The sequence below is a fragment of the Haemophilus sp. Marseille-P9675 genome, from assembly GCF_916862695.1.
GTDB classification, from domain to species: domain Bacteria; phylum Pseudomonadota; class Gammaproteobacteria; order Enterobacterales; family Pasteurellaceae; genus Haemophilus; species Haemophilus haemolyticus_K.
In genome coordinates, this window is record NZ_CAKASP010000008.1 from 1 (window position 1) to 57,671 (window position 57,671).

Sequence of the window (57,671 nt, forward strand, 5' to 3'; positions counted from 1 at the left end):
GAACATAGATAGAAGTTAGAATAAAAGTTATCAAAGAATTATCCTGGCGGCGATAGTGCGGTGGAACCACCTGACACCATACCGAACTCAGAAGTGAAACGCTGTAATGCCGATGGTAGTGTGGGGCTTCCCCATGTGAGAGTAGGGCACCGCCAGGTTTATTTTTTTAGTTTATTCCTTGAGTAAATTAAAAAAATAAAAAATTTTTGGCAGAGATAGTGCAATAGATCCACCTGATACCATACCGAACTCAGAAGTGAAATGTTGTAACGCTGATGGTAGTGTGGGGTATCCCCATGTGAGAGTAAGGCACTGCCAATTACCATACTTAGCGGAGTGGTAGTTCAGCTGGTTAGAATACCTGCCTGTCACGCAGGGGGTCGCGGGTTCGAGTCCCGTCCATTCCGCCAATTTATTCATACCAATAGGGGCGTAGTTCAATTGGTAGAGCACCGGTCTCCAAAACCGGGTGTTGGGAGTTCGAGCCTCTCCGCCCCTGCCATTAAAATATTCTTTTCAATTGATCATAAAATATATTTATACTCATACCTTTTTTATATTATTTAATAATTCTTTTTATTTTTCTTTTTGAATTAGATATATAATTATCAAGTTTTAAATATAAAAATAATTAGTATGAAACCTCAATATTATCTTGGCATGATGTCTGGAACTAGTCTAGATGGAGTGGATGTTGCTCTCGTTGATTTTTCTCTAGAGCCTCGACTTATCTTATCTGATTTTTTTCCTATGCCAGAAAATTTATGTCAGAAATTAACCAAACTCATTCAAATTGGTGAAACAACTCTACAAAATTTAGGCGAACTCGATCATGAGCTTGCTTTACTGTATTGTGATTGTGTACATAGCTTTCTACAAAAATATAATCTTATTCCAAGTCAAATTGAAGCTATTGGTTGTCATGGACAGACAGTATGGCATTCTCCTGCTTCTGCATTTCCTTTCACGATGCAACTAGGCGATATGAATTTATTGGCAGCTAAGACGAGAATATCGGTTATTGGTGATTTTCGTCGTAAAGATATGGCTTTAGGCGGACAAGGGGCTCCTCTTGTACCCGCTTTCCATAAAGCTGTATTCTCAAATGCTAATTTTGCTACAGTTGTTTTAAATATTGGTGGGATTAGTAATGTTTCGATATTGTTGCCTAATCAACCTGTAATTGGGTTTGATATAGGTCCAGGTAATACATTATTAGATCAATGGATAGAAAAACACCAAGGCCTTCGCTATGACAAAAATGGTGACTGGGCTTCAAAAGGCAACATGAATCAAGTTCTGCTTGATGAATTATTAAATGAACCTTTTTTCTCTTTACCTGCTCCAAAAAGTACAGGGAGAGAATTATTTAATCTTGATTGGTTAATTGGCAAAGTAGAAAAAACATCTGAAAAACTTACCGCGCTTTGCTCCAAAATCACATTATCCCCAGAAGACGTGCAAGCGACGCTTGTTGAATTGACGGTAACAAGCATTGTCAATGCACTAAATCAACTCCAAACAGATTTACCAAAACGTTTATTAGTATGTGGCGGCGGCGCAAAGAATAGCTTAATTATGCGTGGATTGCATGATAATTTACTCGATTGGCAGGTTGGTACAACGATAGAGCAAGGTTTTGATATTGATTATGTAGAAGCTGCTGCCTTTGCTTGGTTGGCTTATTGCCGAATGAACAATTTACCAGCAAACCTGCCTAGCGTAACTGGCGCAAAAAGTGCGGTTAGTTTGGGGGCTATTTTTCCTAAAGACTAAGGCCAAAATATGAATGACATTATATTAAAAAATTTATCCACATTAATTACTGAACAACGAAATCCGAATTCAGTTGATATTGATCGTCAAAGTGCTTTAGATATTGTTCGATTAATGAATAAGGAAGATAAACAAGTTCCTTTAGCTATTGAAGCATGTTTGCCTGAGATTTCGTTAGCGGTAGATAAAATCGTTTATGCTTTTCAACAGGGCGGTCGTCTAGTATATATTGGGGCTGGGACTAGCGGTCGTCTCGGCGTATTGGATGCATCAGAATGTCCTCCTACATTTGGTGTATCTTCGGAAATGGTCAAAGGTATTATTGCGGGGGGGGAACGTGCTATTCGTCATCCTGTTGAAGGTGCGGAAGATAATACTAAAACAGTACTTGATGATCTACAGCGTATTCATTTTTCAAAAAATGATGTATTAGTTGGTATCGCTGCAAGTGGCCGCACACCTTATGTTATTGCAGGTCTTCAGTACGCTAAATCTCTTGGTGCTTTGACAATTTGTATTGCGAGTAATCCAAAATCTGCGATGGCTGAGATAGCCGATATTGTGATTGAGACTATTGTTGGCCCTGAAATATTGACGGGTTCTAGCCGCTTAAAATCTGGCACCGCACAAAAAATGGTACTGAATATGCTGACTACGGCAAGTATGATTTTATTGGGTAAATGTTACGAAAATTTGATGGTCGATGTACAAGCCAGTAATGAAAAGCTTAAAGCACGCGCTGTACGCATTGTGATGCAAGCAACGGATTGTGATAAAGTGCTCGCTGAGCAGACATTAATTGAAACAGATCAAAATGCCAAGCTTGCAATTATGATGATTTTAAGTAATTTATCAAAATTAGAGGCGAAGGCATTATTAGAAAGACATCGAGGTAAATTAAGAAATGCACTTTCTAAATAAGACGAAAACCTGATTTTAAAATCAGGTTTTTATTTTGGAATTCCACGTAGTAATCCTACGGGTTCAAAAGGTCCCATTGAGGTTGGTGCAGGCATTTCTGTAAATAATAAAATAAATGGTTTAGGCGGGGTTACTTTTTCATTACGCCATAAGTTGCCCATTCCAACAAGTTGGATATCTTCAGGTAAATTGTTAATTCCTGCTTGTAACACTGCTATTGTATTTGGGCGAGGATGTCCTATCGCAATCGCTGTACCATGTTTCCTTGCATATTGAATTGCAGCTTGAAATTGATGTTGAACGTCAGCTAGTTCGTTACTGTCATCTAAAAATATATGACGATCTAAGAAACGAACGCCTTGTTCTTTTGCTATTTTTCCTGCTACAGATTTTCCTATTGTTCGACTATCTAAAAAGAATAAATGTTTTTCTTGAAGTGCGGTCATTAAATAAGTCATTAATTGGGGATCCGCTGTAGCTGCACTACCCATGTGATTATTCATGCCAATGGCATAATTCACGATATTTTTGGCGGTATTTACCCGATCATTGACCTGCGCTGAAGACATTCCTAAATGTAGTCCTCCATCTTCTATTTTCACCGCACTTACTGGTTGCATTGGCATATGAATTAAAATGTCTCGACCTTGAGATTTTGCTTCTTGATTTCGTGCTCGAGCATTAGGCGCAGCAGGAATAATTGCTACAGAAATTTCACGCGGCATTGCAAAAATAGCCGCATCTTCTTTGAGATGATAGCCTACATCATCAATAACAATAGCAAGTTTATTTTGCGCAAGGGAGATAGAAGTATAAAGTGCGGTAGAAAAAACGATGAAATTTTTCACCGCACTTTTTATGAGAAGTTTCATTAACGGATCCATCCAGCTGGATTCACTGGTGTGCCTTTTCGGCTAATTCCAAAATAGAGTGCGGAACGAGAGATTTCACCAGTATTACCTACTTGAGCAATAGTTTGTCCAGCAGAAACAAGTTGACCAACTTTTACCAATACGGCTTGATTGAAACCATACAAACTTAAGTCGGTTTCTCCATGTTTAACGATGACCATATAACCGTAGCCATTCAAATACCCAGCTAAAATTACACGTCCAGCTGCAATGGCTTTGACTGCAGTTCCTGCGGAGGCACCAATAACCATGCCTTTCCAACGAACTTCACCTGCCTGAATCGTTCCAAAATTATGTAAAGTTGGCCCTGAAACTGGTGCTGAATATTGTTTTTTGGCAATCCCTAAACCACTTGTACTGTTAAGCAATTGACGTTCTTGTGCTGTCGGTTGATAAGGTTTTGAAGTTCTTTTTTCTTCAGCTTTTTGTCGTTGTGAAAGCGCTTCACGCTCTCTTTTTTCTTGTTCTAAGGCCACTTTTTCCGCACGTTGAATTTCTTGACGGAGCGCTTGTTCATTAGCCTTTAGGCTATCCAATTTATTTTGATCTCTCGCTAAATTTTTATTAAGTTCATTTAGCGTAGATTGGCGTTCTTGTTGTGATTTTTGTAATTCTTGTTGCTGTTTTTTTTGCGTTAAAAGTTGATCTCGATGATTTTTTTGCTGACCTAAAATTGATTCTTTTTGGGATACAATTTGAGCTTGTGTTGCTTTTAAACTATCAATTATTTCTATTCGAACTTGGTTTAAATGTTGATAGTAAACTTTCATACGTTCTGCTTTTTCCGCATTTTTAGAAAACATTCTTTCAATGACGGAAGGATTTAAACCTGAGCGATAAATCATATCCATTTGTTTCGCTAAGCGTGATTTTTGTTCAGATTCTTGTTTTTCCAATTGTTTGAGTTGTTTATCTGAATCAGAAATTTGCTTACGAATTTCTTTCAAGCTCATTTCTGTTTCATGTAACTCCCCCACGACAGCATTAATTTTACTTTCATGGTTTTTCAAATTAGCTTGTAACTTAGCTTGCTCGCGTTTTTGTTCAGCAATTTTAGATTCTTGTTGCTTAATTTGCTTTTGAATCTGGTTAAGATCGGAAGCATGACTTATTGGGGAAAAAATCAACAACCCGCAGCTAAAAAGTGCGGTGAAAAATGGCGATATTTTTTTGTTTAATCCCGAAGACTGCATAATTTTTCCTAAATTCTTAAAATCGCACAAATCTTATCATATTTGTTAAAAGGCGAAAAAGTTTAGCCTCTATTTTTTGCTAAAGATCAGGAAAACTCGCCTTTTTGCTTTTAAACATACTCAATTTTTGCTATAAAGTGTGAATTATCTTTTACTTAAATTTTAGGAGATTCTTATGGAATTAGTATTTATCCGTCACGGTTTTAGTGAATGGAATGCGAAAAACTTGTTCACAGGCTGGCGTGATGTAAATTTAACAGAACGCGGTGTAGAAGAAGCAAAAGCAGCGGGCAAAAAATTATTAGATGCTGGCTATGAGTTTGATATCGCATTTACATCTGTGCTAACTCGTGCAATCAAAACTTGTAACATCGTGTTAGAAGAATCCCATCAATTATGGATTCCTCAAGTGAAAAACTGGCGTTTAAATGAACGTCATTATGGTGCTTTACAAGGTTTAGATAAAAAAGCGACTGCGGAACAATACGGTGACGAACAAGTTCATATTTGGCGTCGTTCTTATGACATTTCTCCACCAGATTTAGATCCACAAGATCCAAATTCTGCACATAATGACCGTCGTTACGCAAATATTCCGTCTGACGTTGTGCCAAATGCAGAAAACTTAAAAATTACTTTAGAGCGTGCACTTCCATTCTGGGAAGATCAAATTGCACCAGCAATGCTTTCTGGTAAACGCGTTTTAGTTGTTGCTCACGGTAATTCACTCCGTGCATTAGCAAAACATATTATTGGTATTTCTGATGCTGAAATTATGGATTTTGAAATCCCAACAGGTCAACCTTTAGTGTTAAAACTAGATGATAAATTAAATTACGTAGAACACTACTACCTTTAATTTATCGCTTTATTTTTTAATTTAACATTCAAAGTGCGGTTAATTTTAACCGCACTTTATGTTTAAGGAGACATGAATGAGAAAATTGATAATGTTCATTTTGGTATTGTTGCCATTTTTTACAACATCAGTTATTGCAGCACCAGTACATAAAAATCAAATAAATAAAAAAATTGTAGTAACTAAATCTTTGGATAAAAAACAACAAACTAAAAAAACGAAAGAAACTAAATTAGTTCTAACCAAGAAAAATAGTACTAAGAATAAAAAACAAGTTGAGAAATTGACAGACAAAAAGTCTAAAGCTTTGGTAAAGCAAATTAGCTCGAAACCTAAGGTATCTATTGAGAAAAAACCGACAACAGTTGTTTCAACAAAACATGAAAAAACAGCAAAGGACAAATCAGTTTATAAGCCAGTGATCGTGCCACAGTGTAATGATTTTTCTGTATCAAAAGTGTTATCTGATGCATTTAAGCAGCAAGGAGATGCAACTAAAACCAGTATGATGGTGAAACAAATTTTTCAAGCAAGAGAAACGCAATTTTATCCACAAAAAGGCATTCGAAGCTGCCATGCTTTAGTGGTGACGGATGGAAAAAGTTATCAAACAGATTACAGCGTTATTTTGAATGATAAAGGATTCTTTATTCAAGTAGAAAATGCTCAGTAGAAAAATGCGCTTGGCTTTTTAACCTTGCGCATTTTTGTAAACTATTTATTGTTTTGTTCAAAAAAGAGTACAGTTGCGGCTACACGAGAGTGCACATTGAGTTTACGTAATAAATTACGAATATGTACTTTCACGGTTTCTTCTGAAATAAAAAGTTGGGCTGCAATTTGTTTGTTTGATAATCCTGTCGCAATTTGACGAAGTACATCCATTTCACGATCTGTTAAGCTATCTAATGGATTTTGCTCATGTCTTCGTTCAAGTAATAAATCTTTAATAGAATCACTTAAGATCACTTCACCTTGCGCTATTTGCTTAATTTGTTCTAGTAAGGTTTCGGGTTCTGTATCCTTTAGCAAATAGCCATCAGCGCCGGCGTCAATTAACGTATAAATATCATTTTTAGCATCAGAGACAGTTAAAATTAGGATCCGCGCATCAACGCCTTCTGCGCGTAATCCTTTGAGCGTATCTAACCCTGAAAGTCCTTTCATGTTGAGATCTAAAATGATCACATCAGGTGATGTTTGTAATGCCACGGAAATCCCTTCTGTGCCACTGCCTACGTCAGCCACCACTTCAAAGTTATCGTCTAATTCTATAAGTTGTTTAATGCCACGACGCATTAATGGATGATCGTCAATTAATAAAACGCTTAGTTTTTCTTGCATAAATTCCCCCTTAGTGACGATAAACGTGCCATTTTATAAATAATTTCTATTAGTTCCAATGACGAACCGATAGAAATTTGATTTTACGCATAAAGTTACTGTTTTTTAGGTATATTATAAGTGAATAAATTATATGGTTAGATTAAAATTTAATCAAAAGGTGATTAAATGGTTGACTCTAATGCCCAAAGTTCCTGTAAGGTTTCTCGACGACGAATTAAATAAGATTTATCGCCATCTACTAAAACTTCTGCAGTACGAGGTCTTGAGTTATAGTTTGATGACATGCTTGCTCCATAGGCGCCAGCTGAGCATTGAGCAATATAATCACCTTCAGAAATAGAAAGTTCCCGTTGTTTACCCAAGAAATCAGACGTTTCGCAAACTGGCCCCACAACATCATAAATGGCTTTTTCTCTTGCTAAAGTGCGGTCAATTTCTACGATATTCATATAAGCCTCATACAATGCAGGGCGGATCATATCGTTCATTCCAGTGTCGGTAATCGCGAAATTACGACTTTCATTATTTTTTAGGTATTGCACTTTGGCCACTAAAATTCCCGCATTTGCAGAAATCGCTCTGCCAGGTTCAAGAATAATTTCAAGTTCAGGATAATTTTGTAGTTTTTCTAACAATGCATTCGCGTAATCACTTGGATGCGGTGGTGTTTCATCCGTATAAGTCACGCCTAAACCACCGCCCAGATCGAGATGTTTTAATTTTATTCCATCTTCTTTTAATTGTTCCATTAGGACAATTAAGCGATCCGTTGCATCTAAAAATGGTTGTAATTCAGTGAGCTGTGATCCTATGTGGCAATCCATCCCTGTTATTTTTATATTTGGCAACGTTGAGGCTAATTTATATACCTCTCGAGCTTCATTTACGTTTACACCAAATTTATTTTCTTTTAATCCTGTTGAGATATAAGGGTGTGTATGCGCATCAACATCTGGATTTACTCGTAAAGATATTGGCGCTATTTTCCCCATCTCGCCTGCGATATGGTTAATGTATTTGAGTTCAGAAACTGATTCCACATTAAAGCAACGTATTCCAACTTCTAGTGCATGAATAATTTCTTCTCGGGATTTGGCAACGCCCGAAAAGACTACTTTTGATGCATCTCCATCTGCGGCGAGTACACGCTCAAGTTCGCCTTGCGAGACAATATCGAAACCTGAACCTAGTTTTGCCATGATATTTAATACGCCGATATTCGAGCAAGATTTTACGGCAAAGCAAATTAAGTGAGGATGCTTACCGAAGGCTGAGTCAAAAGCATGCCAATGGCGTTCAAGCGTTGCACGAGAATATACATAAAGAGGTGTACCGAATTGTTCAGCAAGTTGTTGAACCGGAATATCTTCAGCATAAAGCTTATTATTTTTATATTGGAAGAAATTCATATTGTGTTCCTGTTTTTTATTTTTGGATTGTAACTGGATAATGGTTTATTTAGTTTGTTGTGCTTGTTCTTTTTCTGGGAAATATAAAGGACCTTTCACGCCACATCCTGTTGCCATAATGCAAATTGTACTAAGCACTAAAATTGATAGTAGTTTTTTCATTTTTCTCTCTCTTACTTATCGGTAAATCCGCCTTTCACAAGTTTAAGAAAGGCTTTATAATTTGCCGCATTCTATCAGATTTAAATAGGAACATTTTATGAATATTGCAGAATTTCACCAAAATATTGAACAAGTTTGGCAAAAAATTGAAGAAGAATTAGAAGAGCAAGGTGCGGATGTAGATTGTGAAACGCAAGGTTCAGTATTTACCATCACCTTTGATAATCGCACACAAATAGTGATTAACAAGCAAGAACCATTACTTGAGCTTTGGATTGCGAGTAAATTAGGTGGTTTTCATTTTGCTTTTAAAAATGGCGACTGGGTTTCTAACGACGGAAAACGTTTTTGGGATTGTTTAGTAGAAGCTTGTGCTGCACATGGCGAGAACGTGCAGTTCTAAGATGCTTGATTCTCCTTTATCACCAAAAATAATAGAAAAACCGACCGCACTTTCTGTTTTGAAATCGGTTTTCGGTTATCAATCTTTCCGTAAAGGACAGGAAGAAGTCATCAATGCCGCATTAAACGGACAAGATGCTTTGGTGGTAATGGCAACAGGGAATGGCAAATCGCTTTGTTACCAAATTCCCGCGCTTTGTTTTGAGGGGTTAACTTTAGTGATTTCTCCGCTGATTTCCTTGATGAAAGATCAAGTAGATCAGCTTCAAGCTAATGGAATTGAGGCAGATTTTCTTAATTCTAGTCAGACTTTAGAACAGCAGCAACAAGTACAAAATAAGCTTATTTCTGGGCAACTTAAACTGCTTTATGTGTCGCCAGAAAAAGTGATGACGAACAGTTTCTTTCCACTTATTTCTTATAGTAAAGTCAGCTTTATTGCGATTGATGAAGCACACTGCATTTCTCAATGGGGGCATGATTTTCGCCCTGAGTATACCCAGCTTGGCGGTTTAAAAGCTAGTTTCCCTCATGCGCCAATTATGGCGCTCACCGCGACAGCAGATTATGCCACTCGCCAAGATATTTTGACTCACCTCAAGCTGGAAAATCCGCATAAATATATTGGTAGTTTTGATCGACCAAACATTCGTTATACCTTGGAAGAAAAATATAAACCAATGGAGCAATTGACGCGTTTTGTGTTGGTTCAAAAGGGCAAGAGTGGGATTATTTATTGCAACAGCCGGAACAAGGTTGAGCGAATTGCGGAAAGTTTACGCAATAAAGGCGTCTCTGCTGCAGCTTATCATGCGGGAATGGAAACGGCACTGCGTGAGCGCGTGCAACAAGATTTTCAGCGTGATAATGTTCAAGTGGTGGTCGCAACCATTGCTTTTGGAATGGGGATTAATAAATCCAATGTACGGTTTGTTGCCCATTTTGATTTACCTCGTAGCATTGAATCTTACTATCAGGAAACGGGGCGAGCGGGACGTGATGATTTACCAGCTGAGGCGGTTTTGTTTTATGAGCCAGCGGATTACGCTTGGTTACAAAAAATTCTTTTAGAAAAAACAGAAACGCCACAGCGTCAGATTGAGCAACATAAATTAGAAGCTATTGGTGAATTTGCAGAAAGCCAGACCTGTCGCCGTTTAGTGCTTCTCAATTATTTTGGTGAGCATAGACAAACACCGTGCAATAATTGTGATATTTGCCTTGATCCTCCTAAAAAATATGATGGATTAGTCGATGCGCAAAAAGTAATGTCTACTATTTATCGAGTGGGACAATGTTTCGGTGCACATTATGTGATTGCGGTGCTGCGTGGCATGCACAATCAAAAAATTATTGAACGCCAACATGATAAACTTTCAGTATATGGCATTGGAAAAGATAAAAGCAAAGAGCATTGGCAGTCTGTCATTCGTCAGCTTATCCATTTGGGTTTTGTGCAACAGGTCATTAGCGAATTAAATACAACGTTACAACTTACTGAAAGTGCAAAAGCGATTTTGAAAGGTGAGGAACCATTGGAACTGGCAATGCCTCGTATTTCTGCAATTAGTAAGATTGCCCATAATCCACAACGTCAAGGTGTTGCAAATTACGATAAGGATTTATTTGCACGCTTGCGTTTCTTACGCAAACAAATTGCCGATAAAGAAAATATTCCGCCGTACATTGTCTTTAATGATGCGACGTTGCAAGAAATGGCACAATATATGCCAACAAGCAATATTGAAATGCTGCAAATTAATGGTGTGGGCTCTATCAAATTAGAACGGTTTGGCCAGCCGTTTATGGTATTGATTCAGGAACATAAAGCAATTTTGGCGAAATCGCAAAATAATCAGTAAGTATCGAAAGTGCGGTTAAAAATCACCGCACTTTTTGTTATACTTACGCCAATTTTTTCAGTTCTTAGAATCTAAGGTTAAACAATGCGTACAAGTCAATATTTATTTTCCACCCTTAAAGAAACGCCAAATGATGCTCAGGTAGTGAGCCACCAATTAATGTTGCGTGCGGGTATGATTCGCCCAATGGCATCAGGTTTATATAACTGGTTGCCGACGGGTATTCGCGTATTGAAAAAAGTAGAAAAGATTATTCGCGAAGAGATGAACAAAGGTGGTGCAATTGAGGTATTAATGCCAGTGGTGCAACCTGCGGAATTATGGGAAGAGTCTGGTCGTTGGGAGCAATATGGTCCTGAGCTCCTTCGTTTCGAAGACCGCGGAAACCGTAACTTTGTACTTGGTCCAACTCACGAAGAAGTAATTACTGATTTAGTGCGCCGAGAAGTTTCTTCATATAAACAACTTCCACTTAATTTATACCAAATTCAAACCAAATTCCGTGATGAAGTACGTCCTCGTTTTGGTGTGATGCGTTCACGTGAATTTATTATGAAAGATGCCTACTCGTTTCACACTACACAAGAAAGTTTGCAAGAAACCTATGATGTGATGTACCAAGTGTACAGTAACATTTTTAACCGTTTAGGCTTAGATTTCCGTGCGGTACAAGCGGATACAGGGTCTATTGGTGGTTCTGCTTCCCATGAGTTCCAAGTGTTAGCTTCAAGCGGTGAAGATGACGTGGTATTCTCAACAGAATCGGATTTTGCCGCGAATATTGAGCTTGCTGAAGCGGTAGCTATCGGTGAGCGTCAAGCGCCAACCGCAGAAATGACATTGGTGGATACGCCAAATGCGAAAACTATTGCAGAGTTGGTTGAGCAATTCAACTTACCAATTACGAAAACTGTAAAAACCTTGATTGTGAAAGGCGCAGACGAAAATCAACCGCTTGTAGCGTTAATCATTCGCGGCGACCACGAGTTAAACGAAATCAAAGCACAAAAACACCCATTAGTAGCAGATCCTCTTGAGTTTGCAGATGAAGCTGATATTAAAGGGAAAATTGGTGCGGGAGTTGGTTCATTAGGTCCTGTGAATTTAAATATTCCAGTAATTATTGACCGCACTGTGGCGTTAATGTCTGATTTTAGTTGTGGTGCGAATATCGATGGAAAACATTATTTCAATGTAAACTGGGAACGCGATGTAGCAATGCCTGAAGTGTTCGACTTGCGTAACGTGGTGGAAGGCGACCCAAGCCCAGATGGTAAAGGCGTGCTTCAAATCAAACGTGGGATTGAGGTTGGACACATCTTCCAACTGGGCAAAAAATACTCCGAAGCAATGAAAGCGACCGTGCAAGGCGAAGACGGCAAACCGCTTGTAATGACCATGGGTTGTTATGGTATCGGCGTGACTCGCGTGGTAGCTTCTGCGATTGAACAGCACCACGACGACCGCGGTATCATCTGGCCTTCTGATGAAATCGCCCCATTCACCGTGGCAATCGTGCCAATGAATATGCACAAATCTGAAACCGTGCAAAAATACTCTGAAGAACTTTACCGCATTTTACAATCACAAGGCGTAGATGTGATTTTTGATGATCGTAAAGAACGCCCGGGCGTGATGTTCGCTGATATGGAATTGATTGGCGTGCCACATATGGTGGTAATTGGAGAGAAAAACCTAGAGAACGGTGAAATTGAATATAAGAACCGTCTTACCGGTGAAAAGAAAATGATTGCTAAAGATGAGCTATTGGCATTTTTGGAAGAGAATGTGAAGGCATAGTTTTCTTATCAAGTAAAATGCGGTAAACGTTCACCGCATTTTTATTTTATGGCTTAATATCTCTTAAAATTGGATTTTGCATTGAAATCAGTGTTTCTGTAGATTGAATCTCATCAATTAGCTGAATTTTAGTTGCCAGAACGGAATGTAATTCTGCAATAGTATGTGTCATTACTTTCAGAAAAATTGAATAATTGCCAGTTGTGTAATAGGCTTCAACAACTTCATCAAAACTTTCTAACTTTTTAATAACTTTTTCGTAGTCTTTTGCACTTTTCAAAATAATACCTATAAAGCAGCAAACGTCATAACCTAATTTTTGTTCATCAATAATGACTTTTGTGCCTTCAATAATGCCGGATTGGCGCATTTTTTCTACACGTACATGGATTGTTCCTGGGCTTACACCAAAGTTTTTAGCCATTTCGGCATAGGGAGTTCTCGCATCTTTGGTGAGTACACGTAAGATTTGCTGATCTAAATTATCAATGTTGTGCATAAAATCATCTCCTTTAGATTTTATTTAATTTTTATAACTTAGATTAGATAATATTTAACTTATAAAAGAAAGTAAATAAAATACTTGAAATAATGCTCGATTTTATTAAATAATGCTTAACAAATAAAACAACAGATTAAAAAGGTTATAAAAATGAAAAAGACATTTATTTTACAACAACAAGAAATCAGCTTTGTGAAGAATACCTTCACCCAAAACCTTATTGAACAACTTGGCATTATTGAAGTACAAGGTCCGATCTTGAGCCAAGTGGGTAACGGAATGCAAGATAACTTATCTGGTATTGAAAAAGCCGTTCAGGTTAACGTGAAATGTATTCCAAATGCAGTATTTGAAGTGGTGCATTCCCTAGCTAAATGGAAACGCCATACCCTTGCTCGCTTCAATTTTAAAGAAGGCGAAGGCTTGTTTGTTCATATGAAAGCATTACGTCCAGATGAAGACTCTCTTGACCCAACTCACTCTGTTTATGTGGATCAATGGGACTGGGAAAAAGTGATTCCTGAAGGTCGTCGTAATTTTGAATACTTAAAAGAAACGGTAAATTCTATTTATCGTGCTATTCGCTTAACGGAATTAGCCGTAGAAGCACGCTTTGATATCCCTTCAATTCTTCCAAAACACATTACCTTTGTGCATAGCGAAGATTTAGTAAAACGCTATCCAGATTTAAGCAGTAAAGAGCGTGAAAACGCAATTTGTAAAGAATACGGCGCAGTATTCTTGATTGGGATTGGCGGTAAACTTTCAGATGGCAAACCTCATGATGGTCGTGCACCTGACTATGATGACTGGACAACTGAATCTGAAAACGGCTACAAAGGATTAAACGGTGATATTTTGGTATGGAATGATCAATTAGGCAAAGCATTTGAACTTTCCTCAATGGGTATCCGCGTAGATGAAAGTGCATTACGTTTACAAGTTGGTATAACGGGTGATGAAGACCGTTTAAAAATGGATTGGCACCAAGATTTATTAAACGGAAAATTACCATTAACTATCGGCGGTGGTATCGGCCAATCTCGCTTAGCGATGCTTTTACTTCGTAAAAAACATATTGGTGAAGTACAATCAAGCGTATGGCCAAAAGAAATGTTAGAAGAGTTTGCCCATATTTTATAAGATAGGTATTAATACAAAGATACAAAAAAACACGATGATTTCTCATCGTGTTTTTTATTTCAGAAAGCAATAGCAGACTTCATTGCTAAAGTGCGGTAATGTTTTCGGCTGTTTTTAATTAATGACCGCCACAGCCACAGCTGCCGTGACCGTGTCCATGCCCGTGACCACCGCCGCAGCATCCGCTGTGCTCGTGATCATGGTCGTGATGGTGGTGATGACCGCCACAGCCACAACCGTGACCTTCTTCGTCATCATCGTGGTGGTGGCTATGTGCGCCATGAACGTGGCCGTGTGCGATTTCTTCTAATGTTGCTTCACGCGTTGCGACAACTTCAACGGTGAAGTGTAATTCTTGACCCGCTAACATGTGATTTCCATCAACGACAACTTCATCACCATCGATTTCAGTAATCACCACTGGAACTGGACCAATGTCTGTATCCGCTAAGAAACGCATGCCTACTTCAAGCTCATCAACACCTTGGAATACATCCTTTGGTACACGTTGAACCATATTTTCGCTATATGCACCGTAACCCTCTTCAGGTTGTACACGTACTTCAAATTTGTCGCCTACTTCTTTACCTTCAAGCGCTTTTTCAAGACCGATCACTAAATTATTATGGCCCTGTAAATATTCTAGTGGTTGATTCGCTGGAGCTTCATCTACCAATACGCCATCTTGTGTGCGAACTTGGTAAGCAATGCTCACCACTACATTTTTTGCTACTTTCATTATGTTTTCCTTATAAAAAAATCGGTTAAAAAAGTCGTACCATTGTAGCGAAAATTATTCCGCACGCAATGCAATTCGCGCACTAATGCGTGCTTTTATTTTCTCTTTACTATTTTCAAGATAAGCATCGCTAGAAGGATCCACCGCACTTATATCGGCAGATTTTGCCATCGCCATCATATAAGGTCGTGGGCTCATGGTTTGTTCATTCACGGAAGACACATCTAAATCTAAAATTTGATAGCCTTTCATATTCAATGAATTTTGAATTAATGTAGCTTTGTTTTTAAATTTATCCAATGCGGCTTGAGTTAATTCATTTTCTAAACTCATTAATTTTTCTGATGAAATAAGTGTATTCGTACTTTCCACCGCCATAACACCATCAAGCTCGCTAATCACTTTGGAGATAGCTTGGAAATCTTTGCTTTCTAATACAAGTTCCACACGATCAATCCAGCCAGATTGCTTGCCTTGATTGTTATAACGCACACTGGTATGACGAAAATGATCTTTGATTTCTACGGCACTTTCGTTTTTCGCGATAGAAAGCGCTTTGCTTAATTTCTCATTGATTGTTTTATTTAGGGTTGAAAGTGATGTGCCTTCTGCCTGATAAAAAAGCGTAACTTGTAACAAATCTCGTGAAACTTCTTTTTCGACTTCAGCATTAAAAGAAACAATATTATTTTGCACCGCACTTTGAGAATTATCTGCCAATGCAGGCAAAGCAAGAGGCAATGCCAATAATGCCAAGGAAAGAGATTTTAATTTCATATTGAAACTCCTAAAAAAATAACCGCACTTATCAAGTGCGGTTAAAAAGAATGATTAATGCACACGAGGCTCTTCGACATCCTCGTCATCAAAAAATTCCCCATCATCACCGTATTCATCGTCATCAGCATTCGGGTCTTCAAAATAGGTGCCCCAACCATCATAAATGCCTTTATGTTTTTCTAATAACGGAAGAATTTCTTTTTGTTGCGCATCAATAATTTCCGCTTTTAATTCTACTTCACTGATAATGTCAAAACAAAAAATTGGTTTGCCATCATCATCTTCAAATTCTTCTGCTTCGGAAACTTCATAACCGGCTTTAAAAGCATCTACGGCGATTTTTTCTAATAAATCAAAATCGTGATGAGCAATGTGATGCTCAATAATGTAAAGCGCATCCGGGTCACTACCATCGTTAAGTAAATCAGCGATAATTTCACGGGTTTCTGCTTGTAATTCAGCCAATTTTGACATAATAAAATCCTTCAACAAGAACAAAAGTGCGGTTATTTTAGTGGATAAATCACTAAAAGTCGCATAAAATTTCGTGCAATTGTTTTCTATAAAAAAGAACCCTAACCATGCTCGAACAACTCCCTTATTTGGCATTAAAAACACCGCCAAAAACCACCGCACTTTTAAAGGCTGAATGTGTGGATTTTATTGTAAAAGAGCATTTAGGCTATGAAATGTCAGGCGAAGGTGAGTTTGTTGCGTTGTATGTACGTAAAACAGATTGCAACACCTTATTTGTTGGCGAAAAATTAGCTAAATTTGCCGGTGTTTCTGAACGCAATATGGGATATGCGGGGTTGAAAGATCGTCGAGCGGTGACAGAACAATGGTTTTGTTTGCAAATGCCAGGAATGGAAACGCCCGATTTCAGTCAATTTGAATTAGATGGCGTAGAGATTTTAACGGTTACTCGACATAACCGAAAAATTCGCACGGGTAGCCTTGAGGGAAATTATTTCGATATTTTATTGCGCGGTGCGGAAGAATCAGATGAGCTTAAAGCTCGGTTAGATTTTGTGGCAAATTTTGGTTTCCCCAATTATTTTACGGAACAACGTTTTGGTCGAGATGGTCATAACCTCACGCAAGCATTGCGTTGGGCGCAAGGGGAAATCAAGGTAAAAGATCGCAAAAAACGTAGTTTTTATCTTTCCGCCGCGCGCAGTGAAATTTTTAATTTAGTTGTGGCAGCTCGTATTGAAAAGAGCGCAACAAATCAAGTTTTGCCAAATGATATTGTGCAATTATCCGGTTCGCACAGTTGGTTCAAAGCGGATGAAAAAGAAGACTTAAATGCCTTGCAAGTGCGGTTAGAAAATCAAGATATTTTACTCACCGCCCCTTTAATTGGCGAAGATGTGTTGGCCGCAAGTGATATTGAAAATGAAATCGTAAATCAACATTCAGTTTTCGATCCTTTAATGAAACAAGAGAGAATGAAGGCAGCGCGTCGCCCATTATTAATGAAGGCAAAAGCGTTTTCTTGGGCATTTGAGCCTGAAGGATTGCGTTTGAAATTTTATTTGCCTGCGGGCAGTTATGCCACGGCATTAGTTCGTGAGTTAGTAAATTATACAGAAGCATAAGGAAGTACAATGCGAATTTTAGTCAGTAATGATGACGGTTTTCACGCGGAAGGCATTCAAGTTTTAGCAACTGAATTAAGAAAAATTGCAGAAGTTATTGTTGTTGCACCTGATCGTAATCGAAGTGCAGCATCAAGCTCGCTTACATTAGTGGAGCCACTTCGCCCACGCCATTTAGACAATGGCGATTATTGTGTGAATGGTACGCCAGCAGATTGTGTACATTTAGCATTAAACGGATTTTTATCTGGCAAAGTGGATTTAGTGGTATCGGGCATTAATGCGGGTTGTAATATGGGCGATGATACGATTTATTCAGGCACATTAGCAGCAGCTCTTGAAGGGCGTCATTTAGGCTTGCCTGCTATTGCGGTTTCGTTAGATGGTCGTCAACATTATGAAACAGCAGCACGAGTGGTGTGTGATCTCATTCCAAAATTACATCATCAATTATTAAATCCTCGTGAAATTATTAATATTAATGTGCCGGATTTACCTTTTGAAGAATTAAAGGGTTACAAGGTATGTCGCTTGGGTTACCGTGCGTCGTCTGCAGAAGTCATCAAACAAAGGGATCCTAGAGATGAAACCATTTATTGGATTGGCCCTTCAGCATTACCCGAAGATGAAAGCGAGGGAACAGATTTCCATGCGGTGAAAAATGGTTATGTGTCTATCACGCCAATTCAGGTAGATCTTACTGCACATCATTCACTTTCAGCTTTACAAGATTGGTTAGAGCAGGAATAATGGCGCGTTTTACCAAATAGAGAAAAAATATGAAAATTTTCGGCACGATGTACGATAAAACCATGCAATGGTCAACGCACCGTTTTGCGACTTTCTGGCTCTCTTTTGTTAGTTTTATCGAGGCGATATTTTTTCCTATTCCGCCTGATGTGATGTTGATCCCAATGTCTATGTCAAAGCCAAAAAGTGCGGTGAAATTTGCATTTTATACGGCAATTTCTTCTGTCATCGGTGGGGTTATCGGTTATGCAATTGGTTATTATGCAACGGACTGGGTGGAAAACATTGTACAACAATGGGGATATAGTGCGCATTGGGCAAAAGCCATAAATTGGTTTGAGCAATGGGGCGTATTAGTTGTGTTTGTGGCTGGGTTTAGCCCAATTCCTTATAAGGTGTTTACTCTCTGCTCTGGCGTAATGCAAATGGCATTTTTCCCTTTTGCCATCACGGCATTTGTTTCACGTTTAGCGCGTTTCTTGCTGGTGGCAAAATTAGCCGCGTGGGGCGGTGAAAAATTCGCAGCAAAATTGCGAAGATCTATTGAAATTATTGGTTGGTCAGTCGTTGTGCTGGCTGTCATTACTTACTTTATATTGAAAAACTAGGATAAAAAATGAATAAATTAGGTCTTATTTTAATGACTGGATTAGTATTAGCTGGATGTGCATCAGAACAAGTAAAAGATCCAGACGCGTTGCCAAACGGCATCATGCAACCAGTAGAAGGCACAGGTGCTGTTGCTGGCGGTAGCTTTATGCCAGAAATTCAAAAAAACACAATGCCAGCGCAAACGAAATAATAGAGGAACAATAAGGAATTACTATGAAAAAATCATTTCTCTTACTCCCTTTGAGTCTTGTTGTATTATCGGCTTGTACCTCTAATTCTCCCGCTCCAATCAGCAATGCTGATGGCAATCTTTCACCTGGTATCATGCAACCCGTAAATGGTGAAAGTGCGGGTGGTTCTTGGCAACCTGAAATTCAAAAAAACACGGTACCCGCGATGGGTGGCGTACCAACAGGCATGCAAACTCCACAGCCAAATTTCCAACCAACCTATCAACAGCCTACTATGCCAGCGACGCCTGCTCAGCCGGCATTTAAACCTGCACAGCCAGCGTTTCAGCCAGCTCAAAAACCAGTAGCGCCAACACCAGCTCCAGCGCCAGCTGTGCAAACAAAAACCATCACTAAAACTGTTTCTGATTGCGTAGGTTCGCAACATATTAATGTTCCACGCAATCCAAATACCAATGCACCAGATTATAGCCAAATTGAAAAAGGCTCTTACAAAGGCAATACCTATAAAGTGAACAAAGGCGATACCATGTTCTTAATAGCCTACTTGGCGGGGATTGATGTAAAAGAATTAGCTGCATTGAACAACATGACTGAGCCTTATAGTTTGAGTCTAGGACAAACTTTAAAAATCTCTAATTGTGGTACAAAAACCGTGACAACAACGGTTCCTGTAAAACAACCTGCGGCAGCAACGACAACAACTACTGCGGCTGTACCGACAGCACCAGCAGAATCGGTAGTCACCTATACGCCAGGCGCAAACGGTACGCAAATAGGATCAGATGGAACAATCATTGGCCCAATTAAATCTGGTGCAGGTGTAGCGAATAGCGCACCAGCAATGGTACCGGTTGCGACAACACCAGTTGCTCCTGCGACAACGCCATCAGTACCAACTACGCCAGTAGATAACACCAATAGTACACCGATTAATGCCAATGTTGTTGCGCCAATCGCATCGAATGTTGCATGGCAATGGCCGACTTCAGGTAATATTATCCAAGGTTTCTCAGATACTGATGGTGGAAATAAAGGAATTGATATTAGTGGTTCTCGTGGACAGTCTGTAAAAGCAGCTGCATCAGGTCGCGTTGTGTATGCTGGCAATGCTTTACGTGGTTACGGTAATTTAATCATCATCAAACATAATGATGATTTCTTAAGTGCTTATGCGCATAACGACAAAATTCTTGTAACCGATCAACAAGAAGTCAAAGCTGGTCAAGAAATCGCAAAAATGGGTAGCTCCGGTACAAATACTGTGAAACTTCATTTTGAGATTCGTTATAAAGGTAAATCAGTTGATCCTATTCGTTATTTACCAAGACGTTAAGCTAAGTTATATAGGGCGGTAAAAATACTGTGGTTTTTACCGCACATTTTTAATGATAAAAAAGAAAATGTCTGAAATTATTATTACTCAAACTCTTGATACTATGGGGCTTCGTTGCCCAGAACCGGTCATGCTTGTACGTAAAAATATTCGTCATTTAAATGAGGGAGAGGTATTACTTATTATTGCTGATGATCCGGCCACAACACGTGATATTCCTAGTTTTTGTCAATTTATGGATCATACGTTGTTGCAAAGTGAAGTAGGAGCACCGCCATTCAAATATTGGGTGAAGAAAGGAAAATAAAAAAATCGGTCATCATGAAAGGGTGACCGATTTTTTATCTATTTTTTAAAGATTACGTAATGCTTCAATGCGTTTTTCAAGCGGTGGATGACTCATAAAGAGTTCACTACGTTTACCGTTAATCATGAAAGCATTGAGTGAGCCTTCAAGGTTTTGTGGTTCATGTAATTGTTGTAAACGCTGTAATGCCATAATCATTTTTTCTTTGCCGACAAGGCTTGCAGAACCCGCATCGGCTCGAAATTCACGATAACGTGAGAACCACATTGCAATAATGCTGGCAAGTACGCCAAATACCATCTCTAACACCATTGACACTAAAAAATATAAGCTAGAACTACGCGTTTCCTCACCGTTATTATTACGTGAGCTTGCGACTGCTGTTGCAATAATACGTGATAAGAAAATTACAAAAGTATTTAACACACCTTGTAATAAAGCCATAGTTACCATATCACCATTTGCTATATGAGAAATCTCATGAGCAAGTACGGCTTCCGCTTCGGCTTCTGTCATGTTATTCAATAAGCCAGTACTCACTGCGACTAATGAATTACTTTTTGTTGCACCTGTTGCAAAAGCGTTGACATCTGGTGAATGGTAAATTGCTACTTCTGGCATTGGAATCCCCGCAAGTTGTGCTTGTCGAGCAACGGTGTCCATTAACCAATGTTCTGTTTGGTTACGAGGTTGAGTAATAACTTCGCCATCAACTGAACGCAATGCCATTGTTTTTGACAGAAATAAAGAAATCAAAGATCCGGCAAAACCAAATAGTAAGGCCATAATTAAAATACCACTGGTACTGTTTCCAGCTATACCTGTGACACTTAAAATAATTCCCAACACCAACATAACGGCCATATTGGTAGCAAGGAAAAGAAGAATACGCATCATAATATGTTCTCTCTAAGTTAGGATTAATCTTCCTCTTTTAGTGGGGAAGGGTTATTAAAATTCAAGGTAGAATAGAAATATTTATATAAAAATGCGGTCAGAAACACGCAAGTTTATGACCGCATTTTTGATAATTGGTTGCAGAAGTTATTATTTTCGTATTGCAATGGCTTCAATTTCTAACCCTACATCTTTTGGTAATCGCGCTACTTCTACGCAAGAGCGTGCGGGAAAGTGAGGATGATGATTTTCTTTGAAAAAACGTTCATATTCAGCATTTACTGCTGCGAAGTCATTGAGATCTTTTACAAAAACTGTTGTTTTGACAATATCTGCTACAGTTAAACCTGCTTGTTCAATGATTGCTTTTATATTTTCTAAGGATTGGCGTGCTTGCGCTACGATATCTGTTGGTATATCTCCTGTTGTTGGATTGACAGGAATTTGACCCGATGTAAGTACTAAATTGCCTAAATCAATGGCTTGAACATAAGGGCCAATTGCTGCAGGGGCATGCTCGGTATGAATAATTGTTGTCATGGTTTTCTCCTTGATTGATGAAAGTGCGGAGAAAATTACCGCACTTTTGTTTATTGATCAATTTCTTTTAGCACATCATCAGGAAGTGTCTCTTGATGATCTTCAGATTTTCCATTACTGACCTTGAATTGAAGATTTTGGTAATAAGCCTCGCGAAATGTTACGTATGGATCTTGGGCTTGACGTAATAGCTCTGCGTTATCGAGATTTTTAGCACGGGTATCTACAGCTTGAACACCATATTTAACGAGGGACCATGGCCCGCCTATCCATTCCCAGAAAGGATACATATAAGCGGCATCTACTACGGCACCAGTTAATTGGCGCGGTGTAGTGGCATTATAGATAGGTAAAACAATATATGTGCCAGCATCAACGCCATAGCTTCCAAGTGTTTCACCAAATCCGCGTTGGTGATCAATGCGTAATTCTTTACTTGCACTCGCAAAATCAACAAAACCACCTAAACCAAATATAGTGTTGATCCAAAAACGGTTAAAATGTACAAAGGCTTTTTTCGGTTCACCTTCAATTAATCGGTTTACAAAGCTTACAGGCTCATCAAGATTGTTCGCCATACTTGTAAGGCCTGAAGAAACGCGCTTAGGGACGTAATTATTCCAGCCCTTAGCTACAGGTTCAAGAACATAACGATCCATCACATTATAGTTAAACTTCCACATTGTTCTATTGAACCCTTCAAGGGAGTCATTACGTTCTCCATCAGGTTTATTTGCACATCCTGTTAGTAAGAATGTACCTAAAAGTGCGGCTAAAATTGCTTGTTTTTTCATTCATAATCTCCAGTATAAAATTTGGCTTATTCTACCTAATTTGCCTAGTAACAACAAAATAAATCTGCCGTAAGTAGTTATTTCTTACTGATTGAAATTGATTTTGTAATAAGTTTTGCATATTGAACATAATGTTGCAAAATAAGCAAAAATTAAGATGTGTTTTAGAAAAATGATTGTATTTAATAATATTTCCTTAAAGCGTGGACAAACGGAATTACTCGACAATGCGGTAGCTACGATTACCCCTAAACAAAAAGTTGGTTTAGTGGGTAAAAATGGTTGTGGTAAATCCTCTCTTTTGGCGTTGTTAAAAAAAGAACTTCAGCCAGAAGGCGGAGATGTGACTTATCCATCAAATTGGGCGGTATCTTGGGTGAATCAAGAAACGCCTGCACTGGATGTTTCTGCAATTGATTATGTAATTCAAGGTGATCGAGAATATTGCCGCTTACAGCAAGAATTAGCTTGGGCGAATGAACAAAACGATGGTAATGCGATTGCACGTATTCACGATAGACTTGATGCTATTAATGCGTGGACAATTCGCTCTCGTGCGGAAACACTTTTACATGGTTTGGGCTTTACTCAGGTAGAAACCAGTCATGCTGTGAAATCCTTCTCCGGTGGTTGGCGAATGAGATTGAATTTAGCACAGGCGTTGCTTTGCCCGTCAGATTTATTGTTACTTGATGAGCCGACGAACCACTTAGATTTGGAGGCAGTGATTTGGTTGGAACGTTGGTTAGTGAATTATCAAGGTACATTGGTGCTGATTTCTCACGACCGTGATTTTCTTGATCCGATCGTGAATAAAATTTTGCATATTGAACATCAAAAACTGAATGAATACACCGGTGATTATTCGTCTTTTGAGGTGCAGCGCGCGACTAAACTTGCACAACAGGTTGCGATGTATCGACAGCAACAACAAAAAATTGCTCATTTACAAAACTATATTGATCGCTTTAAGGCAAAAGCGACTAAGGCAAAACAGGCGCAAAGTCGAGTGAAAGCGTTAGAACGAATGGAACTTATTGCACCAGCTTATGCAGATAATCCCTTCACCTTTGCATTTCGTTCCCCTGCTACTTTGCCAAGCCCTTTAGTGATGATTGAACAAGCTAGTGCGGGTTATGGAGAAGGGGAAAGTGTGGTTGAAATTTTGAGTAAAATTAAACTTAATCTTGTGCCAGGTTCACGCATTGGTTTATTGGGGAAAAATGGTGCAGGTAAATCAACTTTGATTAAACTTTTAGCTGGAGAGCTGACCGCACTTTCAGGCAATGTTCAACTTGCTAAAGGTGTACAGCTTGGTTATTTTGCTCAACATCAGTTGGATACGCTTCGTGCGGAAGAATCTGCGCTTTGGCATATGCAAAAAATCGCACCAGAACAAACTGAACAACAGGTACGTGATTATCTTGGTAGTTTTGCTTTTCACGGAGATAAAGTGAATCAAGCGGTGAAGTCCTTTTCCGGTGGTGAAAAAGCGAGATTAGTTTTAGCATTAATTGTATGGCAACGCCCAAATTTGCTGTTATTGGATGAGCCAACTAACCACTTGGATTTAGATATGCGCCAAGCTTTAACAGAAGCCTTGGTTGATTACGAAGGTTCGCTAGTTGTTGTCTCTCACGATCGTCATTTACTACGTAATACGGTAGAAGAATTTTATTTAGTACATGATAAACAAGTGGAAGAATTTAAGGGGGACTTAGACGATTATCAGAAATGGTTAACCGAACAAAATAGTCAATTGATATCCAAATCTAATGATGAAATTGAAGCTACAGAAAATGCTACTTCTAACCAAAATCGTAAAGAACAAAAACGCCGTGAGGCGGAATTACGTCAACAAACCGCACCATTTCGTAAAAAAATTGTTCAGTTGGAAGACAAAATGGATAAGTACTCTCAACAACTTGTAGAGATCGAAAATCAGCTGTCGGATTCAGAGCTTTATAATGCAGAAAATAAAGAAAAATTAACCGCACTTTTGAATGAACAAGTGACAGTGAAAAAGTCGTTAGAAATAGTGGAAGCAGATTGGATGATTGCGCAGGAAACGTTGGAAGGAATGTTGAATCTTTAGATTGAGTTAGGGCGGAAAACTGCCGCCCTATTTTAAAGATATCTTACAAAATTGTTAGTAACTGAGAAAAATCATCGAATACCCAATCTGGGTTGGAATCGCTAATAGGCATATTATAGTTATACCCATAGGTTAATCCGACAGCGGGGCAACCTGCTGCGTGTGCAGCAAGAATATCATTTTTAGAATCACCAACAAAAAGTATTTGGCGTGGTTCAACACCGAATTTCCCACATAAATAATAAAGTGGCCCTGGATTGGGTTTGATTGCAGGTAGTGATTGTCCACCAAGCATTTCGCTAAATAAATGATCAATACTAAATGCGGACAACACAGGTTGAACATGACGTGTTGGCTTATTTGTTACGACTGCAAGCGTATAGCCTTTTTCTTTTAAATTTTCTAAAGTTTCCTTCACATTGGGATATAAACGGCTGATATTGCATAAATTTTCACCGTAGTAAAAATTAAACCGCGCTTTTACTTTTTCAATCTCAGACACTGTTAATTCTCGACCGCTTTGAGCACAAGCCCAATCTAATGCTCGGGCAATTAAGACAGGTGCACCGTTGCCAATCCAAGTGAGTACTAATTCTTCGGATGCTTGAGGTAAGCTAAATTCAGTTAATGCAGAGTTTACTGATAAGGCTAAATCTGGCAGGCTATTTACTAAGGTTCCGTCTAAATCAAATCCAATAAGTTTAAATTGTGTATTCATTTGTTATCTCTTCTAAAAATATTATTGGGCTTTCATATTTGATAATTGTGTACGCATTTGATCTATTACTTGTCTATAATCGGATTTTCCAAAAATGGCTGAGCCCGCCACAAACATATCAGCACCTGCAGCAGCAATTTCTGCAATATTATCGACTTTAACACCACCATCAACTTCGAGACGAATATCATAGCCACTGTTATCAATAATTTTACGTGCTTGTTGAAGTTTTTGTAAGGTTGCAGGAATAAAGGATTGACCACCAAAACCTGGGTTTACTGACATTAATAATACAATGTCAATTTTGTCTAACACATAATCTAAATAACTTAGTGGTGTTGCGGGGTTAAAAACTAAACCAGATTTACAACCGTGATCACGAATGAGTTGTAAAGTGCGGTCAATATGTTCGCTAGATTCTGGATGAAATGTAATATAGTTTGCCCCAGCTTTGGCAAAGTCAGGAATAATTCTATCCACAGGTTTTACCATTAAATGTACATCAATTGGCGCGGTAATCCCATAATCCCGTAAGGACTGGCATACTGCGGGGCCAAAAGTGAGATTAGGCACATAATGGTTATCCATCACATCGAAATGAATGACATCTGCGCCAGCATTAAGCACACGTTGTACATCATCTCCAAGTCGAGCAAGATCGGCAGACAGAATAGAGGGGGCAATGAGATAAGGTTTCATGATGATTCTCCATTGAGAAAATAATATCTTTAGTTTACTGATTTGAGATAAAAAAACCAATAAAAAACGACCGCACTTACGATCGTTTTGAAGTAATGAACATTTGAAAATAGGCAATAAAAAATTATTCTTCATCCTCTTTTGCCCATTCTAATGAGCGTTTAACGGCTTTTTTCCAGCCTTTGTAGCGACGTTCGCGTTTTTCATTGTCGCTGTCTGGGCTGAAAGTGCGTTCTACACGGGCTTTATCACGAAGCTCGTCTAAATCTTTCCAGAAGCCTGTTGCTAAACCTGCAAGGTAAGCGGCGCCTAGCGCAGTCACTTCTTTTACAACTGGGCGCTCAACATTTACATCTAAAATATCAGCTTGGAATTGCATTAAGAAGTTATTGTTGGTCGCGCCACCATCTACACGGAGGTATTGTAAGCGTTCACCTGAATCTGATTGCATAGCCTCTAAGACATCGCGGGTTTGGTAAGCAATAGATTCTAATGTTGCACGAACAATATGATTACGGTTTGCACCGCGAGAAAGGCCAAAAATTGCACCGCGCGCATATGGATCCCAATATGGTGCACCTAACCCAGTGAAAGCTGGAACAACATATACGCCATTACTATCAGTTACTTTTTGTGCAAAGTATTCAGAGTCAAAACTATCGTGAACAATTTTGAGTTCATCACGGAGCCATTGGATTGATGCACCCGCGATAAATACTGAACCTTCTAAGGCATATTCTGGTTCGCCTTTTGCATTACAAGCAATGGTTGTGAGAAGTCCATTTTTGGATGTAATAGCTTTGTTACCTGTGTGGAGCAACATAAAGCAACCTGTGCCGTAAGTGTTTTTGGCTTGGCCTGCATGTACGCAAAGATGTCCGTAAAGTGCAGCTTGTTGGTCACCTGCAATCCCTGCAACAGGAATACGAACACCGCCTTTACCACCGATATTGGTTTGGCCGTAAATTTCAGAAGAGTTGCGTACTTCAGGTAACATTGAACGTGGAATATTCAAGATTTCAAGCATCTTGTCGTCCCATTGTTTGGTATGAATGTTGAATAACATGGTACGAGATGCATTGGTGTAATCGGTTACGTGCACTCGGCCTTGAGTCAGTTTCCATACAAGCCAAGTATCAACGGTACCAAATAATAATTCGCCTCGTTCTGCTTTTTCTCGAGCACCTTCAACATTATCCAAAATCCATTTCACTTTTGTACCAGAGAAGTAAGGGTCAACCACTAAGCCTGTGGTATTGCGAATGTATTCTTCATGACCATCGGCTTTTAATTTATCGGTAATGTCTGCAGTACGGCGACATTGCCATACGATAGCGTTATAAACAGGCGTACCAGTTGCTTTTTCCCATACAATGGTGGTTTCACGTTGGTTGGTGATACCGATAGCAGCAATTTCATCAGATGTAATGCCCGCTTTGGCAACGACTTCGTTTAAGGTTGAGCTTTGAGTTGCCCAAATTTCCATAGGGTTATGTTCTACCCAGCCTGCTCGAGGGTAGATTTGGGTAAATTCACGTTGTGCAATTTCAACCACATTCGCATTATGATCTAATAATACTGCGCGAGAGCTTGTTGTGCCTTGGTCTAATGCAATGATGTATTTTTTGTCTGTCATAGTATTACTCCTTCAAATAATTATTCGCAGCCGCAATTACAAGGTAAATTGCCGCCAATTGCTTTTTTGTATAACCATGCACCAGCTAATGCGCCTAAAACGGGTGCAACCATTGGAACGATAAAATAAGGGATTTCGCGTCCGCCAGTTAAAGCGAGTTCGCCCCAGCCAGCGAGATAAGCAAAGAATTTTGGTCCGAAGTCACGTGCTGGATTCATGGCAAAACCTGTTAATGGGCCCATAGCACCGCCGAGAACCGCGATTAATACACCAATTAATAATGGGGCAAGTGGACCACGAGGTACACCGTTTCCATCGTCAGTTAATGCCATAATTAATGCCATAAGAATTGCAGTAATCACAAATTCCACAGCAAAGGCGCCACCAACGCTTAAACTTGGATGAGGATAAGTGGAGAATGTACCCGCAAGGCTTAAACTTTCTTGTGTACCGCGAACAATATTGTGGGCTGTTTCATAATCGATAAAAACATTGCGGTATAAGGCATAAACTAATGCTGCAGCAAAGAATGCGCCGAGCATTTGTGAAATGATGTAAGGAATTACTTTTTTGCCATCAAAGCAAGCAAATTTCCAAAGGGCAATGGTTACTGCTGGGTTTAAATGTGCGCCAGATAAACCAGCTGTTGCATATACTGCAAGTGCAACGCCCATCCCCCACATAATGCTGATTTCCCACAAGCCAAAACTAGCGCCTGCTACTTTTAGTGCTGCAACGCAGCCCACACCAAAGAAAATCAATAAGGCTGTACCTAAAAACTCGCCAATACAGTTCGCTTTTAATGATTTATCCATAGATCACTCCTTAGAAGTGCGGTTGAAATGAAGAGTGTTTTCCCTAAATAAAGGGGAAGAATTTATTAAAAAGAATACGGAGTGTTTTGAAATAGCCTCCTTATTTGAATTCTAGGTTAGAACACCTAGATTGATTATGATGTTACTCTGTTAGAGTAAATTTTTAGCTTCTACAATATAGAAACCTAGTTAACCGTGGGTATGTTTACCCACGGTTGTGAGGGATATTATTTTTTCCCTTTTAAGAATTCCACGCCAGTATCTGGGAAATCAGTAAATACGCCTGTTGCACCTGATTTATTCAATAATGCATCGTACATTTGATTTACATCTGTGAAGAATTCTGGCAATGCGTCTTTACGCACTGTATATGGATGAAGTTCAACTTTGTATTGAGCAAGCTCTTTTACTAATGGTGTGTATACAATGTTGCCTGGTTTAGATTTTTCTTTATCTACTAACATATACCAACCCGGACCAACACCATCAGCATATTTTACCACTTCTGCCATTGCACCTGGTTTAAACATCCAATCGTAATCGTAGTTTACCCATTTACCTTTCGCATCTTTTTCTTGCGTTTCTTTCCAATCTGTATAAGCCACTAATTGAACTAATTTCAAATCCATGCCCATTTTTGGAAGTAATTCAGTTTTGATACGTTTTAACTCATTAAAGTCGAAAGTTTGTAAGTAAACCATATCGGTTTTCTTATCATAGCCATATTTTTTCAATACTTTGAGCGTTTCTACGGCAATATCTTTGCCATTTTGATGGTGGAACCAAGGTGCCTTGATTTCTGGATAAATCCCTACTTTTTTGCCTGTAGATTTTTCCAAGCCTTGGATAAATTCAATTTCATCTTCAAAGGTGTGAATTCTGAAGTGTGATTTCCAAAGTGGGAAACGACCAGGATAAACTTGTGCTTGTTTGCCATCTTTGGTTTCAAAGTTTTCTGTCATTTCTAAACTTTGAATTTCTTTCAAGGTAAAGTCGATGACATAGTAACGACCGTCTTTACGGTGACGATGTGGGAATTTTTTCGCTACATCAGTCAAGCCATCTAAAAAGTGATCGTGAATAACCACTAAACGACCATCTTTAGTCATGGCTAAATCTTGCTCTAAATAATCAGCATGTTGTGCAAACGCAAGTGCTTTAGATTCTAAAGTATGCTCTGGTAAATAACCGCTAGCACCACGGTGAGCAATAATGATTTTGTCTGATTTCATTTGGGTGTTTGCCATGCTTGATGAATGGCTGCTGCAACCTGCAAGTACGCCAGCTGCTAATAAAGAAAGCGCTAAAGTTTTAAGTTTCATAAGTATTTTCTCCTTAAGAGTGCGGTAAATTTTTATGGTTTTTTTAGATTTTAGTTACAAAAAAGGCGACTAAGCAATTTGCCCGTCGCCTTTTTTAAGCTAATTATTTAGTACCGTAAGTATCGCCTAATTTCGCTTTGTGTTTTCCTTCTTCAACCATTACGATTAAGAGTAATAACACAGCTAATACGCCACCGCCGATCATTACGTAGAAACCACCGTCCCATCCGTAATGTTGAGCAGCCCAACCGATAACTGCAGATGCAGAAACTGTACCACCTAAGTAACCGAATAAACCGGTGAAACCTGCTGCAGTACCTGCTGCTTTTTTCGGTGCTAACTCAAGAGCATGTAAACCGATTAACATTACAGGACCATAGATTAAGAAACCGATTAAAGTCATTAAAATGAAGTCAGTTAATTGGTATGGGTTTTGATACCATGCGCTGTAGTTTGCTAATTCAGCTTCTGGTGTAGCAGGGTTCATCCAGTACGCAATAACCGCTGCAGTTGTTAAGATCATGAAGATGAAACCAGTTAAACCACGTTTACCTTTGAATACTTTATCTGATACCCAACCACATAATAATGTACCTGGAACCGCTGCTAATTCATAGATTGTATACGCCCATGCGGTACCTTTGATGTTGAAGTGTTTTACTTCGCTCAAATAAACCGGAGACCATTTTAATACACCGTAGCGGATTAAATATACGAACACGTTAGCAAGTGCGATGTACCATAACAATTTGTTTTTCAATACATAAGTAACGAAGATTTCTTTTGTGCTTAAATCGTTTTCGTAAGTTTTTTCGTTATAGTCATCAGGGTAGTCATTACGCCATTTTTCGATAGATGGTAAACCACAAGATTGTGGAGTATCACGCATCACGAAGTAAACTGGAATTGCACAGATCATTGCTGCAATACCCGGATAGTATAGGGATTGTTGCCAAATGTCTTTTGCTTGTGCTTCGATACCATGAGTGCTGAAGAAGACGGCACTTGCTAATAGCACCATTGCACCAGGCATCATACCACCGATATTGTGCGCAGTATTCCAAATTGACACGATAGTACCGCGTTCAGATTTAGACCACCAGTGCACCATAGTACGACCACATGGAGGCCATCCCATACCTTGGAACCAACCATTTAAGAAGATCATCGCCCACATGATAGCGATGCCAGAGGTTGCCCATGGGAATAGACCCATTAAGGTCATACATAAACCAGATAGTAATAAACCAAATGGTAGGAATACACGAGGGTTAGAACGGTCAGACATACCAGCCATGACGAATTTTGATAAACCGTAAGCAAGACCAGCTGCAGAACCGATTACACCAAGCTCAGCTTTTGTATAAAGACCTGCTTGAATTAAACCAGGTTGTGCTAAGTCAAAGTTTGCACGCACGAAATAGTATGCGGCATAACCAAAGAAGATCCCTGCGAATACTTGCCAACGTAAGCGTCTATACGTGGAATCAATTTTTTCCGCTGGAAGTTCCGCAATATGCGGAGCGGGTTTAAATGGACCAAACATAATTTTTCTCCAACTTTGTAATTATGTGTTATTGAAATTTACCCTTCAGATAGTAAGGGATGTGCTGCATCATAAAAGAAAATAAAAAATAAGAAAGTAGTAAAATGCAAAAATGTGAAGTGTTTCACAAAAATTTTACTTTGTCTGAGCGAATGCGAAAATTATTGTGATCAACTTCACAAATTCATTTTCTTTTCCGCTCAAAATGTTGTTAATTTAAGCATACTTAAATACAATACTCTCTGTATTTTTTATATTACTTTTTTGTTAAATTTTGGGAATTGGGGGTAAACATGGGATTATCGCCTAGCATGTACAAAGATGTTGGAGATTTTTCGCCACTCAGTACCGATGTCATTATTATTGGTGGTGGCGCAACGGGTGCTGGTATTGCGCGTGACTGTGCACTTCGTGGTATTGATTGTATTTTATTGGAACGCCGAGACATCGCAACGGGTGCGACAGGACGTAACCACGGATTATTACACAGTGGTGCACGTTATGCCGTAAACGACCAAGAATCTGCTGAAGAATGTATTAAAGAAAACCGCATTTTGCGCAAAATTGCGCGCCATTGCGTAGATGAAACGGAAGGCTTATTTATCACTTTGCCTGAAGATTCTCTCGACTATCAAAAAACCTTCCTTGAGAGTTGTGCAAAATCTGGAATTGATGCGCAAGCCATTGATCCTGACTTAGCTAAAATTATGGAGCCTTCTGTAAATCCAGATTTAGTGGGCGCTGTTGTTGTGCCAGATGGTTCTATTGACCCATTCCGTTTAACTGCCTCTAATATGATGGATGCGACAGAAAACGGCGCAAAAATGTTCACTTATTGCGAAGTAAAAAATTTGATTCGTGAAGGTGGAAAAGTGATTGGTGTGAATGTGTACGATCATAAAAATCGTAGAGAACGCCAATTTTTTGCACCGTTGGTTGTGAATGCTGGTGGTATTTGGGGACAAGGGATTGCGGAATATGTCGATCTCAAAATCAAAATGTTCCCTGCGAAAGGTGCATTGCTCGTAATGGGCCATCGTATTAATAAACTTGTCATTAACCGCTGCCGTAAACCAGCTGATGCGGATATTCTTGTTCCAGGCGATACAATTTGTGTTATTGGTACAACGTCAAGTCGTGTGCCTTATGATCAAATCGATAACATGCAAGTGACGCCAGAGGAGGTGGATATTCTTTTCCGTGAAGGTGAAAAACTTGCACCGAGTTTACGTCATACTCGCGTATTACGTGCTTATGCAGGGGTGCGTCCATTAGTTGCGAGTGATGATGATCCATCAGGTCGTAATGTGAGTCGTGGTATTGTGTTACTTGACCACGCAGAACGCGATGGCTTAGATGGCTTTATTACTATTACAGGCGGTAAGTTAATGACTTATCGTTTAATGGCTGAATGGGCGACCGACCTTGTTTGTAAAAAACTCAATAAAACGGCTCGTTGTGTCACTGCGGAGCAACCTTTGCCAGGCTCTACTGAAAGCCGTCAAGAGACCAATCAAAAAGTCATTTCATTACCAAGTACTATTCGTTATTCCGCCGTGTATCGTCATGGTTCACGTGCTACTCGTTTGCTTGAAAAAGAACGTTTAGATCGTTCAATGGTTTGCGAATGTGAAGCGGTGACGGCGGGCGAAGTGCGCTATGCGATTGATGAACTGGGCGTAAATAACATTGTGGATTTACGTCGCCGTACTCGTGTTGGTATGGGTACTTGCCAAGCTGAGCTTTGTGCATGTCGTGCTGCTGGCTTAATGAACCGTTTTGAAGTGGCAACACCAACTCAATCAACGACTCAACTTTCTGCCTTTATGGAAGAACGCTGGCGCGGTATTGAGCCGATTGCTTGGGGTGAAGCTATTCGCGAAGCCGAATTTACATCTTGGATGTATGGTAGCGTATTAGGTTTAAATGATGTGAAACCGCTTGATGAACAAGCACAACAAGGGACGGATAGCAATGAATTTTGATGTAGCCATTATTGGCGGTGGTTTAGCGGGTTTAACCTGTGGTATCGCTCTTCAACAACGCGGCAAACGTTGCGTGATAATCAACAACGGTCAAGCAGCCATTGATTTTGCATCCGGCTCTTTAGATTTATTAAGCCGTATACCATCAACTCCAAATGGAGAAGGTCGCGCGGTAGAAAATTTAAAAGAAAATATTACCGCACTTCGCAATGAATTACCTGCTCACCCTTATAGTTTATTAGGTGCAGAGAAAGTACTTGCTAAAGCGCAAGATTTTGAACGTTTAGCTAATGAATTAAATCTTGATTTAATTGGTTCTACGGAAAAGAACCATTGGCGTGTAACTGGCTTAGGCAGTTTGCGTGGTGCGTGGCTTTCACCAAATAGTGTGCCAATTGTACAAGGCAATGAACGTTTTCCGCATAAACGTATTGCTGTGCTTGGTATTGAAGGTTATCACGATTTTCAACCGCAACTTTTGGCGGCAAATTTGGTGTTAAACCCACAATTTGAGCATTGTGAGGTGACTAGTGGTTTCTTAAATATTCCACAATTAGACGAGCTTCGTAAAAATGCTCGTGAGTTCCGCAGTGTAAACATCTCTCAACTTCTAGAGCACAAACTTGCGTTTAATGATCTTGTTAAAGAAATTATTGAATCAGCGCAAGGTGCAGAAGCAGTATTTTTACCGGCTTGTTTTGGTTTAGAAAACCAAGAATTTATGACCGCACTTCGTGATGCAACTAAACTCGCATTATTTGAATTACCAACGTTGCCACCATCATTACTTGGTATGCGTCAACGTATTCAATTACGCCGTAAATTTGAATCCCTTGGTGGTTTAATGATTAACGGTGATAGTGCATTGAGCGCAACATTTGAAGGAAACCAAGTACGTTGTATCAACACTCGCTTGCTCGAAGATGAAGAAATTACTGCAGATAACTTCGTACTAGCTTCAGGCAGTTTCTTCAGTAAAGGACTCATTTCTGAATTCGATAAAATTTATGAGCCGGTTTTTGAATCCGATATTATCGGTGTTGAAGGGTTTAACGATAAAGATCGTTTTACTTGGACTGCTCATCGTTTTGCTCATCCACAACCTTATCAATCTGCTGGTGTGGCAATTAATGCGCAATGCCAAGTGCAAAAGAGCGGTCAATATTTAACGAATTTATATGCCGTCGGTAATGTAATTGGTGGTTTTAATGCGCTTGAACTAGGTTGTGGTTCGGGTGTCGCAGTTGTAACTGCCTTGGCGGTTGCTGATGAAATCTTGGCGAAATAAGGGGGAATAATATGGATAATAATATTCAACGACTCATTGATAGTGCAAAACAATCCCTAAATTCACCTGAAAGCCATAAATATATCGACGAAAGTTTTGAAAGCTGTATTAAATGTACGGCTTGTACCGCTGTTTGTCCGGTTTCACGCAACAATCCGCTTTATCCTGGTCCAAAACAATCTGGCCCAGATGGTGAGCGTTTACGCTTAAAATCTGCTGAACTTTACGATGAAGCACTTAAATATTGTACCAACTGTAAACGTTGTGAAGTGGCTTGTCCGTCTGATGTGAAAATCGGTGATTTAATTGTGCGTGCACGTAATAACCACTTAGCACAATCTAAAAAACCGTTAATGAATAAATTGCGTGATGCGATTTTAAGTAACACGGATGTCATGGGGAAAATCAATACGCCATTAGCGCCGATTGTAAACACTATCACAAGCCTAAAAGCTACCAAATTTATGTTGGAAAAAACGCTTAAAATTAGTAAAGAACGTACTTTACCTAAATATGCGTTTGGCACGTTCCGCAGCTGGTATATGAAAAATGCGTTACAAGGCCAACAAAAATTTGAGCGTAAAGTCGCGTATTATCATGGTTGTTATGTGAACTACAATAATCCGCAGCTTGGTAAAGAATTCCTTAAAGTATTCAATGCGATGAACATTGGAGTGATGTTACTAGAAAAAGAAAAATGCTGTGGTTTACCATTAATGGTGAATGGTTTCCCAGAACGTGCACGTAATATCGCACGGTTCAATACCGATTACATTGGAAAAATGGTAGATGAAAATGGACTAGATGTGATCAGTGAAGCATCAAGTTGTTCACTTAATCTGCGTGATGAATACCATCATATTTTAGGTATCGATAATGCTAAAGTGCGTCCGCATATTCATATGGTGACGCCATTCTTATACCAACTGTTCAAAGAAGGTAAAACATTACCGTTGAAACCACTTAAACTTCGAGTGGCTTATCACACCGCTTGTCACGTAGATAAGGCGGGTTGGGCACCTTATACTTTGGAAGTGTTGAAAAAAATTCCTGGTTTAGAAATCATTATGTTACCTAGCCAATGCTGTGGTATTGCTGGGACTTACGGTTTTAAATCAGAAAACTATGAGGTTTCACAATCTATTGGTAAAAACCTATTCGATAATATTAATGAAGGTGGGTTTGATTACGTCATATCTGAATGCCAAACCTGTAAATGGCAAATTGATATGTCATCCAATGTGACCTGTATTCACCCATTAACCTTACTCTGTATGTCGATGGATGCTTAGTTAAGAAAATGTTACACCTTAATCATCTATATTCTAGATTAAGGTGTAATAAATCGAATGATAGAATAGTACCGCGCTATTTCGTTTAATTCTTTTGCTTTCCTACACCTCAAGTGGTAAATTACTTAGTAATTTTTGCTGTTCTGGTAAGGACGCCGCTTGGAATATAATCTTGAACGAGCCAAACAATGGGTAAAGGCTTTAGATAAACGTCGTTTTGAACGAGCGTTACTGGGTTCTGGCGATGCGTTTCAACATGTGTTATCAATAGTTCCTTTACTTTTACAGAGTAATCACCCACAGCTTCCTGGCTATGTCATTCATGCTCCATCAGGGGTTTCCGGTTTCCATATTTCTGATTATCAAAAGCGATGGCTTGTTAATGAATACGGTATTAATTATGCCGATTGTAAATATATAAATCATCAAAGTGCGGTAAATTTTCAATCTGTTTTGCCTCCTATTTTAGGTGTGTATGTGATGGGGAGTTTTGGTTCTATTAGCCAAACTTCATCTTCTGATTTAGATACTTGGATTTGTGTCCGTGATGGCCTTAGTTCAGATGAATGTGCACTTATTACCAAAAAAGCTAAACGTATTTCTGAATGGGCGACTCAGTTTAATGTAGAAATTAATTTCTATTTAGTAGATCAGCAACGCTTTCGCCATGAACATTATGCTGATTCACTCACCGCCGAAAATAGTGGATCCGCACAGTATATGTTGCTGTTGGATGAATTTTATCGGTCAGCAGTTCGTTTAGCGGGTAAACCTTTGTTATGGCTACATTTATGGGTTGAAAACGAAAAGGATTATGAAAAGGAAGTTGAACGACTGATTGAATCTGGGGAACTCGATCCAAATGATTGGGTTGATTTTGGCGGTTTAGGTCAATTCTCGGCGAGTGAATATTTTGGGGCTAGCTTATGGCAGCTTTATAAAGGAATTGATTCTCCTTATAAATCAGTACTCAAAATTTTACTGCTAGAAGCTTATTCTAAAGAATATCCTAATACCTGTTTAATTGCACGCACCTTTAAACGCGATTTACTTTCAGGTTGTGCTAATCCAGATCACCATTTTGATCCTTATATTGCTATCCTTTCAAAAGTTACTCAATATTTAACCGCACTTTCTGAATTTAAGCGCCTTGATTTTGTACGTCGTTGTTTTTATGTGAAAGCAACGAAGGATCTTGCACTTTACCAAGCAGATAATTGGCGTATCCGTTATATGGAAATTTTGGCTCGGGAATGGGGATGGTCTGATGAAACTGTACAATTCCTTAATTGTCGCCCACTTTGGAAAATCAAAGCAGTCAAAGAAAATCATGATAATGTGGTGAAGTTTTTGATGTTGAGTTACCGTAACTTAGTTGAGTTTGCTCGAAAACATCGAATTCACTCAAGTGTTGTACCACAAGATATTAATATTCTTTCACGTAAACTTTATACGGCCTTTGAAGCAATTCCGGGTAAGGTCACTTTACTCAACACGCAAATTTCCCATAATTTGTCGGAAGATCATATTACCTTCTTAGAAGTACGAGGAAATAAGCATTTTAAAGATGGCTGGTATCTTATTAATCAGTCGCCAAATCATATTATGTTTTCTAAAGAGCGAGTGATTGAATATGGTGAGAGCTTAAATAAACTCGTCGCATGGGCATATTTTAATCGTCTTTTAACTGAGAAGACGCACTTATCTATTTTCAGTAAAAAAGTGAGTTCAGCAACATTATATCGTTTTGTAAGTAATCTTCGAGTGGCATTTCCAAGTACTGTCGCACCTCAACCAAGTAATAGTGATTTATTAAATCAGTGTGAAATTCGTAGTTTGTTTATTGCTATTAATCTGACGTTAGATCCAACAGCGAATGTAGAAGAAGTATTAACAGATATTTCATCAAGAGATTTATTTAGTTTTGGTGCAATGGAGCAAAGCCTTGTAGGAAGTATTGATTTTACTTATCGTAATATTTGGAATGAAATTCGTACCCTTCATTTTGAAGGTCAAAATGCGATTTTGCTTGCTCTAAAAGTGCTTTCTAACAAAATTTATCGTGGAGTGAATCGACCTGATTCGATTCAAGTATATTGTTATAGCAAACGTTATAGACAAGATTTATGCCAGCTTGTTAGCGGGTTAGTTAATCGTTGTGTGAGTATTCAGGTTGGAGAGACGTCATTAAGTCATTCCTCTCGTTTACGTGTTGCCGGTAAAAATTGGCAATTCTTCTTTGAAGAGCGTGGTATCACTTTACAAGAAATCCAGAATGATTCTGCGCTTGATGATATAAAAAGTGCGGTAGATTTTGATGAAGTTTTACAAAATCCTATTAAGGATAGTGAAATGACCCAAGAAAGCCGTTGTTATCCAGCAGAAATGGATGCGTTTGCTCGAGAAGGTTTCTTACAGTTTTTCTTTGAAGATAATCCAGATCACAGTTTTAATGTTTATATTTTAGATGAAGCTAATCGTCTTGAAATTTATCGCCGATGTGATGGTGAAAAGGATGATAAAGTGCGTGAGATTAATCAACTTTACCAAAATGCTAAGCATGAGGGAGATAATAATCCTTATAATATCATTTTGCGTAATTTTAATTATCCGCAATTTTATCAATTACAAAATAGTGAAAAAGGAAGGGTGATAGTGCCTTTTCAATTTCGTTTAGCTAATGTTTAGTTGATATTGCGTTATAATTTTGTTGGATAAATTAAGATATGGCCAGGCTTGCCAATAAAATGGGCGGAGAAAGGGGATATAATATGACATTAGAGGTATGGCAGTACATCCGTCAAGAGGCCAAAATGCTCGCAGAGCATGAGCCTATGTTAGCAAGTTTCTTTCACTCTACTATTTTGAAACATCAAAATCTTGGTAGTGCATTGAGTTATTTACTTGCTAATAAATTAGCGAATCCTATTATGCCAGCGATCTCTTTACGAGAAATCATTGAAGAAGCCTATCAAGCTAATCCTTCAATTATTGATTGTGCAGCAAGTGATATTAAAGCTGTGCGTCAGCGCGATCCAGCGGTGGAATTGTGGACTACGCCATTACTTTATTTAAAAGGTTTCCATGCTATTCAGAGTTATCGGATTACACATTATTTGTGGAATCAGAATCGAAAAGCGCTTGCGCTTTATTTGCAAAATCAGATTTCAGTAGCCTTTGATGTAGATATTCATCCTGCAGCTAAAATTGGTCATGGCATCATGTTTGATCATGCCACAGGAATTGTCGTAGGGGAGACCTCTATAATTGAGAATGATGTGTCTATTTTGCAAGGTGTAACACTTGGCGGAACAGGTAAAGAATCTGGTGATCGTCATCCAAAAGTACGCGAGGGCGTGATGATTGGTGCTGGTGCTAAAATTTTAGGTAATATCGAAGTTGGAAAATATGCCAAAATTGGGGCTAATTCAGTCGTGCTTCATCCTGTACCAGAATACGCGACAGCTGCTGGGGTACCGGCGAGAATTGTTGGGCAAGATAAAGCTGCAAAACCTGCATTTGATATGAACCAATATTTTATTGGACTTGATGATGGTATGAATTTAAATATTTAGAAAAGTAAAATGATAAATAAAGATACTCAACTCTGTATGTCGTTGTCAGGACGACCAGGTAATTTTGGAACCACATTTCATAATTATTTATATGAAAAGTTAGGGTTAAATTTCATTTATAAAGCCTTTACGACACAAGATATTGAACATGCAGTGAAAGGTATACGAGCATTAGGTGTTCGTGGTTGTGCTGTTTCTATGCCGTTTAAAGAAAGTTGTATGCCTTTTTTAGATGAAATCCATTCTTCAGCAAAAGCGATAGAATCAGTAAATACTATTGTGAATGATGATGGTTTCTTACGTGCTTATAACACAGATTATATTGCTATTGTAAAATTAATTGAGAAATATCAACTGAATAATTATGCTTCCGTGATTGTACAAGGCAGTGGCGGGATGGCGAAGGCCGTTGTTGCTGCATTTAAAAATAGGGGCTTTGAGAAGCTTAAAATTTATGCTCGCAATGCAAAAACAGGGCGATATTTAGCCGCACTTTATGGTTATGAATATATTGATTCGTTGGTAAATCAGTGTGCAGAAATTTTGGTAAATGTCACCCCGATAGGCATGAAAGGTGGAAAAGAAGAAACTGAGTTGGCTTTTCCACAATCTATGATTAATGCTGCAAATATCGCTTTTGATGTTGTTGCTATTCCGGCTGAAACCCCCTTTATCCGTTATGCAGAATCTAAAGGGAAAAAGGTTATTTCAGGTGCTGAGGTTATTGTTTTACAAGCGGTTGAACAATTTGAACTTTACACGCATCAGCGTCCAAGTAATGAATTAATAGAAGAAGCGGCAGCATTTGCAAGAACAAGAAGTTAAATAAAATCTCCATTAAATAACATTTAATGGAGATTTTTTATCAACTACTATTAATGATAACAGACTATTTACCATCCCATGCTTGTACGGCATCTAGACGTGCTTTAATTTTGCCTTGGGTATCTTTTTTAAAGTAACCGTCAGCTAATCCACCTTCCCAGCCACCGTAATTTGCATTTGGTAATACAATAAAGGTTTTACCAAATTTAGCCTGATTTTGTTGTACAAATGAACGACGTTCATTGTTACTTTTTCCGTAGACTGTATCTCCGAAATCGTCTAGGTTATCGCCAGCGTAAAGAACAATCTCATAGCCTTGTTTTTCAATCTCGGCAAAACGCGCAGCTTTAGCAGATTTATCTTTTTTAAAGTAAAAGGATGAATCATCTAAGCCTTTAAAGCCAAGACGTTTCATATCGTCAATGGTACCGGTTTTTTCTGTGCTATCTTTACGGTTAGTCACGTAAAACATTTTACCGTTATGTGAATTTACATAATTATTAAATTCTACTGCGCCAGGGATAGCTCGGGATTGGCGAGCTTCAACCCAACGCGTCCAATCTTTTCCATCAAATGGTTTATTGTTTTTTACTTGCCAACCAGCATAAAGGCTGTTATCTAACATGGTTTCATCTAAATCAACAACAACCGCTTTTTTCTTTCCTTTAGTAACTTTTGCGTGATCAAAGGCAACTTTTGCTGCATTGTATGCTTGATAAGTTAATGCTTGGTATTCACCCGAATCTTGCATCCAGTTTAATCCAAGAACTGCTTGTTGTTGCAATTGTGCATTAGCATGTTCCTTTGAATCCATTGAATGAGTACTACATCCAGCGAGAACAAAAGCAGAAATTGCAGCAAGTGCGGTCATTTTTAAGGTTGTTTTCATGTTAAATTACTCTCCATATTAAGGCAGTTAAATACTGTGGGGAGTATATCAAGTCTTTTGGTTTTTTACTTCATCTTCTCTGAATATCTCTTTAGTTTGTGACATGGATCACATTTTTCTTTTCATTTTGTGACGAATATGTACAGCATTTTTTTATGCTATCGCCTTTCCTCTTTTTTCACGGTAAACTATCAGCATTTTTCTTGTATAACATAAAGATTATGCGACTTTTGATTCTTATTCTTTTCGCCATATTGGCACTGTTTCAATATGATTTATGGTTTGGACGCAATGGATTTTGGGATTATCGTGAAACTGCGGTAAAAATTGTAGAAAATCATGCTGAAAATGAAAAACTTTCCCAGCGTAATCAACGCATTAATGCGGAAATTCAAGGATTAACAAAGGGGTTTGAATCGATTGAAGAACGAGCAAGGATGCAGCATGGTATGGTAAAAGAAAATGAAGTGTTTTATCACATTGTGAAAGAGAATAAATAATGGATCGTCCAATTGTTGTTGTATTACCTGCAGCTGGAGTAGGCTCGCGTATGCAAGCGGATAAACCAAAACAATACCTAGCGTTGTTAGGTAAAACGTTGTTAGAACATACGCTTGATATCATGCTAACTCATACAGCGATTTCGAAGATTATATTAGTCGTGAGTAAAGATGATCCTTATATAGCCAATTTATCACTTTCACCTAAAATTCAATTGGTAGAAGGTGGTGAAACGAGGGCTGAATCAGTGCTAAATGGTTTGAATGCAATTTGTGATAAAAATGCTTGGGTACTAGTACATGATGCGGCTCGTCCTTGTTTACAGCATACTGATATTGATAAATTATTAACCATTGATGATGAACAGGGGGCAATTTTAGCAATTCCCGTAACAGACACAATTAAGCGTTCAGATAATCAACAACGTATAGTTGTGACTGAAGATCGTAGTCAGCTTTGGCAGGCTCAAACACCACAATTTTTTCAAGTGGAATGCTTGAAAAAAGCACTTTCTACAGCCCTACAGCAAGGGCTTCAAATTACGGATGAGGCTTCTGCAATGGAGCATGCGGGTTTTCGACCGCACTTGGTAGCTGGTCGTAGTGATAATTTGAAAGTCACGCGTCCCGAGGATTTGGCATTAGCTGAATTTTATTTAACAAGGAATAAATTATGATGAGAATTGGACATGGGTTTGATGTTCATGCTTTTGGAGAGAATCGCCCATTAATTATCGGTGGTGTAGAAGTACCATATCACACTGGTTTTATAGCACATTCGGATGGTGATGTGGCTTTACATGCCTTGACTGATGCAATTTTAGGCGCGGCAGCACTAGGCGATATTGGCAAACTTTTCCCTGATACAGATATGCAATATAAAAATGCAGATAGTCGTGGTTTATTACGTGAAGCTTTTCGTCAGGTTCAAGAAAAGGGATATAAAATTGGGAATGTTGATGTAACTATTATTGCTCAGTCACCCAAAATGCGCCCATATATTGATGCAATGCGTGTAAAAATTGCTGAGGATTTACAATGTGATATTGAGCAAGTCAATGTAAAGGCCACGACCACGGAAAAATTAGGTTTTACAGGGCGAAGTGAAGGCATCGCCTGTGAGGCCGTTGCATTGTTAGTATATTGATAGTGATATATCGTAAGTGCGATAGCGTGCCTAAAAGAATTTTATCGTATTTCAAATTTTGTGATCTAGATCACAGTTTCTAAAAGTGAAAAGTCATACCATATATCTGCACAGTAAGTTTGTTGTCAATGACGCAAGCTATAAATCAAGATTTAGGCACAAGAATGGACGTTTGTACCATTTGGCATAGAGCTGTGCATCTTGCCTATTGGGTTTGGCGGACTGTTGTCTGACATTCCCGAACGATATCCTAATCAGTGAAATGATAACGAGTGAGTCGCTCACCTTTATTATGAAGTGGCCATTGATGATAGGACAACATCCATAGCTGGATGTGGGGCAAATGGAGGGCTTCAGTCCGCTTCTTTGTCCACCAACCTTGTTGTTAGGTGCGATATTGTTAGTTGTTGTTGGCTAATGGAATGCTTATATGGGGTGTAATGATGTAACCATTCCATTAGTCAAACTATCTCAAATTCTAATTTTTATTAATCTATTAGTCATCCTTGTAATTCTAATTTTATCTGCTGATATTTATTGGGTTTCAGATATAAAAAAACGCACTTTCTACAAAGTGCGTTTTATTTTTAGAAACGATTAATTAGCAGGCTTGTTTGCCATAAGCATCTTGGCGAAGAATGTGACGAACACCTTCATCAAATTCTGCTAATACGCGATCTGCATCTTTTGGATCTTTACCGCGCGCATCCAAGTAGAATTTAATTTTTGGTTCAGTACCTGAAGGACGAGCAATTAAGCGTCCGCCATTTTCCAAGTTGAATACAAGGATATCGCTTTGACGATCTGTTTTAGTATGGTCGATAAATTGTGCCACTTTCACTCCAGCGATTTCTGCTAGTGGATTGTTACGAAGTGCGGTCATTAATTTTCCGATTTCTGAAAGATCACTTACTCGAATAGAGATTTGTCCACTCACATAAGCACCAAATTCTTTGGTAAATTCATCAGCATAATCCGCTAAAGTTTTGCCTTGTTTTTTCAAGTTACGCACAAGATCTAAGAACACGATTGCTGCAGAAATACCGTCTTTATCGCGTACCTTGTCTGGGTCAACTAAATAACCCAATGCTTCTTCAAAACCAAACAATAAGCCAGATACTTTACCGATATATTTGAAACCAGTTAAGGTTTCTTCTGATTGGAAACCGTATTTTTTCGCAATTTCAGCGAGCGCAGGAGAAGAAACAAGTGAGCAAGCCAATGTGCCTTGTTTGCCTTGATATTGTTTTGCTAAGTACCAACCTAAGAAACAGCCTACCACGTTGCCGTGTAGTGATTTCCAGTTGCCTTGTGCATCAGGCACAGCAACCGCTAAACGGTCTGCATCTGGGTCATTAGCAATGATAAATTCAGCATTCTTTTCTTTTGCCACTTTAATTGCTAAATCTAATGCGCCTTTTTCTTCTGGATTTGGAAAGTTCACGGTTGGGAATGTGCCATCTGGCCAAACTTGATCTGCGACTACGTGTGGTTGTGGTAAGCCTGCTTTTGCCAGCGTCTTACTTAAAACTTCATAGCCAACACCGTGCATAGCGGTATAAACATAGTTAATGTCGCAAGCTGGCTCTTTAGCTAATGATGCAGTTTTTGCAATGTACGCATCTACCACTTCATCATTTAACACCACATAATTATCACTACGTGGTAAATCTTGGATATTGCCTGCCGAAACTTTATCAATTAATGCTGCGATGTCTTTATCTGCTGGTGAAACGATTTGACCGCCGCCATTTGCTTTACCTAAATACACTTTATAACCGTTATCTTCCGGTGGATTATGGCTTGCTGTCACCATTACACCTGCAGTGGTATCAAAATATTGGATAGCATAAGCCAATACTGGCGTAGGTAATTTACGTGGTAATAAATAAGCTTTTACGCCTGCACCCGCCATAATTTCAGCCGTGTCACGGGCAAAAACATCAGAGTTTTTACGGCCGTCGTAACCAATTACGATAGATGGTTCTTTATCGTAATCTTTTAAATATTCCGCTAAACCGCCAGCAGCTTGAGAAACTAACACTCGGTTCATCCCCATTGAGCCAGCTTGTAAACGGCCACGTAAACCTGCCGTACCAAATTGTAAACGACCATCAAAACGCGCATGTAATTCTGCTTCTGCTGCTTTATCTCCGCCTTTTGCCGCATCTAAAAGTGCGGTTAATTCTGCATGAGTTTCTGCGTCAGGATCTTGGTTTAACCAATTTTGCGCTACATGAAAAAGAGTTGTCATAGGATCATCCTTATTCTCTTGAAATAAATAAATCGCTGCTAGACTAGCCGAAATCACCCAAAATGGGAACGGATAATTATCAAAATTTTGATCTACTTAACATTTTTTGTTCACGCAATCGGTTATCCGAGCTAATTAGGAAAGCCGTTTGTTGCATAGGCATTTGTTTGAAAAATTCGCTATAATACCGCCTCAATATTTACGGCAAAATTTAACCGCACTTTAAGGATTTTCAATGTCATCCCAGCCTCGTTTCGTCCATCTTCGCACGCACACAGATTTTTCGATGATTGACAGTATCGTCAAAGTGAAACCGCTAGTAAAAGCCTGTGCTGCTAATGAAATGGTTGCAATGGCACTAACGGATTTTACAAATTTTTGCGGTGTGGTGCGCTTTTATGGCGAGATGCTTTCTTTAGGGATGAAGCCAATTATCGGGGCAGATGTAAAAGTCAAAAGTACATTATGTGGCGATGAATACTTTGATCTGACTTTGTTGGCTAAAAATAATGAAGGCTATAAAAATATTACTTTATTGTTATCAAAAGCTTACCAGCGAGGTTATAACGACTTACCTTATATTGATCAAGATTGGCTTATTGATTATCGAGAAGGGGTGATTATCTTATCTGGTGGTATACAGGGAGATGTGGGAAAGAAATTATTAAAAGATAATGCTGATGAGATTGAAAGTACGGTCGCATTTTATCAAGAATTTTTTCCCGAGCATTTTTATCTTGCTCTTAGCCGCACAGGAAGAGCGGATGAAGAAAGTTATATCCACGCAGCACTAAAATTAGCTGAACGTTACCATTTACCGTTAGTTGCTACAAATGATGTGGTATTCCTCAAGCAAGATGATTTTGAAGCCCACGAAATTCGTGTGGCGATTAGAGATGGTTATACTTTAGATGATCCTAAACGCCCAAAACGTTATACCTCCGAACAATATTTCCGTTCAGAAGAGGAAATGTGTGAGTTATTTGCAGATATTCCCTCAGCTTTAGAAAATACGCTTTTAATTGCTCAGCGTTGTAGTGTAACGCTTCGTCTTGGTCAATATTTTTTACCAAAATTTCCAACGGGTGAATTGAGCACGGAGGATTTCTTAATAAAAAAAGCCAGAGAAGGACTAGAGGAGCGTTTAGTATTTCTATTTCCGGATGAGAAAATTAGGGCCGAAAGACGGGCAGAATATGATGAACGTTTAGAAGTGGAATTAGGTGTTATCAACCAAATGGGATTCCCTGGTTATTTCTTGATTGTGATGGAATTTATTCAGTGGTCAAAAGATAATGATATTCCAGTGGGACCAGGACGAGGTTCGGGGGCTGGTTCTTTAGTTGCCTATGCATTGAAAATTACCGATTTAGATCCGCTTGAGTTTGATTTGCTGTTTGAGCGTTTTTTAAATCCAGAACGGGTATCTATGCCTGACTTTGACGTGGATTTTTGTATGGATGGTCGAGATCGTGTTATTGAGCATGTTGCTGAAACTTACGGACGCGGTGCAGTATCACAAATTATCACCTTTGGTACCATGGCGGCAAAAGCGGTGATTCGCGATGTAGGGCGCGTATTGGGACATCCTTATGGTTTCGTTGATCGTATTTCGAAATTGATTCCTCCAGATCCAGGAATGACGCTCGCAAAAGCGTTTGAAGTTGAGCCACAATTGCAAGTGGCGTATGACAGTGATGAAGAGGTGCAAGCCTTAATAGATATGGCGCGTAAGTTGGAAGGTGTAACCCGTAATGCGGGTAAACATGCGGGAGGCGTAGTAATTTCTCCAACTTTAATTACGGATTTTGCGCCGCTTTATTGCGATAATGAAGGGCTTCACCCTGTTACCCATTTTGATAAAAGCGATGTGGAATATGCAGGGCTTGTGAAGTTTGATTTCTTAGGATTACGTACTCTGACTATCATTAAGTGGGCATTAGATATGATTAATGCTCGCATGGCTCGAGAAGGTAAGCCACTTGTTGATATTGCAGCGATCCCTCTAGATGATCATGAATCTTTTGAACTGCTTAAACGTTCTGAAACTACAGCTGTATTCCAGCTAGAATCTCGTGGTATGAAAGATTTGATCAAACGCCTTCAACCTGACTGTTTTGAAGATATTATCGCGTTGGTAGCATTGTTCCGTCCTGGTCCTTTGCAGTCAGGAATGGTGGATAATTTTATTGATCGTAAACATGGACGAGAAGAAGTATCCTACCCTGATGCAGAATATCAACATGAAAGCTTGAAGCCTATTCTTGAGCCAACTTACGGTATTATTTTGTATCAAGAGCAAGTGATGCAGATTGCGCAAGTGTTGGCTGGTTATACGTTGGGTGGAGCAGACTTATTGCGTCGAGCGATGGGGAAAAAGAAGCCAGAGGAAATGGCAAAGCAGCGTTCTGTGTTTAAAGAGGGGGCGGTAAAAAACGGTGTTGATGGTGAGCTTTCCATGAAGATTTTCGACTTGGTGGAAAAATTTGCTGGCTATGGTTTTAATAAATCTCACTCCGCTGCTTATGCCTTGGTGTCTTACCAAACGCTTTGGCTCAAAACCCATTTCCCTGCAGAGTTTATGGCTGCGGTGATGACATCTGAAATGGATAACACGGATAAAATTGTGGGTTTATATGATGAATGTTTACGTATGGGATTAAAGGTTGCTCCACCAGATATTAACGTGGGTAAGCATCATTTTAGTGTTAATGACCAAGGTGAAATTGTATATGGTATTGGCGCAATTAAAGGTGTGGGGGAAGGCCCGATTGAGGCACTTGTGACCGCTAGAAATGAAGGGGGAATTTTCAAAGACTTATTTGATTTATGTGCTCGAGTAGATTTGAAGAAAATTAACCGCCGGACTTTTGAAAGCCTAATTATGTCCGGTGCCTTTGATAAATTAGGTCCACATCGCGCCGCACTTTCTAAGAATTTAGAAGATGCCCTTAAAGCATCTGATCAACATGCTAAAGATGAAGCTATGGGACAAACGGATATGTTTGGGGTACTGACTGAAACCCACGAAGAAGTCGAGAATGCCTATGCTAATACCCCTCCTTACTCAGAAAAACAAATTCTTGATGGTGAGCGTGAAACACTAGGGCTTTATTTAAGTAGTCATCCTGTAAGCCGATATTTAAAAGAATTATCTCATTACACATCAATACGTTTAAAAGATTTGACACCAAATCGTCGTGGGCAAATAAGTACTGCCGCAGGATTGTTAGTTTCATCTCGTATAGCAATGACTAAAAAAGGTAATCGACTCGGTATTGCAACATTAGATGATCGTTCTGGTCGTTTAGATTTAACTTTATTTGGTGAAAGTTTAGAGCAATTTGGTGAAAAGTTACAAAAAGATACTGTAGTGATTGCTTCTGGACAGGTCAGTGTTGATGATTTCTCAGGTGGCTTAAAAATGACGGTGCGAGAGTTAATGACCTTAGATGAGGCTCGTTCTCGTTATGTCAAATCCTTAGCTATTAGTCTTTCTGAGCATCAAATTACACCAAGTTTCATTAAACAACTTAAAGCATTACTTGAGCCGGTGAGTGGTGGAACTTTGCCGATTAACGTGTATTACCAAAGTCCGAGAGGTCGTGCGTTGTTACGTTTGGGCGTGCAATGGTCGATCATTCCAACAGATGAAATTCTGACAGAATTAGTGAATTTACTTGGCGAAAGTGCGGTGGAATTAGAGTTTGAATAATACAAAGGCGTGAAAAATATCACGCCTTTTTTATAAGATTAACGTAAGAAATAACGATAAGATTTGCTTTCTGTTACATCTTCAAAAACATAATTGAGTTGAGCAAGTGCCTGTTCAAATTCTGCTTGTTCGCGTTTTTCAATTTGGAAACCAGCAAGGATATTTCCATAGTCCGCGCCGTGGGCACGATAGTGGAATAATGAAATATTCCAACGATTTTGTAATGTTTCCAAGAATTTTAATAACGCACCTTTTTGCTCAGGGAATTCGAACGTATATAAGCGTTCGTTATCATTGGCTGCTCGTCCCCCCATTAAATAGCGAACGTGCGTTTTCGCAATATCATCATCAGACATATCCTCAACATCAAAACCATTTTTTGTGAGGTCTGCAATAATGTCTGCTTTTTCTTGCTCATTTGTCGTTCTTACCCCAACAAACACGCAAGCACGTTTATCATCTGCATAACGGTAACTGAATTCGGTTACAGCTCGGTTACCTAATACATAAGCAAATTTTAAGAAACTACCGGGTTGCTCAGGCATGGTCACAGCTAATAAAGCCTCTCGGTTTTCACCAATTTCACAACGTTCAGATACATAACGTAATGTATGGAAATTCAAGTTCGCGCCAGACAAAATTGCCGCCATATTTTGGCCTTCAATATGGTTTTGTTTCACATATTTTTTCAAACCGGCTAAACCTAATGCACCTGATGGCTCCGCAACAGCACGAACGTTCTCAAATAAATCTTTCATTGCTGCGCACGCTTCGTCACTATCGACCAATACCATATCGTCAAGATATTGCTGACATAGACGGAATGTTTCGTCACCAATGCGTTTTACGGCAACACCATCCGCAAATAATCCAACATGGGTTAAATCTGTGGGTTCGCCTTTATCGAGAGCGGCTTTTAAACATGCAGAATCCTTTGATTCTACACCGATGATTTTAATTTCTGGCATAAATTGCTTAAGCAAAATTGCCACGCCTGCAGCTAAACCACCGCCTCCGACTTGTACAAACACATAATCCAAATCTGCCACTTGTTGTAGCATTTCCATCGCTAACGTGCCTTGTCCTGCGATCACTAATGGATGATCGAATGGAGGAATAAATGTCATATTTTTTTCTTTTGAAAGCTCAATCGCTTTTGCTTTGGCTTCATCGAAATTAGCACCGTGCAACAACACCTCGCCACCAAATCCACGCACTGCATCCACTTTAATGCTTGGGGTATTTTGTGGCATGACGATCAATGCTTTTAAGCCTAATTGTTTCGCTGATAATGCCACGCCTTGTGCATGGTTACCCGCAGATGCCGCTATCACTCCTGCTTCTTTTTGTTCTGCTGAAAGGCTAGAAATCATTGCGTAAGCACCGCGTAGTTTAAAACTATTTACTGGCTGACGGTCTTCGCGTTTAATCCAGATATTATTGTGCAGTCGTTCAGAAAGTTTTCCCATTTTTTGTAAAGGGGTCACTTGCGCAGCTTCATATACGCGTGAACCAAGTTTAACAATAGCATTGATATAATCTGATTGAGAAGGTTGAGGATTGGTGAGTAGGTTTTTCATAGTGTTTGTTTTAATGATGAAGTGCGGTTAGTTTTTCCTTTGTTTTATCCCCCTCTTATGAAGGAGGGGGGAACCGTTAAATTATTTTAATAATGTTTTATCGCGTACCGCACCTTTGTCCGCAGAGGTGGCGAAGTGACCGAATACTTTCAATGCGAAAGATACTTCACGCTCACGGTTAGCTGGTTGCCAACCTTTTTGATCTTGTTCAGTTCTGCGTGCTGCGAGTTCTTCATTACTGATTTCTAAGTTAATTGCACGATTTGGAATATCAATGTTGATAATATCGCCATCACGTACTAAGCCGATTGCACCGCCAGAAGCGGCTTCTGGTGAAGCATGTCCAATAGACAAGCCTGATGTACCACCAGAGAAACGACCATCCGTTAATAAAGCACATTTTTTGCCCAAGCCCATCGATTTTAAGTAACTGGTTGGGTATAACATTTCTTGCATACCAGGTCCGCCTTTAGGGCCTTCGTAACGGATAACAACGACATGACCTTCTTTGACTTTGCCACCTAAAATACCTGCAACCGCATCTTCTTGGCTTTCAAATACGATTGCACGGCCGGTGAATTTCCAAATAGATTCATCTACACCCGCGGTTTTAACGATACATCCGTCTTCAGCGAGATTACCGAATAATACGGCTAAGCCACCTTCTTGTGAAATCGCATTTTCTTTATTGCGAATACAACCATTTACACGATCATTATCGACGGTATCCCAGCGGCAATCTTGTGAGAATGCTTGAGTTGTGCGGATGCCTGCAGGGCCTGCACGGAAGAATTTATGTAATTCTTCATCTTGATTGCGAATAATATCGTATTGGTCTAGTTGTTCTCCCATGCTCATTCCAAGCACGGTGTGCGTATTTTTATGAATTAATCCAGCGCGATCTAATTCCCCCAACAATCCCATAATACCGCCTGCGCGGTGTACGTCTTCCATGTGGTATTTATTGGTGTTTGGTGCAATTTTGCTTAAACAAGGTACTTTGCGCGATAAACGGTCAATATCTGCCATTTTAAAATCTACGCCAGCTTCTTGTGCTGCCGCTAACAAGTGTAAAACTGTATTGCTTGAACCACCCATTGCGATATCGAGGCTCATTGCATTCTCAAAGGCATCAAAAGTACCGATTGAACGAGGCAATACGCTTGCATCATCTTGTTCGTAATAACGTTTGCAAAGCTCGACAATTTGACGACCAGCTTTTAAGAATAATTCTTTTCGGTCAGCATGGGTCGCCAACATAGAACCATTGCCTGGTAAAGATAAACCTAACGCTTCAGTTAAGCAGTTCATAGAGTTTGCGGTAAACATTCCTGAGCAAGAACCACAAGTTGGGCACGCACTGCGTTCAATGGCATCAATGCGTTCATCTGACACATTTGGATCGGCTGCCTCAATCATCGCATCAACCAAATCTAAGCGGATTAATTGATCAGAAAGTTTTGTTTTACCCGCTTCCATTGGGCCGCCTGAGACAAAAATTGTCGGAATATTTAAACGCATTGCCGCCATTAACATTCCTGGGGTGATTTTGTCACAGTTGGAAATACACACCATCGCATCAGCACAGTGTGCATTGACCATATATTCCACGCTGTCTGCAATTAAATCACGGCTTGGCAAAGAATAAAGCATTCCACCGTGTCCCATCGCGATACCATCATCCACCGCAATGGTGTTAAATTCTTTTGCTACACCGCCCGCTTTTTCAATTTCTGCGGCAACAAGCTGTCCCATATCTTTTAAATGCACATGCCCTGGCACAAATTGGGTGAAAGAGTTCACCACCGCAATAATCGGTTTACCAAAGTCATTTTCTTTCATTCCTGTCGCACGCCATAAGGCACGAGCGCCTGCCATATTACGACCTTGTGTACTAGTCGCTGAACGTAGTTTTGGCATAAATAATCTCTCCGAGTAAAATTTTGTTAGAGTAGTGTGCAATGCCTTGCACTTAATTCTTATTTTATTTCGTTTACATCTGGCAATTTCGCCAACTGATTCACTAATAGATCTAAAGTGCGGTCAGATTTTACGGTGATTTTTAACCGCACTTGGGTTTCAATCAATGTCATTTCCATTGTTGTAACGGTAAACCCGCGATGGCGTGCTACACGCAAAATGCGTTCTAGTACTTCAGGACGATGGCGAGCGACGAGTTCAATTTTATATTCATTCATTAGTTCATCTCCTCTACCATATCCGCGTTACATGCACCCGGTGGCACAAGTGGCCATACACATTCATCAGGTGGAATACATACTTGTAATAAATAGGCTGTTTTGCTGTTTAATAATCGGTTGAGTGCTGCATCCACATCATCAGCTGACTTAATACGTTCTGCAGGAATACCGAACGCATTAGCAAGCATCACAAAATCTGGGTTGTCATCTAAAATGGTTTCACTGCGCCGTTTATTCCAGAATAAATCTTGCCATTGACGAACCATACCTAAGCGTTGGTTATCTAATAGCAAAATTTTTACTGGTAAATTGCCACGTTTGATTGAGCCCAATTCTTGGATATTCATCATGAGTGAGCCATCACCCGTAACCAAAATGACTTCATCTTGCGGGCGTGCTTTTTTTGCCCCAACAGCGGCGGGTAAGCCAAAGCCCATTGTGCCGAAACCTGCCGAAGTAATGTAGTTCTCTGGTGCAAAATGCTTCATATGTTGCGCTGACCACATTTGATGCTGACCTACATCGGTACAAATTACCGCATTATTTGGTTTGTGATTAGATAGGGTGTTGAGTAATGCCCAAGGATCAATCGGGCGGTTACCTTGATTTTCAATATAAGTGAAATCTAATTTTGTTTTGAAATTTCTGATTTGTTCACGCCAAGGTTCAATATCAAGATCTTGTTTGAGTGCATTAAGTGCTTGGATTAAATCCCCTTGTAATGCAACATCTGCACGGCGTAATTTATGGATTTCTGCCGCATCAATATCACAATGAATCACTTTGGCATGAGGCGCAAAAGTATCGAGTTTACCTGTTACACGATCGTCAAAACGAGCACCGCATACGAGTAATAAATCGCTTTCTTGCACGGCAAAATTAGCAGCTTTTGTACCATGCATACCAATCATTCCCATATACACATCATTGTTTGGATGAATTGCACCTAAACCTTTTAAAGTGGAGACTGATGGCATTTGGGTTTGAGCTAAAAATTCGCGTAAGGCAGGAACAGCTTTCGCCATACCAACACCGCCACCCACATAAAGCACCGGTTTTTTAGCATTTTTTAATAATTCTTTTGCTTCAGCGAGTTTATCTACTGAAAGTGCGGTTGGTTTTTCTGGTGTTTTAACATAGGCTTTTACATTCTCAGGCACTTCACCAATTTGAATATCGCGAGGCACATCAATAAGAACTGGGCCGGGGCGTCCGCTTTGGGCAATTTCAAAGGCTTCCGCAAAAACATCGGCTAATTCATCCGTACTTTGCACGATAAAACTGTGTTTAGTGCAAGCAAGGGATAGTCCTAGAACATCAGCTTCTTGGAACGCATCCGTGCCGATTAATGGAGAGGAAACTTGACCGGTAATGGCTACAACTGGAATGGAGTCCATCATGGCATCGCCTAATCCAGTGACTAAATTGGTGGCGCCTGGGCCTGATGTTGCAATACAGACGCCCACTTTTCCTGTGGAGCGAGCATAACCGATCGCCGCGATGGCAGCTCCTTGTTCATTACGACAAAGTAAGTGATCTAAGCCTGCATCATAAAGGGCATCGTAGGTTGGCATGATTGCGCCACCTGGATAGCCAAAAAGAGTCGTGACGTGGTGTGCTTTCAGGCACTCCATGATGAGTTGTGCACCTGTCATTGTGTTTGTTTCCGGGTCTTTTATTATTTTTGTCTGAGCTTTCATTGTAACGAAATTTTATAGCATTGGTAGGGCTAGCCTGAAAAAAAGTCAAATATTGAGACAGAAATTTTAAAAAAAAGACCAATAACTTAAATTATTGGTCGTGACTTTCATTAGTAGATTAGTTTGGGTCATAAAGGTGTGTAATTAATTGACCATTCAAATATTCACCAATATATACCTGATTTACAGTGAGTTTATTAGTATCTAATTCAGCATGAACCCAATTTTCATCTCGATTAATGATATCAAGAATATCGTAATCAATTTGCCCATCAATAATTAATGGATAGCGTAAATCTTCATCTCCGTATTGAATGATTGATAGTTGCCCATTTTGTTCAAGTACAGCTCGTTTTACGGTAGAGATTTCATATATGCCTGCTGCACGGAGTTTAAACATTAAATCATGGGCTGAGATACCATTTTTCATACATTCACTAGTTTGTACTTTGCCATCTAAAATTACCCAAACTGGGCTCCCATCGATAATATTTTTCACAAATCGGTTATGATTTTTGATAAAACGTAGTGTAAAAATTAATAATGTCCATAAAATGAGAACAAGGGAAAATTGTAGTATGCCAATATTGTCATTATAAATGACAGCGCCAATAATGCCGCCCAGTACATAATTTTGTACTTGATCCATGGCTGATGTTGGAGCAAGGTTTCCCTTACCCATTAAATTAATCTGTAAAACAAGACCAATAATGCCCATTGTAAGTTTTATAGCAAGAAATGAATAACTTTCCATTATTTATTTTCCTTATCAATAATATTGATATTCGGGTTGACTAAATTGATTTCAGAGAGTGTATAAGCAGTAAAATCATTATTAAAATTTACCTGATAGTATTTATCCTTAATATTTAAGATCATACCATTTGTAATTTTCTGGTTATTTACTCGTAGATCCTCAAATTGTAAATTTTGTGATGTTTTTACTGAGTTCAAAAATGTAACAATGCGAGAAGTATCATTTGCATATACTTGATTTTGTTCATATTGATTATATTGAATACCAAGTAAGAGAATAATTAAGAGCAGAAAAATAATACTGAGATCTCGGTATTTGGTTTCTAAACGATGGCGAAGATATAAACTTGTTACTAACAGAAGCGCACCAAGTGAAGTAAAAATTGCGATGTATTTAAAATAATCTTGAAAATACATACGGTTTTCTAAATAGAAATAAGTAAAAAAAGACATAAAAATATCCCAAGCTTAGATAAGAAAATCCCTTGCAGAGCAAGGGATTTAGTAATGCGTTAAAGTGCGGTAGAAATTACCAACCTTTTACAACACCATCTTTAAAGTGTTTTTTAGCTTCTTGGTAAACTTCTTCTGTTTGGTAAGATTTTACGAAGTCTTGAACAGCTTTGCTGTCTTTGTTATCGGTACGAGAAACGATAATGTTCACATATGGAGAATCTTTATCTTCTACAAATACACCGTTATCTTGAGCATTTAAGCCTACTTGACCCGCATAAGTATTGTTTACTACAGCTAAATCAACATCGTCTAATGCGCGTGCCGCAACGGAAGTATCTACTTCAGTGATGTTTAATTTTTTCGGATTTTCAACAATATCTAATACAGTTGAAAGAAGGTTATTTGCATCTTTTAATTTGATTAAACCTTGTTTTTCAAGAAGAATTAATGCACGGCCACGGTTTGTTGGATCGTTAGGAACAACAACTTTAGCACCTTCTTGTAATTCATTCACATTTTTGATTTTTTTAGAATAACCCGCTAATGGATAGACGAAAGTATTACCCACGATGACTAAGTTATTTAAATTTTTCGCTTTTGCATCTTCATCTAAATAAGGTTTATGTTGCATTGCGTTTGCATCTAAATCACCTTTAGATACCGCTTCATTTGGTAATGCGTAGTCATTGAATTCAACGAATTGAACGTCTAAACCATATTTTTCTTTAGCGACTTTTGCGGCAATTTCTGCAACTTGGTGCTCAGGGCCAGACATCACGCCGACTTTGATTTTAAGTGGTTCAGCTGCAGCTTCAGGTTTTTTATCTTCTTTACAGCCTGTTAAAACGAGAGCTGATGCGATTGCAGTGATTGCAAAAAGTTGTTTTAATTTCATAGGATTTCCTTCCTGTTTAAGTTAAGAGTTGTGTTTAATTAACGATGATCCACTTTTTTAGCCAGTGTATCGCCGAGTTTTTGGCTAATCATAACGAATAGCACAATAATAATGGTGGCCACCCAGGTGACATAAGGCATATTGCGATATACGCCGTAGTTGATAGCGAGGCTACCTAAACCACCGCCGCCTTGCGTCCCCGCCATTGCAGAATAACCAACTAAAGTGACTAGTGTGAGCGTGATGCCATTAATTAGTGTCGGTAGTGCTTCTGGCAAATAGAATTTACGTACAATTTGCCATTTAGTCGCGCCCATTGCTTGAGCGGCTTCGGTTAAACCATTTGGAATTTCCATTAATGCATTAGCAGTTAAGCGAGCTACGAATGGCATCGCACAAATACTTAATGGAATAATCGCTGCCGTTGTGCCTAATACGGTTCCCACGATAAAACGAGTTACAGGTAATAATATTAAGAGCAAAATAATAAATGGAATGGAACGTCCAATATTAATGATCGTGTTTAACACAAAATGAGTGCGGTTATTTTGTAAAATCTCATTTTTTCCAGTTAAGAAAGTCCATACGCCAACAGGCACCCCGACTACTACGGCAAGTAAAGTAGATGCAAAGCTGATATAAATAGTTTCATAAGTTGCGGTTGCGACAACACCCCACATTTGAGGTGTTAATTGCTGGCTGAATGTTGCCAAGAAATCATTGAACATAACCTAGCACCTCCACGCGCACGTTGTTTTCCATTAAATAAACTTTGGTTTGAGTAATAGCATCTTCATCGCCTTCTACTTCAGCAATGGTATAACCAAATTTCACACCTCCAGCATAATCAATTTGTGAGGTTAAAATACTGAGCTCCACGCCAAATTTTTTTGATGCTTGAGAAAGTAACGGAGCATCGACTGAGCGACCGGTAAATTCAAATTTGAT

Annotated in this window: 54 protein-coding genes, 2 tRNA genes and 2 rRNA genes (1 of these 58 running past the window's edge); 29 read left to right on the forward strand and 29 right to left on the reverse strand. The window is 39.1% G+C overall.

Annotation, left to right across the window (positions count from 1 at the left end):
* Positions 1-42 precede the first annotated feature (42 nt).
* From rrf (LIX50_RS08850) to murQ, 6 genes are all read left to right on the forward strand, one after another.
* Positions 43-158: ribosomal RNA gene (gene rrf / locus LIX50_RS08850) — 5S ribosomal RNA — on the forward strand.
* Positions 159-205: 47 nt separating this feature from the next.
* Positions 206-321 (forward strand): 5S ribosomal RNA (rrf, locus tag LIX50_RS08855).
* Between the two features lie 12 nt (positions 322-333).
* A tRNA-Asp gene (locus LIX50_RS08860) sits at positions 334-410 on the forward strand.
* A 16-nt stretch (positions 411-426) separates the two neighbouring features.
* Positions 427-502 (forward strand) — tRNA-Trp (locus tag LIX50_RS08865).
* A 134-nt stretch (positions 503-636) separates the two neighbouring features.
* The gene (locus LIX50_RS08870; RefSeq protein ID WP_048953122.1) at positions 637-1,776 is read left to right on the forward strand and encodes an anhydro-N-acetylmuramic acid kinase; all 1,140 of its coding nucleotides are present in this window, start codon (positions 637-639) and stop codon (positions 1,774-1,776) included.
* Between the two features lie 9 nt (positions 1,777-1,785).
* Positions 1,786-2,697: an N-acetylmuramic acid 6-phosphate etherase gene (murQ, locus tag LIX50_RS08875; protein WP_048953121.1), complete on the forward strand. Its 912-nt coding sequence runs from the start codon at positions 1,786-1,788 to the stop codon at positions 2,695-2,697.
* A 29-nt stretch (positions 2,698-2,726) separates the two neighbouring features.
* Here murQ and LIX50_RS08880 read toward each other — a convergent pair whose 3' ends face one another.
* Together LIX50_RS08880 and envC are read right to left on the reverse strand one after the other, a co-directional pair.
* On the reverse strand, positions 2,727-3,569 hold the full coding sequence (locus tag LIX50_RS08880) for a divergent polysaccharide deacetylase family protein (RefSeq protein WP_048953120.1): 843 nt from the start codon (positions 3,567-3,569) through the stop codon (positions 2,727-2,729).
* Positions 3,569-4,801, reverse strand: coding sequence for a murein hydrolase activator EnvC (gene envC, locus LIX50_RS08885; RefSeq protein ID WP_048953119.1), 1,233 nt, complete (start codon positions 4,799-4,801; stop codon positions 3,569-3,571). Before envC ends, LIX50_RS08880 begins: the two co-directional genes overlap by 1 nt.
* Positions 4,802-4,976: 175 nt before the next feature.
* Here envC and LIX50_RS08890 point away from each other — a divergent pair, with 175 nt between their 5' ends.
* Positions 4,977-5,660, forward strand: coding sequence for a 2,3-diphosphoglycerate-dependent phosphoglycerate mutase (locus LIX50_RS08890; protein WP_005625827.1), 684 nt, complete (start codon positions 4,977-4,979; stop codon positions 5,658-5,660).
* A 76-nt stretch (positions 5,661-5,736) separates the two neighbouring features.
* Entirely contained in the window at positions 5,737-6,333 is a 597-nt protein-coding gene (locus tag LIX50_RS08895) for a hypothetical protein (protein WP_048953117.1), read from the forward strand.
* 41 nt (positions 6,334-6,374) lie between these two features.
* Here LIX50_RS08895 and LIX50_RS08900 read toward each other — a convergent pair whose 3' ends face one another.
* The 3 genes from LIX50_RS08900 to lptM all read right to left on the reverse strand — a co-directional run bounded on the left by LIX50_RS08900 (position 6,375) and on the right by lptM (position 8,578).
* Positions 6,375-7,004, reverse strand: a complete 630-nt coding sequence (locus LIX50_RS08900) for a response regulator (RefSeq protein ID WP_048953116.1) — start codon at positions 7,002-7,004, stop codon at positions 6,375-6,377.
* A gap of 164 nt (positions 7,005-7,168) precedes the next feature.
* Positions 7,169-8,416: a diaminopimelate decarboxylase gene (gene lysA / locus LIX50_RS08905; protein ID WP_048953115.1), complete on the reverse strand. Its 1,248-nt coding sequence runs from the start codon at positions 8,414-8,416 to the stop codon at positions 7,169-7,171.
* Between the two features lie 45 nt (positions 8,417-8,461).
* Positions 8,462-8,578: an LPS translocon maturation chaperone LptM gene (gene lptM / locus LIX50_RS08910; RefSeq protein ID WP_080351536.1), complete on the reverse strand. Its 117-nt coding sequence runs from the start codon at positions 8,576-8,578 to the stop codon at positions 8,462-8,464.
* Positions 8,579-8,675: 97 nt separating this feature from the next.
* On the opposite strand from lptM, the gene cyaY reads away from it, so the two are divergent.
* From cyaY to proS, 3 genes are all read left to right on the forward strand, one after another.
* The gene (gene cyaY, locus LIX50_RS08915; protein WP_005643206.1) at positions 8,676-8,981 is read left to right on the forward strand and encodes an iron donor protein CyaY; all 306 of its coding nucleotides are present in this window, start codon (positions 8,676-8,678) and stop codon (positions 8,979-8,981) included.
* Between the two features lies 1 nt (position 8,982).
* On the forward strand, positions 8,983-10,842 hold the full coding sequence (recQ, locus tag LIX50_RS08920) for a DNA helicase RecQ (protein WP_048953114.1): 1,860 nt from the start codon (positions 8,983-8,985) through the stop codon (positions 10,840-10,842).
* A gap of 84 nt (positions 10,843-10,926) precedes the next feature.
* Positions 10,927-12,642, forward strand: a complete 1,716-nt coding sequence (gene proS, locus LIX50_RS08925) for a proline--tRNA ligase (RefSeq protein ID WP_048953113.1) — start codon at positions 10,927-10,929, stop codon at positions 12,640-12,642.
* 46 nt (positions 12,643-12,688) lie between these two features.
* Here proS and asnC read toward each other — a convergent pair whose 3' ends face one another.
* Positions 12,689-13,141: a transcriptional regulator AsnC gene (asnC, locus tag LIX50_RS08930; RefSeq protein WP_048953112.1), complete on the reverse strand. Its 453-nt coding sequence runs from the start codon at positions 13,139-13,141 to the stop codon at positions 12,689-12,691.
* 153 nt (positions 13,142-13,294) lie between these two features.
* On the opposite strand from asnC, the gene asnA reads away from it, so the two are divergent.
* Complete coding sequence (gene asnA / locus LIX50_RS08935) at positions 13,295-14,287, forward strand: aspartate--ammonia ligase (protein ID WP_048953111.1); 993 nt, start codon at positions 13,295-13,297, stop codon at positions 14,285-14,287.
* A 118-nt stretch (positions 14,288-14,405) separates the two neighbouring features.
* On the opposite strand, the gene slyD is transcribed toward asnA, so the two are convergent.
* The 3 genes from slyD to rraB are packed head-to-tail and all read right to left on the reverse strand — an operon-like array spanning position 14,406 to position 16,280.
* A complete protein-coding gene (slyD, locus tag LIX50_RS08940; RefSeq protein WP_005644067.1) occupies positions 14,406-15,026 on the reverse strand; it encodes a peptidylprolyl isomerase in 621 nt (206 codons plus the stop codon).
* Positions 15,027-15,080: 54 nt separating this feature from the next.
* Entirely contained in the window at positions 15,081-15,803 is a 723-nt protein-coding gene (locus LIX50_RS08945; protein WP_048953110.1) for an SIMPL domain-containing protein, read from the reverse strand.
* A 54-nt stretch (positions 15,804-15,857) separates the two neighbouring features.
* Entirely contained in the window at positions 15,858-16,280 is a 423-nt protein-coding gene (gene rraB, locus LIX50_RS08950) for a ribonuclease E inhibitor RraB (protein WP_005638439.1), read from the reverse strand.
* Positions 16,281-16,387: 107 nt separating this feature from the next.
* On the opposite strand from rraB, the gene truD reads away from it, so the two are divergent.
* From truD to tusA, 6 genes are all read left to right on the forward strand, one after another.
* Positions 16,388-17,407 carry a tRNA pseudouridine(13) synthase TruD gene (gene truD / locus LIX50_RS08955; RefSeq protein ID WP_048953109.1) on the forward strand — a complete coding sequence of 340 codons (1,020 nt, stop codon included), beginning with the start codon at positions 16,388-16,390 and terminating at the stop codon, positions 17,405-17,407.
* A gap of 9 nt (positions 17,408-17,416) precedes the next feature.
* A complete protein-coding gene (gene surE, locus LIX50_RS08960) occupies positions 17,417-18,157 on the forward strand; it encodes a 5'/3'-nucleotidase SurE (RefSeq protein WP_048953108.1) in 741 nt (246 codons plus the stop codon).
* Positions 18,158-18,186: 29 nt separating this feature from the next.
* Positions 18,187-18,765 carry a YqaA family protein gene (locus LIX50_RS08965; RefSeq protein WP_048953107.1) on the forward strand — a complete coding sequence of 193 codons (579 nt, stop codon included), beginning with the start codon at positions 18,187-18,189 and terminating at the stop codon, positions 18,763-18,765.
* Positions 18,766-18,773: 8 nt separating this feature from the next.
* Positions 18,774-18,959 (forward strand): hypothetical protein, encoded by a 186-nt coding sequence (locus LIX50_RS08970; RefSeq protein ID WP_048953106.1) that lies wholly within the window; start codon positions 18,774-18,776, stop codon positions 18,957-18,959.
* Positions 18,960-18,982: 23 nt separating this feature from the next.
* Complete coding sequence (gene nlpD / locus LIX50_RS08975; RefSeq protein ID WP_048953105.1) at positions 18,983-20,296, forward strand: murein hydrolase activator NlpD; 1,314 nt, start codon at positions 18,983-18,985, stop codon at positions 20,294-20,296.
* 67 nt (positions 20,297-20,363) lie between these two features.
* Entirely contained in the window at positions 20,364-20,603 is a 240-nt protein-coding gene (gene tusA, locus LIX50_RS08980) for a sulfurtransferase TusA (protein WP_048953104.1), read from the forward strand.
* A 45-nt stretch (positions 20,604-20,648) separates the two neighbouring features.
* Here tusA and htpX read toward each other — a convergent pair whose 3' ends face one another.
* The 3 genes from htpX to LIX50_RS08995 all read right to left on the reverse strand — a co-directional run bounded on the left by htpX (position 20,649) and on the right by LIX50_RS08995 (position 22,834).
* The gene (gene htpX / locus LIX50_RS08985; protein ID WP_164994248.1) at positions 20,649-21,503 is read right to left on the reverse strand and encodes a protease HtpX; all 855 of its coding nucleotides are present in this window, start codon (positions 21,501-21,503) and stop codon (positions 20,649-20,651) included.
* Positions 21,504-21,650: 147 nt separating this feature from the next.
* On the reverse strand, positions 21,651-22,040 hold the full coding sequence (locus LIX50_RS08990; protein WP_048953102.1) for a RidA family protein: 390 nt from the start codon (positions 22,038-22,040) through the stop codon (positions 21,651-21,653).
* 50 nt (positions 22,041-22,090) lie between these two features.
* Positions 22,091-22,834 (reverse strand): VacJ family lipoprotein, encoded by a 744-nt coding sequence (locus LIX50_RS08995; protein ID WP_048953101.1) that lies wholly within the window; start codon positions 22,832-22,834, stop codon positions 22,091-22,093.
* Between the two features lie 172 nt (positions 22,835-23,006).
* On the opposite strand from LIX50_RS08995, the gene LIX50_RS09000 reads away from it, so the two are divergent.
* On the forward strand, positions 23,007-24,929 hold the full coding sequence (locus tag LIX50_RS09000; protein WP_048953123.1) for an ABC transporter ATP-binding protein: 1,923 nt from the start codon (positions 23,007-23,009) through the stop codon (positions 24,927-24,929).
* A gap of 43 nt (positions 24,930-24,972) precedes the next feature.
* Here LIX50_RS09000 and LIX50_RS09005 read toward each other — a convergent pair whose 3' ends face one another.
* From LIX50_RS09005 to glpT, 6 genes are all read right to left on the reverse strand, one after another.
* Complete coding sequence (locus LIX50_RS09005; protein ID WP_226385943.1) at positions 24,973-25,647, reverse strand: phosphoglycolate phosphatase; 675 nt, start codon at positions 25,645-25,647, stop codon at positions 24,973-24,975.
* A gap of 21 nt (positions 25,648-25,668) precedes the next feature.
* Complete coding sequence (gene rpe, locus LIX50_RS09010) at positions 25,669-26,346, reverse strand: ribulose-phosphate 3-epimerase (RefSeq protein WP_048953099.1); 678 nt, start codon at positions 26,344-26,346, stop codon at positions 25,669-25,671.
* Positions 26,347-26,470: 124 nt separating this feature from the next.
* Entirely contained in the window at positions 26,471-27,982 is a 1,512-nt protein-coding gene (gene glpK / locus LIX50_RS09015; protein ID WP_005635293.1) for a glycerol kinase GlpK, read from the reverse strand.
* Between the two features lie 20 nt (positions 27,983-28,002).
* The gene (locus LIX50_RS09020) at positions 28,003-28,797 is read right to left on the reverse strand and encodes an MIP/aquaporin family protein (RefSeq protein ID WP_048953098.1); all 795 of its coding nucleotides are present in this window, start codon (positions 28,795-28,797) and stop codon (positions 28,003-28,005) included.
* A gap of 227 nt (positions 28,798-29,024) precedes the next feature.
* Positions 29,025-30,119 carry a glycerophosphodiester phosphodiesterase gene (glpQ, locus tag LIX50_RS09025; RefSeq protein WP_048953097.1) on the reverse strand — a complete coding sequence of 365 codons (1,095 nt, stop codon included), beginning with the start codon at positions 30,117-30,119 and terminating at the stop codon, positions 29,025-29,027.
* A gap of 103 nt (positions 30,120-30,222) precedes the next feature.
* A complete protein-coding gene (glpT, locus tag LIX50_RS09030) occupies positions 30,223-31,665 on the reverse strand; it encodes a glycerol-3-phosphate transporter (RefSeq protein ID WP_048953096.1) in 1,443 nt (480 codons plus the stop codon).
* Between the two features lie 293 nt (positions 31,666-31,958).
* On the opposite strand from glpT, the gene glpA reads away from it, so the two are divergent.
* From glpA to LIX50_RS09060, 6 genes are all read left to right on the forward strand, one after another.
* Positions 31,959-33,650 carry an anaerobic glycerol-3-phosphate dehydrogenase subunit A gene (gene glpA / locus LIX50_RS09035; RefSeq protein ID WP_048953095.1) on the forward strand — a complete coding sequence of 564 codons (1,692 nt, stop codon included), beginning with the start codon at positions 31,959-31,961 and terminating at the stop codon, positions 33,648-33,650.
* Positions 33,640-34,938: a glycerol-3-phosphate dehydrogenase subunit GlpB gene (gene glpB / locus LIX50_RS09040; RefSeq protein WP_048953094.1), complete on the forward strand. Its 1,299-nt coding sequence runs from the start codon at positions 33,640-33,642 to the stop codon at positions 34,936-34,938. The genes glpA and glpB overlap by 11 nt, the downstream gene beginning before the upstream one ends.
* An 11-nt stretch (positions 34,939-34,949) precedes the next feature.
* A complete protein-coding gene (gene glpC, locus LIX50_RS09045; protein WP_048953093.1) occupies positions 34,950-36,230 on the forward strand; it encodes an anaerobic glycerol-3-phosphate dehydrogenase subunit GlpC in 1,281 nt (426 codons plus the stop codon).
* Between the two features lie 159 nt (positions 36,231-36,389).
* Entirely contained in the window at positions 36,390-38,918 is a 2,529-nt protein-coding gene (locus tag LIX50_RS09050) for a class I adenylate cyclase (protein ID WP_048953092.1), read from the forward strand.
* 83 nt (positions 38,919-39,001) lie between these two features.
* Complete coding sequence (gene cysE, locus LIX50_RS09055; RefSeq protein WP_048953091.1) at positions 39,002-39,805, forward strand: serine O-acetyltransferase; 804 nt, start codon at positions 39,002-39,004, stop codon at positions 39,803-39,805.
* Between the two features lie 9 nt (positions 39,806-39,814).
* Positions 39,815-40,630, forward strand: a complete 816-nt coding sequence (locus LIX50_RS09060; protein WP_048953090.1) for a shikimate 5-dehydrogenase — start codon at positions 39,815-39,817, stop codon at positions 40,628-40,630.
* A gap of 64 nt (positions 40,631-40,694) precedes the next feature.
* Here LIX50_RS09060 and LIX50_RS09065 read toward each other — a convergent pair whose 3' ends face one another.
* Complete coding sequence (locus tag LIX50_RS09065; protein WP_048953089.1) at positions 40,695-41,519, reverse strand: 5'-nucleotidase, lipoprotein e(P4) family; 825 nt, start codon at positions 41,517-41,519, stop codon at positions 40,695-40,697.
* A 221-nt stretch (positions 41,520-41,740) separates the two neighbouring features.
* Between LIX50_RS09065 and ftsB the strand changes: the two genes are divergently transcribed.
* From ftsB to ispF, 3 genes are read left to right on the forward strand one after another with little or no spacing between them, the layout of a single operon-like run.
* Positions 41,741-42,019 carry a cell division protein FtsB gene (gene ftsB / locus LIX50_RS09070; protein ID WP_048953088.1) on the forward strand — a complete coding sequence of 93 codons (279 nt, stop codon included), beginning with the start codon at positions 41,741-41,743 and terminating at the stop codon, positions 42,017-42,019.
* Entirely contained in the window at positions 42,019-42,696 is a 678-nt protein-coding gene (ispD, locus tag LIX50_RS09075) for a 2-C-methyl-D-erythritol 4-phosphate cytidylyltransferase (protein WP_048953087.1), read from the forward strand. The genes ftsB and ispD overlap by 1 nt, the downstream gene beginning before the upstream one ends.
* Entirely contained in the window at positions 42,693-43,166 is a 474-nt protein-coding gene (gene ispF / locus LIX50_RS09080) for a 2-C-methyl-D-erythritol 2,4-cyclodiphosphate synthase (protein WP_048953086.1), read from the forward strand. Before ispD ends, ispF begins: the two co-directional genes overlap by 4 nt.
* A 601-nt stretch (positions 43,167-43,767) precedes the next feature.
* Here ispF and LIX50_RS09085 read toward each other — a convergent pair.
* A complete protein-coding gene (locus LIX50_RS09085) occupies positions 43,768-45,420 on the reverse strand; it encodes a phospho-sugar mutase (protein WP_048953085.1) in 1,653 nt (550 codons plus the stop codon).
* A 235-nt stretch (positions 45,421-45,655) separates the two neighbouring features.
* On the opposite strand from LIX50_RS09085, the gene dnaE reads away from it, so the two are divergent.
* Entirely contained in the window at positions 45,656-49,135 is a 3,480-nt protein-coding gene (gene dnaE, locus LIX50_RS09090; RefSeq protein ID WP_048953084.1) for a DNA polymerase III subunit alpha, read from the forward strand.
* Positions 49,136-49,173: 38 nt separating this feature from the next.
* Here dnaE and ilvA read toward each other — a convergent pair whose 3' ends face one another.
* The 9 genes from ilvA to metN form a co-directional block, all read right to left on the reverse strand.
* Entirely contained in the window at positions 49,174-50,715 is a 1,542-nt protein-coding gene (gene ilvA / locus LIX50_RS09095) for a threonine ammonia-lyase, biosynthetic (protein WP_048953083.1), read from the reverse strand.
* A gap of 81 nt (positions 50,716-50,796) precedes the next feature.
* The gene (ilvD, locus tag LIX50_RS09100; RefSeq protein ID WP_048953082.1) at positions 50,797-52,635 is read right to left on the reverse strand and encodes a dihydroxy-acid dehydratase; all 1,839 of its coding nucleotides are present in this window, start codon (positions 52,633-52,635) and stop codon (positions 50,797-50,799) included.
* A gap of 59 nt (positions 52,636-52,694) precedes the next feature.
* A complete protein-coding gene (ilvM, locus tag LIX50_RS09105) occupies positions 52,695-52,913 on the reverse strand; it encodes an acetolactate synthase 2 small subunit (RefSeq protein WP_048953081.1) in 219 nt (72 codons plus the stop codon).
* Positions 52,913-54,571, reverse strand: coding sequence for an acetolactate synthase 2 catalytic subunit (ilvG, locus tag LIX50_RS09110; protein WP_048953080.1), 1,659 nt, complete (start codon positions 54,569-54,571; stop codon positions 52,913-52,915). Before ilvG ends, ilvM begins: the two co-directional genes overlap by 1 nt.
* 163 nt (positions 54,572-54,734) lie before the next feature.
* A complete protein-coding gene (locus LIX50_RS09115; RefSeq protein WP_048953079.1) occupies positions 54,735-55,370 on the reverse strand; it encodes a DUF421 domain-containing protein in 636 nt (211 codons plus the stop codon).
* Complete coding sequence (locus LIX50_RS09120) at positions 55,370-55,825, reverse strand: DUF3290 family protein (protein ID WP_048953078.1); 456 nt, start codon at positions 55,823-55,825, stop codon at positions 55,370-55,372. Before LIX50_RS09120 ends, LIX50_RS09115 begins: the two co-directional genes overlap by 1 nt.
* A gap of 76 nt (positions 55,826-55,901) precedes the next feature.
* Complete coding sequence (locus LIX50_RS09125; protein ID WP_048953077.1) at positions 55,902-56,723, reverse strand: MetQ/NlpA family lipoprotein; 822 nt, start codon at positions 56,721-56,723, stop codon at positions 55,902-55,904.
* Positions 56,724-56,761: 38 nt separating this feature from the next.
* Complete coding sequence (locus LIX50_RS09130; RefSeq protein WP_005629721.1) at positions 56,762-57,451, reverse strand: methionine ABC transporter permease; 690 nt, start codon at positions 57,449-57,451, stop codon at positions 56,762-56,764.
* A protein-coding gene (gene metN, locus LIX50_RS09135) for a methionine ABC transporter ATP-binding protein MetN (RefSeq protein WP_048953076.1) crosses the window boundary here: on the reverse strand, positions 57,441-57,671 show its end. The gene runs 807 nt beyond the window's last position; the window shows 231 of its 1,038 coding nt (coding positions 808-1,038); the start codon falls outside the window, past its right edge; the stop codon is at positions 57,441-57,443. The genes LIX50_RS09130 and metN overlap by 11 nt, the downstream gene beginning before the upstream one ends.

Coding starts and splice junctions, on each gene's coding strand:
- recQ (WP_048953114.1), top strand. CDS start 8,983: ATGCTTGATTCTCCTTTATCACCAAAAATAATAGAAAAACCGACCGCA.
- ispF (WP_048953086.1), top strand. CDS start 42,693: ATGATGAGAATTGGACATGGGTTTGATGTTCATGCTTTTGGAGAGAAT.
- LIX50_RS08990 (WP_048953102.1), bottom strand. CDS start 22,040: ATGACAACAATTATTCATACCGAGCATGCCCCTGCAGCAATTGGCCCT.
- cyaY (WP_005643206.1), top strand. CDS start 8,676: ATGAATATTGCAGAATTTCACCAAAATATTGAACAAGTTTGGCAAAAA.
- glpK (WP_005635293.1), bottom strand. CDS start 27,982: ATGACAGACAAAAAATACATCATTGCATTAGACCAAGGCACAACAAGC.
- LIX50_RS08970 (WP_048953106.1), top strand. CDS start 18,774: ATGAATAAATTAGGTCTTATTTTAATGACTGGATTAGTATTAGCTGGA.
- dnaE (WP_048953084.1), top strand. CDS start 45,656: ATGTCATCCCAGCCTCGTTTCGTCCATCTTCGCACGCACACAGATTTT.
- LIX50_RS08880 (WP_048953120.1), bottom strand. CDS start 3,569: ATGAAACTTCTCATAAAAAGTGCGGTGAAAAATTTCATCGTTTTTTCT.
- glpC (WP_048953093.1), top strand. CDS start 34,950: ATGGATAATAATATTCAACGACTCATTGATAGTGCAAAACAATCCCTA.
- ilvA (WP_048953083.1), bottom strand. CDS start 50,715: ATGAAAAACCTACTCACCAATCCTCAACCTTCTCAATCAGATTATATC.
- glpA (WP_048953095.1), top strand. CDS start 31,959: ATGGGATTATCGCCTAGCATGTACAAAGATGTTGGAGATTTTTCGCCA.
- LIX50_RS09060 (WP_048953090.1), top strand. CDS start 39,815: ATGATAAATAAAGATACTCAACTCTGTATGTCGTTGTCAGGACGACCA.
- rpe (WP_048953099.1), bottom strand. CDS start 26,346: ATGAAACCTTATCTCATTGCCCCCTCTATTCTGTCTGCCGATCTTGCT.
- proS (WP_048953113.1), top strand. CDS start 10,927: ATGCGTACAAGTCAATATTTATTTTCCACCCTTAAAGAAACGCCAAAT.
- LIX50_RS08890 (WP_005625827.1), top strand. CDS start 4,977: ATGGAATTAGTATTTATCCGTCACGGTTTTAGTGAATGGAATGCGAAA.
- ilvG (WP_048953080.1), bottom strand. CDS start 54,571: ATGACAGGTGCACAACTCATCATGGAGTGCCTGAAAGCACACCACGTC.
- LIX50_RS08870 (WP_048953122.1), top strand. CDS start 637: ATGAAACCTCAATATTATCTTGGCATGATGTCTGGAACTAGTCTAGAT.
- LIX50_RS08965 (WP_048953107.1), top strand. CDS start 18,187: ATGAAAATTTTCGGCACGATGTACGATAAAACCATGCAATGGTCAACG.
- ispD (WP_048953087.1), top strand. CDS start 42,019: ATGGATCGTCCAATTGTTGTTGTATTACCTGCAGCTGGAGTAGGCTCG.
- truD (WP_048953109.1), top strand. CDS start 16,388: ATGCTCGAACAACTCCCTTATTTGGCATTAAAAACACCGCCAAAAACC.
- ftsB (WP_048953088.1), top strand. CDS start 41,741: ATGCGACTTTTGATTCTTATTCTTTTCGCCATATTGGCACTGTTTCAA.
- murQ (WP_048953121.1), top strand. CDS start 1,786: ATGAATGACATTATATTAAAAAATTTATCCACATTAATTACTGAACAA.
- LIX50_RS09115 (WP_048953079.1), bottom strand. CDS start 55,370: ATGGAAAGTTATTCATTTCTTGCTATAAAACTTACAATGGGCATTATT.
- asnA (WP_048953111.1), top strand. CDS start 13,295: ATGAAAAAGACATTTATTTTACAACAACAAGAAATCAGCTTTGTGAAG.
- cysE (WP_048953091.1), top strand. CDS start 39,002: ATGACATTAGAGGTATGGCAGTACATCCGTCAAGAGGCCAAAATGCTC.
- slyD (WP_005644067.1), bottom strand. CDS start 15,026: ATGAAAGTAGCAAAAAATGTAGTGGTGAGCATTGCTTACCAAGTTCGC.
- ilvD (WP_048953082.1), bottom strand. CDS start 52,635: ATGCCAAAACTACGTTCAGCGACTAGTACACAAGGTCGTAATATGGCA.
- glpT (WP_048953096.1), bottom strand. CDS start 31,665: ATGTTTGGTCCATTTAAACCCGCTCCGCATATTGCGGAACTTCCAGCG.
- glpQ (WP_048953097.1), bottom strand. CDS start 30,119: ATGAAACTTAAAACTTTAGCGCTTTCTTTATTAGCAGCTGGCGTACTT.
- LIX50_RS08895 (WP_048953117.1), top strand. CDS start 5,737: ATGAGAAAATTGATAATGTTCATTTTGGTATTGTTGCCATTTTTTACA.
- LIX50_RS09125 (WP_048953077.1), bottom strand. CDS start 56,723: ATGAAATTAAAACAACTTTTTGCAATCACTGCAATCGCATCAGCTCTC.
- LIX50_RS08900 (WP_048953116.1), bottom strand. CDS start 7,004: ATGCAAGAAAAACTAAGCGTTTTATTAATTGACGATCATCCATTAATG.
- nlpD (WP_048953105.1), top strand. CDS start 18,983: ATGAAAAAATCATTTCTCTTACTCCCTTTGAGTCTTGTTGTATTATCG.
- LIX50_RS09005 (WP_226385943.1), bottom strand. CDS start 25,647: ATGAATACACAATTTAAACTTATTGGATTTGATTTAGACGGAACCTTA.
- LIX50_RS09000 (WP_048953123.1), top strand. CDS start 23,007: ATGATTGTATTTAATAATATTTCCTTAAAGCGTGGACAAACGGAATTA.
- tusA (WP_048953104.1), top strand. CDS start 20,364: ATGTCTGAAATTATTATTACTCAAACTCTTGATACTATGGGGCTTCGT.
- LIX50_RS09130 (WP_005629721.1), bottom strand. CDS start 57,451: ATGTTCAATGATTTCTTGGCAACATTCAGCCAGCAATTAACACCTCAA.
- LIX50_RS09065 (WP_048953089.1), bottom strand. CDS start 41,519: ATGAAAACAACCTTAAAAATGACCGCACTTGCTGCAATTTCTGCTTTT.
- glpB (WP_048953094.1), top strand. CDS start 33,640: ATGAATTTTGATGTAGCCATTATTGGCGGTGGTTTAGCGGGTTTAACC.
- LIX50_RS09085 (WP_048953085.1), bottom strand. CDS start 45,420: ATGACAACTCTTTTTCATGTAGCGCAAAATTGGTTAAACCAAGATCCT.
- rraB (WP_005638439.1), bottom strand. CDS start 16,280: ATGTCAAAATTGGCTGAATTACAAGCAGAAACCCGTGAAATTATCGCT.
- lysA (WP_048953115.1), bottom strand. CDS start 8,416: ATGAATTTCTTCCAATATAAAAATAATAAGCTTTATGCTGAAGATATT.
- LIX50_RS09020 (WP_048953098.1), bottom strand. CDS start 28,797: ATGGATAAATCATTAAAAGCGAACTGTATTGGCGAGTTTTTAGGTACA.
- envC (WP_048953119.1), bottom strand. CDS start 4,801: ATGCAGTCTTCGGGATTAAACAAAAAAATATCGCCATTTTTCACCGCA.
- LIX50_RS08945 (WP_048953110.1), bottom strand. CDS start 15,803: ATGAAATTAAAATCTCTTTCCTTGGCATTATTGGCATTGCCTCTTGCT.
- LIX50_RS08995 (WP_048953101.1), bottom strand. CDS start 22,834: ATGAAAAAACAAGCAATTTTAGCCGCACTTTTAGGTACATTCTTACTA.
- asnC (WP_048953112.1), bottom strand. CDS start 13,141: ATGCACAACATTGATAATTTAGATCAGCAAATCTTACGTGTACTCACC.
- LIX50_RS09120 (WP_048953078.1), bottom strand. CDS start 55,825: ATGTCTTTTTTTACTTATTTCTATTTAGAAAACCGTATGTATTTTCAA.
- lptM (WP_080351536.1), bottom strand. CDS start 8,578: ATGAAAAAACTACTATCAATTTTAGTGCTTAGTACAATTTGCATTATG.
- ilvM (WP_048953081.1), bottom strand. CDS start 52,913: ATGAATGAATATAAAATTGAACTCGTCGCTCGCCATCGTCCTGAAGTA.
- surE (WP_048953108.1), top strand. CDS start 17,417: ATGCGAATTTTAGTCAGTAATGATGACGGTTTTCACGCGGAAGGCATT.